The 57,671-nt window shown below is 56.3% G+C and carries 44 protein-coding genes and 4 pseudogenes (2 of these 48 cut by a window edge); 36 read left to right on the top strand and 12 right to left on the bottom strand.

The genetic code is table 11. The features are described 5' to 3' along the window. Positions 1–759, bottom strand: the 5' portion of a protein-coding gene (locus tag GOX88_RS19060; protein WP_170405517.1) for a LysR family transcriptional regulator. Its footprint begins 162 nt before the window's first position; only the first 759 of its 921 coding nucleotides appear in the window; its start codon is at positions 757–759; the stop codon falls past the left edge of the window. A 96-nt stretch (positions 760–855) separates the two neighbouring features. Between GOX88_RS19060 and GOX88_RS19055 the strand changes: the two genes are divergently transcribed. The 9 genes and pseudogenes from GOX88_RS19055 (at position 856) to GOX88_RS19015 (ending at position 10,763) form a co-directional block, all read left to right on the top strand. Beyond that, positions 856–1,989, top strand: coding sequence for an enolase C-terminal domain-like protein (locus tag GOX88_RS19055; protein WP_170405514.1), 1,134 nt, complete (start codon positions 856–858; stop codon positions 1,987–1,989). Next, complete coding sequence (locus GOX88_RS19050) at positions 1,986–3,236, top strand: NAD(P)/FAD-dependent oxidoreductase (RefSeq protein ID WP_170405511.1); 1,251 nt, start codon at positions 1,986–1,988, stop codon at positions 3,234–3,236. Before GOX88_RS19055 ends, GOX88_RS19050 begins: the two co-directional genes overlap by 4 nt. Positions 3,237–3,287: 51 nt before the next feature. Then, on the top strand, positions 3,288–4,265 hold the full coding sequence (locus GOX88_RS19045; protein WP_170405508.1) for a TRAP transporter substrate-binding protein: 978 nt from the start codon (positions 3,288–3,290) through the stop codon (positions 4,263–4,265). Between the two features lie 65 nt (positions 4,266–4,330). Then, positions 4,331–4,864, top strand: coding sequence for a TRAP transporter small permease (locus tag GOX88_RS19040; RefSeq protein WP_170405505.1), 534 nt, complete (start codon positions 4,331–4,333; stop codon positions 4,862–4,864). Positions 4,865–4,868: 4 nt separating this feature from the next. Further along, positions 4,869–6,182, top strand: a complete 1,314-nt coding sequence (locus GOX88_RS19035; protein ID WP_170405502.1) for a TRAP transporter large permease — start codon at positions 4,869–4,871, stop codon at positions 6,180–6,182. A 9-nt stretch (positions 6,183–6,191) separates the two neighbouring features. Then, the gene (locus GOX88_RS19030) at positions 6,192–7,109 is read left to right on the top strand and encodes a hypothetical protein (protein ID WP_170405499.1); all 918 of its coding nucleotides are present in this window, start codon (positions 6,192–6,194) and stop codon (positions 7,107–7,109) included. Positions 7,110–7,237: 128 nt separating this feature from the next. Next, a pseudogene (locus tag GOX88_RS19025) lies at positions 7,238–7,634 on the top strand (IS6 family transposase); the annotation flags it as partial. Positions 7,635–8,201: 567 nt separating this feature from the next. After that, positions 8,202–9,674, top strand: a complete 1,473-nt coding sequence (gene nhaC, locus GOX88_RS19020; RefSeq protein ID WP_170405496.1) for a Na+/H+ antiporter NhaC — start codon at positions 8,202–8,204, stop codon at positions 9,672–9,674. A 72-nt stretch (positions 9,675–9,746) separates the two neighbouring features. Then, a complete protein-coding gene (locus tag GOX88_RS19015; protein WP_170405493.1) occupies positions 9,747–10,763 on the top strand; it encodes a GlxA family transcriptional regulator in 1,017 nt (338 codons plus the stop codon). Between the two features lie 222 nt (positions 10,764–10,985). Here the strand turns inward: GOX88_RS19015 and GOX88_RS19010 are convergent, their stop codons facing one another. The 4 genes from GOX88_RS19010 to GOX88_RS18995 all read right to left on the bottom strand — a co-directional run bounded on the left by GOX88_RS19010 (position 10,986) and on the right by GOX88_RS18995 (position 18,217). Next, complete coding sequence (locus GOX88_RS19010; protein ID WP_170405490.1) at positions 10,986–12,152, bottom strand: 4Fe-4S double cluster binding domain-containing protein; 1,167 nt, start codon at positions 12,150–12,152, stop codon at positions 10,986–10,988. A 327-nt stretch (positions 12,153–12,479) separates the two neighbouring features. Further along, positions 12,480–14,459, bottom strand: a complete 1,980-nt coding sequence (locus tag GOX88_RS19005; protein ID WP_170405487.1) for a bifunctional 2',3'-cyclic-nucleotide 2'-phosphodiesterase/3'-nucleotidase — start codon at positions 14,457–14,459, stop codon at positions 12,480–12,482. Positions 14,460–14,817: 358 nt separating this feature from the next. Continuing rightward, positions 14,818–16,845 carry an FAD-dependent oxidoreductase gene (locus GOX88_RS19000; RefSeq protein WP_170405484.1) on the bottom strand — a complete coding sequence of 676 codons (2,028 nt, stop codon included), beginning with the start codon at positions 16,843–16,845 and terminating at the stop codon, positions 14,818–14,820. 280 nt (positions 16,846–17,125) lie between these two features. Next, complete coding sequence (locus GOX88_RS18995) at positions 17,126–18,217, bottom strand: helix-turn-helix transcriptional regulator (protein WP_170405481.1); 1,092 nt, start codon at positions 18,215–18,217, stop codon at positions 17,126–17,128. Between the two features lie 128 nt (positions 18,218–18,345). Between GOX88_RS18995 and GOX88_RS18990 the strand changes: the two genes are divergently transcribed. Continuing rightward, positions 18,346–19,377 (top strand): alpha/beta hydrolase family protein, encoded by a 1,032-nt coding sequence (locus GOX88_RS18990; RefSeq protein ID WP_170405479.1) that lies wholly within the window; start codon positions 18,346–18,348, stop codon positions 19,375–19,377. A 51-nt stretch (positions 19,378–19,428) separates the two neighbouring features. Here the strand turns inward: GOX88_RS18990 and GOX88_RS18985 are convergent, their stop codons facing one another. After that, positions 19,429–19,824 carry a hypothetical protein gene (locus GOX88_RS18985; protein ID WP_217354258.1) on the bottom strand — a complete coding sequence of 132 codons (396 nt, stop codon included), beginning with the start codon at positions 19,822–19,824 and terminating at the stop codon, positions 19,429–19,431. 10 nt (positions 19,825–19,834) lie between these two features. On the opposite strand from GOX88_RS18985, the pseudogene GOX88_RS18980 reads away from it, so the two are divergent. Continuing rightward, positions 19,835–19,936 (top strand): annotated as a pseudogene (locus tag GOX88_RS18980) (IS5/IS1182 family transposase); the annotation flags it as partial. 569 nt (positions 19,937–20,505) lie between these two features. Here the strand turns inward: GOX88_RS18980 and cueO are convergent. The 4 genes and pseudogenes from cueO to GOX88_RS18960 form a co-directional block, all read right to left on the bottom strand. Next, positions 20,506–22,068: a multicopper oxidase CueO gene (cueO, locus tag GOX88_RS18975; protein WP_170405476.1), complete on the bottom strand. Its 1,563-nt coding sequence runs from the start codon at positions 22,066–22,068 to the stop codon at positions 20,506–20,508. A gap of 651 nt (positions 22,069–22,719) precedes the next feature. Beyond that, positions 22,720–23,475 carry an SDR family oxidoreductase gene (locus GOX88_RS18970; protein ID WP_170405575.1) on the bottom strand — a complete coding sequence of 252 codons (756 nt, stop codon included), beginning with the start codon at positions 23,473–23,475 and terminating at the stop codon, positions 22,720–22,722. 448 nt (positions 23,476–23,923) lie between these two features. Beyond that, positions 23,924–24,835, bottom strand: a complete 912-nt coding sequence (locus GOX88_RS18965) for a homocysteine S-methyltransferase family protein (protein WP_170405473.1) — start codon at positions 24,833–24,835, stop codon at positions 23,924–23,926. A 225-nt stretch (positions 24,836–25,060) separates the two neighbouring features. Then, a pseudogene (locus tag GOX88_RS18960) lies at positions 25,061–25,687 on the bottom strand (tyrosine-type recombinase/integrase). Positions 25,688–25,834: 147 nt separating this feature from the next. Here GOX88_RS18960 and GOX88_RS18955 point away from each other — a divergent pair. The 18 genes from GOX88_RS18955 to GOX88_RS18865 all read left to right on the top strand — a co-directional run bounded on the left by GOX88_RS18955 (position 25,835) and on the right by GOX88_RS18865 (position 51,002). Further along, entirely contained in the window at positions 25,835–27,298 is a 1,464-nt protein-coding gene (locus GOX88_RS18955) for a PLP-dependent aminotransferase family protein (RefSeq protein WP_254443362.1), read from the top strand. Positions 27,299–27,394: 96 nt separating this feature from the next. Beyond that, positions 27,395–28,414: a TRAP transporter substrate-binding protein gene (locus tag GOX88_RS18950; protein WP_170405470.1), complete on the top strand. Its 1,020-nt coding sequence runs from the start codon at positions 27,395–27,397 to the stop codon at positions 28,412–28,414. A 61-nt stretch (positions 28,415–28,475) separates the two neighbouring features. Further along, positions 28,476–29,042, top strand: a complete 567-nt coding sequence (locus GOX88_RS18945; protein ID WP_170405467.1) for a TRAP transporter small permease — start codon at positions 28,476–28,478, stop codon at positions 29,040–29,042. Beyond that, entirely contained in the window at positions 29,042–30,328 is a 1,287-nt protein-coding gene (locus GOX88_RS18940) for a TRAP transporter large permease (protein ID WP_170405464.1), read from the top strand. Before GOX88_RS18945 ends, GOX88_RS18940 begins: the two co-directional genes overlap by 1 nt. 16 nt (positions 30,329–30,344) lie before the next feature. Continuing rightward, positions 30,345–30,782, top strand: a complete 438-nt coding sequence (locus GOX88_RS18935) for a universal stress protein (protein WP_170405461.1) — start codon at positions 30,345–30,347, stop codon at positions 30,780–30,782. Between the two features lie 9 nt (positions 30,783–30,791). Beyond that, complete coding sequence (eutA, locus tag GOX88_RS18930; RefSeq protein ID WP_170405458.1) at positions 30,792–31,556, top strand: ectoine utilization protein EutA; 765 nt, start codon at positions 30,792–30,794, stop codon at positions 31,554–31,556. A gap of 18 nt (positions 31,557–31,574) precedes the next feature. Then, entirely contained in the window at positions 31,575–32,588 is a 1,014-nt protein-coding gene (gene eutB, locus GOX88_RS18925; RefSeq protein ID WP_170405455.1) for a hydroxyectoine utilization dehydratase EutB, read from the top strand. Continuing rightward, entirely contained in the window at positions 32,581–33,573 is a 993-nt protein-coding gene (gene eutC, locus GOX88_RS18920) for an ectoine utilization protein EutC (protein ID WP_170405451.1), read from the top strand. The genes eutB and eutC overlap by 8 nt, the downstream gene beginning before the upstream one ends. 11 nt (positions 33,574–33,584) lie before the next feature. After that, positions 33,585–34,772, top strand: coding sequence for an ectoine hydrolase DoeA (gene doeA, locus GOX88_RS18915; protein WP_170405448.1), 1,188 nt, complete (start codon positions 33,585–33,587; stop codon positions 34,770–34,772). A gap of 3 nt (positions 34,773–34,775) precedes the next feature. Next, on the top strand, positions 34,776–35,768 hold the full coding sequence (gene doeB, locus GOX88_RS18910; protein WP_170405445.1) for a N(2)-acetyl-L-2,4-diaminobutanoate deacetylase DoeB: 993 nt from the start codon (positions 34,776–34,778) through the stop codon (positions 35,766–35,768). 4 nt (positions 35,769–35,772) lie between these two features. Next, positions 35,773–36,252 carry an Lrp/AsnC family transcriptional regulator gene (locus tag GOX88_RS18905; RefSeq protein WP_170405442.1) on the top strand — a complete coding sequence of 160 codons (480 nt, stop codon included), beginning with the start codon at positions 35,773–35,775 and terminating at the stop codon, positions 36,250–36,252. 82 nt (positions 36,253–36,334) lie between these two features. Continuing rightward, a complete protein-coding gene (locus GOX88_RS18900) occupies positions 36,335–37,810 on the top strand; it encodes an NAD-dependent succinate-semialdehyde dehydrogenase (protein ID WP_170405439.1) in 1,476 nt (491 codons plus the stop codon). Between the two features lie 12 nt (positions 37,811–37,822). Beyond that, positions 37,823–39,196 (top strand): aspartate aminotransferase family protein, encoded by a 1,374-nt coding sequence (locus GOX88_RS18895; protein WP_170405436.1) that lies wholly within the window; start codon positions 37,823–37,825, stop codon positions 39,194–39,196. Between the two features lie 253 nt (positions 39,197–39,449). Next, a complete protein-coding gene (locus tag GOX88_RS18890; RefSeq protein WP_170405433.1) occupies positions 39,450–39,938 on the top strand; it encodes a helix-turn-helix transcriptional regulator in 489 nt (162 codons plus the stop codon). A gap of 269 nt (positions 39,939–40,207) precedes the next feature. Continuing rightward, the gene (locus GOX88_RS18880) at positions 40,208–43,468 is read left to right on the top strand and encodes a beta strand repeat-containing protein (protein WP_217354257.1); all 3,261 of its coding nucleotides are present in this window, start codon (positions 40,208–40,210) and stop codon (positions 43,466–43,468) included. A 35-nt stretch (positions 43,469–43,503) separates the two neighbouring features. Continuing rightward, positions 43,504–46,746, top strand: a complete 3,243-nt coding sequence (locus GOX88_RS18875; RefSeq protein ID WP_170405422.1) for a choice-of-anchor D domain-containing protein — start codon at positions 43,504–43,506, stop codon at positions 46,744–46,746. A 183-nt stretch (positions 46,747–46,929) separates the two neighbouring features. After that, positions 46,930–49,149 (top strand): adenylate/guanylate cyclase domain-containing protein, encoded by a 2,220-nt coding sequence (locus GOX88_RS18870; protein WP_170405419.1) that lies wholly within the window; start codon positions 46,930–46,932, stop codon positions 49,147–49,149. 335 nt (positions 49,150–49,484) lie between these two features. After that, a complete protein-coding gene (locus GOX88_RS18865) occupies positions 49,485–51,002 on the top strand; it encodes a trimethylamine methyltransferase family protein (RefSeq protein WP_170405417.1) in 1,518 nt (505 codons plus the stop codon). Between the two features lie 227 nt (positions 51,003–51,229). On the opposite strand, the gene GOX88_RS18860 is transcribed toward GOX88_RS18865, so the two are convergent. Continuing rightward, complete coding sequence (locus tag GOX88_RS18860) at positions 51,230–52,105, bottom strand: LysR family transcriptional regulator (RefSeq protein ID WP_302478203.1); 876 nt, start codon at positions 52,103–52,105, stop codon at positions 51,230–51,232. Positions 52,106–52,200: 95 nt separating this feature from the next. On the opposite strand from GOX88_RS18860, the gene acdA reads away from it, so the two are divergent. From acdA to GOX88_RS18835, 5 genes and pseudogenes are all read left to right on the top strand, one after another. Further along, the gene (gene acdA / locus GOX88_RS18855; RefSeq protein WP_170405411.1) at positions 52,201–53,418 is read left to right on the top strand and encodes a 3-sulfinopropanoyl-CoA desulfinase; all 1,218 of its coding nucleotides are present in this window, start codon (positions 52,201–52,203) and stop codon (positions 53,416–53,418) included. 8 nt (positions 53,419–53,426) lie between these two features. Then, positions 53,427–55,049 (top strand): thiamine pyrophosphate-binding protein, encoded by a 1,623-nt coding sequence (locus GOX88_RS18850; RefSeq protein WP_170405408.1) that lies wholly within the window; start codon positions 53,427–53,429, stop codon positions 55,047–55,049. Positions 55,050–55,492: 443 nt separating this feature from the next. Then, the gene (locus GOX88_RS18845; RefSeq protein WP_170405405.1) at positions 55,493–55,774 is read left to right on the top strand and encodes an HlyU family transcriptional regulator; all 282 of its coding nucleotides are present in this window, start codon (positions 55,493–55,495) and stop codon (positions 55,772–55,774) included. A gap of 335 nt (positions 55,775–56,109) precedes the next feature. After that, the gene (locus tag GOX88_RS18840) at positions 56,110–56,421 is read left to right on the top strand and encodes a WGR domain-containing protein (protein ID WP_170405403.1); all 312 of its coding nucleotides are present in this window, start codon (positions 56,110–56,112) and stop codon (positions 56,419–56,421) included. A 17-nt stretch (positions 56,422–56,438) separates the two neighbouring features. Next, a pseudogene (locus GOX88_RS18835) lies at positions 56,439–56,657 on the top strand (DDE-type integrase/transposase/recombinase); the annotation flags it as partial. 42 nt (positions 56,658–56,699) lie between these two features. Here GOX88_RS18835 and GOX88_RS18830 read toward each other — a convergent pair. Further along, positions 56,700–56,837 carry a hypothetical protein gene (locus GOX88_RS18830; RefSeq protein WP_170405401.1) on the bottom strand — a complete coding sequence of 46 codons (138 nt, stop codon included), beginning with the start codon at positions 56,835–56,837 and terminating at the stop codon, positions 56,700–56,702. A gap of 82 nt (positions 56,838–56,919) precedes the next feature. Here GOX88_RS18830 and GOX88_RS18825 point away from each other — a divergent pair, with 82 nt between their 5' ends. Together GOX88_RS18825 and GOX88_RS18820 are read left to right on the top strand one after the other, a co-directional pair. Next, a complete protein-coding gene (locus tag GOX88_RS18825; RefSeq protein WP_170405400.1) occupies positions 56,920–57,456 on the top strand; it encodes an RNA polymerase sigma factor in 537 nt (178 codons plus the stop codon). Next, positions 57,453–57,671: the start of a hypothetical protein gene (locus GOX88_RS18820; protein ID WP_170405397.1), read on the top strand. The gene runs 528 nt beyond the window's last position; only the first 219 of its 747 coding nucleotides appear in the window; its start codon is at positions 57,453–57,455; the stop codon falls past the right edge of the window. Before GOX88_RS18825 ends, GOX88_RS18820 begins: the two co-directional genes overlap by 4 nt.

Raw genomic sequence — 57,671 nt, 5'->3', positions numbered from 1 at the left:
TCCGCTCTCTCCGTCAAAGTTGACCGTAAACGGATCTATCATCGCGACGCCCATGCCCTGCTTTACGAAACTCAGCAGATTCTCGGATAGATGCGTGTGAATCTGAGTTCGCCAAGTGCACCCGGCGTTATGAAATATGTCACGGGTTCTGCGATGGGTCTGGTGCTCGGGGCCCATGACGATGAAGGGCTCGTTTTCCAGAACTTCCGGCGTCAGTACGTCGTGTTTTGCAAGTGGGCTGTCTTCGGGAAAGGTCGCCAGCGTTTCGAATTGAAATACCTGATAGTTCAGCGTGTCGTGCAGGATCGGCATTTCGACAATACCGATCTCAAAAAGGCCCGAGATCACCCATTCCTGAATCTTCGACGAGTATTGCGACTGAAAGCTGACCGACAGGTTCGGGCGGCTCTTGGCAAATCGCGCGATTTCTCGGGGCATGAATCCGAACGAGAGCAAATGAGGGGCAGCGACCTGTAACTGACCCGGGTGCTTGTTCTGCAGGTCCGTCACAGCCTGCGCTACATGGTCCAACCCGCGCACAACTGTGTCGACTTCATGATAGAGCAACTCGGCCTCAGGCGTTGGCAGTAAGCGGCCCCTGCTTCGTTCAAACAGCGGCAACCGCGCCTCACGTTCAAGCTGTGCCAGAAGGTTGCTGATCCCCGGTTGCGAGATGCCTAGAACCGAGGCCGCACCGGTCACGGTTCCGGTCTCCATTATGGCGTGGAATGCTTGTAGTTGGCGAAACCTCAGGGGCATCTGACAGTATCACTTTTTCTGATGAACGCTCAAATATATAGTATTTGAAATGATATGCTGGTCAAGGCAGGCTTCTTTTCGTCAACAGGGGATGAAATGAGCGATCTGAACCAGAAAATCATTGGGTTTGATCTGTGGCACCTGAAACTGCCAGTCACGTCGCGCCGGGACCACGGAATCGGCTCTGTAGAGGGCACCTGCGAGGTTGTTGTCCTGCGGTTAACGGCGGAGGACGGATCAGAAGGGTTCGGAGAGGCATCGCCGTGGTCGGTGTTCACCGGCACGCCCGAAGCCAGCTATGCAGCGCTGGATCGATATCTGCGACCGCTTGTTGTGGGGGCAACAATTGGTGATCGCGCAGCCATCATGGCACGCGCGGCGAACGCCGTAGCGCATTGCACCGAAGCCAAAGCGGCGTTGGAAACCGCTCTTCTGGATCTCGGCGGCCGAGTTTCTGGTGTTCCGGTCTGGTCTCTGCTGGGTGGTCGCTGCCGCGACTCTATTCCCCTCAGCTGTTCCATTGCGAACCCTGAGTTTGCACAGGATATCGATCTTCTGTCTCGGCTGAAGGAGGATGGAGTTCGGATTGTAAAGCTAAAAACCGGGTTCAAGGATCATGCATTCGACATCATGCGACTGGAGCACATTGCACTGAACTATCCGGAATTCTCGGTACGGGTAGACTATAACCAAGGGCTCGATATCGAAGACGCTCCGGCACAGGTGCGAGATGCGGCCCAGTTTAATCCGGACTTTATCGAACAGCCAGTGCGCGCCCATCATTACAGTATGATGGCAAGGTTGCGGCAGATGGTCGACGTGCCTCTGTTGGCTGATGAAAGCGTCTTTGGCCCCGAAGATATGGAGCGTGCCGCACGCGAAGGGATTTGCGACGGCGTATCAGTGAAGATCATGAAATCCGGCGGATTAACGCGCGGCCAAACGGTCGCCCGTATAGCAGCGGCGCATGGTCTGATGGCCTATGGCGGTGACATGTTCGAGGCCGGTCTGGCGCATTTGGCGGGTACCCACATGATCGCGGCAACCCCTGAAATCACGCTTGGATGCGAGTTCTATCAGGCCTCGTATTTCCTGCAGGAGGATATTCTGGAGGAGCCGTTTCAGATCAAAAACGGCCAAGTCGTCGTCCCTACAGGGCCCGGGTTGGGCGGCAGGCCAGATGTGGCAAAGCTGAATCGTTATGCCACAGCCAAGGCCGTGGCGGCATGAGCGAAAAAAAGACCATAGCCATTATCGGCGCTGGTATCGTAGGCGTCTCTGCAGCGGTCTGGCTGCAGCGTGACGGTCACGATGTGATCCTGATCGACAAGGCCGGGCCGGGTGAAGGAGCCTCGCACGGTAATGGCGGGGTTCTGGCCTCCTGTTCCATCATACCCGTGACAGTTCCCGGCCTGCTGGGCAAAGCACCAAAGATGTTGTTCAGCCCGTCTCAGCCCCTGTTCCTGAAATGGGGATACCTGCCCAAGCTGATTCCGTGGCTAAAAAACTACTTAAGCCATGCAAACGCCAATGATGTCGCGCGGATAGCTGCGGCCCTTGCGCCCATTGTTGGCGACAGCTTGAACGATCACAAGGCTCTGGCTTCTGGCACAGCTGCGGAACAGTGGATCGTACCGTCAGATTACCTGTTCCTTTACAATGATCGCACTCAATTCGAAGAAGATGCTTTCGGCTGGAACATTCGGCGCAAGCACGGGTTTGAGTGGGATGAATTGGAAGGCAAAGCTTTCCATGACTACGACCCGATCTTCAGCCCGGACATCGGTTTCGCCGCCAAACTGTCTGAGCATGGACATATCACGGATCCCGGGCGCTATGTGAAGGACTTGGCCACACATGTCGAGGCGAATGGGGGCCGGGTGATCCGCGCCAATGTCGAAGACGTCGTGCGTGAAAAGGGCCGCGTCACGGGTGTACGTGCGAATGGGGAAACCATCCCCTGCGACACGGCTATCGTAACGGCGGGAGTTTGGTCTGGGCCTTTGGCAAAACGGTTGGGCATTTCTGTTCCGCTTGAAAGCGAACGTGGCTATCATCTTGAATTGGTGGATCCTTCTGCAATGCCGCGCAGCCCGGTTATGGTCGCGTCGGGCAAGTTTGTTGCCACACCTATGGACGGGCGGATACGCTTGGCGGGAATTGTAGAGTTTGGAGGGCTGGAAGCTCCGCCCTCGCGTGCACCGTTCGAGTTGATGCGCAAGAATGCGCGGGCGGCTTTTCCGGGTGTGACATGGAAGGAGGAAGTGGAATGGATGGGGCACAGGCCGGCGCCTGTGGACTCGATTCCGATCATCGGCAATGTTCCAGGGATTGATGGCGCGTTCTTGGGGTTTGGTCACCATCACATCGGCTTGACGGGTGGGCCAAAAACCGGGCGCCTTTTGGCACAGATGATCGCGGGCAGAACTCCGAACGCCGATATGAGCGTCTACGCACCCACACGTTTTGCAACATAAGAATAGGCTGATGACCAAAATGACAGCTAAATATTCAATAGGGAGAATGTGATGAAAAAACTAACAAACCTTCTGACAGCGACGGCCCTTACAGCCGCCTCAGCCGCACCCGCGCTGGCCGAGAAATGGGACATGCCGATGGCCTACGCCGCGTCAAACTTCCACTCGGCCACGGGCGCGGAATTCGCCAAATGCGTGACCACCGGCACCGGTGGTGAGATCGAAATCGTCACGCACCCTTCGGGCTCGTTGTTCAAAGGCGCCGACATCAAACGCGCGATTCAGACCGGGCAGGCCCCGATCGGTGAGCGCCTGCTGTCCGGCCACCAGAATGAAAACGCGCTATTCGGATTTGACTCGATCCCGTTCCTGGCCACGTCCTTCGATGACAGCGAAAAGTTGTGGCAAGCCGCCAAACCTTCGCTTGAAAAGCTGCTGGCCGAACAAAACCTGACCCTGCTCTATGCTGTGCCGTGGCCGCCGCAGGGGCTGTACTTCAAGAATGAGGTGAACTCGGTCGCCGATATGGAAGGCATCAAGTTCCGCTCGTATAACAACGCTACCTCGCGTCTGGCTGAGCTGACGGGGATGCTACCGGTGACCATCGAAGCGGCTGAAATCAGTCAGGCATTTGCCACGGGGGTTGCAGACTCGATGGTGTCCTCGGGCTCGACCGGCTATGATCGCAAAGTTTGGGAAAGCCTGAACTATTTCTATGAGGTCGATGCCTGGTTGCCGCGTAACTACGTGATGGTGAACTCCGACGTTTGGTCCGGCGTATCTGACGCCAACAAGAACATCATCAAAGCATGCGCGGAACTGGCTGAATACGCTGGTAACTGGCGGGCCAAGGAATACACCGGTTTTACGCTCCAAGGCTTGCGCGATGGTGGAATGACCGTTGGTCCTGCGTCCGATCAGATGGTTCAGGAGTTGAAAGACATCGGCGTCACCATGACCAATGAATGGCTGGAAGCCGCCGGCGACGAAGGCAAGGCCATCGTCGACGCCTTCAATTCGTCGCAGTAACTGCGCGTGGGCGGCGGGTTTTTCGCCGCCCTTAACCCATCAAATCATAACATTGCGGGGACGGAATGGCGGTATTGCGAGGGCTTCGGTCCGTACTGGATTTCATCTATTTGGCAGCAGGAGTTCTGGCAGCACTCAGCCTGATTGCCATTCTGTTGCTGATCGTGGTGCAGATGTTGGCGCGCTGGACTGGAGAAGTCTTTCCCGGCGCACCAGACTATGCGGGCTATGCTATGGCTGCGGCCTCGTTCCTGGCCTTTGCCAATGCTCTGAACCGTGGCAGCCACATCCGCGTCTCGATCCTGCTGAACGCGGTTCCGGACGGGGTGCGACGTATTATTGAAATCTGGTGTTTCGCCATTGGTTCCGCAGTTATGTGGTATTTCTGCTGGTACGCCTACCGCTTCGTATACTGGAGCTGGAAATTCAACGATATCAGCCAGGGGCAGGATAAGACCGCCCTTTGGATCCCTCAATCCACCATGCTGATCGGGGCAGTGATCCTAGCCATCGCTCTGACTGATCACCTGATCCACGTCCTGTTCAAGGGTGATCACCGGATCGTCCGCGATCTCGCCGATCAAAGCCACGGGGAGTGAGCGCATGGAAAACGTGTCTGTAATCATCCTCTTCCTCTTTGTTCTATTCACACTTTTGGGCACCGGTGTCTGGGTCGGGCTTGCACTGATGGGCGTCGCCTGGGTCGGGATGGAGCTGTTTACGACCCGCCCCGTCGGCGATGTGATGATCACAACAATCTGGTCAGCGTCCTCGTCCTGGACCCTGACCGCTTTGCCCATGTTCATCTGGATGGGCGAGATTCTGTACCGAACGCGATTATCCGAAGATATGTTCAAGGGTCTTTCCCCTTGGATGGCGCCACTGCCCGGGGGGCTGGTGCATACAAATATCGTGGGCTGCACAGTATTCGCGGCCGTTTCGGGCTCGTCGGCTGCCACACTGACCACGGTCGGCAAGATGTCGATCCCCGAGCTGCGCAAGCGCAACTACCCCGAGCGTATGATCATTGGTACTCTTACTGGGGCGGCCACGCTTGGCCTGATGATCCCGCCGTCTCTGACGTTGATCGTCTATGGTGTTACGATCAATGAATCGATCACAAAGCTGTTTTTTGCAGGTATCCTGCCAGGCCTCGTGCTGGCCGCGATGTTCATGGGGTATGTCGCGATCTATTCCAGGTTTGGCAAAGACTGGAGCCCGAACCAGGAAAGTAAGCTGACCTTCTCCGAAAAGCTCAAGAACTCTCGTTTTCTTTTGCCTGTTATCCTGCTGATCGTGGTTGTGATCGGTTCGATGTATCTTGGCTATGCCACCGCGACCGAGGCCGCCGCCTTTGGCGTGATCGGAGGGTTGCTGTTGGCCGCAGGACAGGGGTCGTTGACATGGAAGACCTTCACTGAAAGTCTGATGGGCGCCACCCGGACCAGTGCGATGATTGCGTTGATCCTTGCGGGTGCGGCGTTCCTGTCGCTTTCGATGGGCTTCACCGGCCTTCCACGCGGGTTGGCCGACCTGATCGCCGGGTGGGAGCTGACCCGATTCGAGCTGCTGATGGTCCTGCTGGTGTTCTATATCATTCTGGGGTGTTTCCTTGACGGCATTTCCTCGGTTGTGCTGACCATGGCGGTGGTTGAACCGATGATCCGCGATGCCGGGATCGATCTGATCTGGTTCGGAATCTTCATCGTCGTCGTTGTCGAGATGGCGCAAATCACGCCGCCGATTGGGTTCAACCTGTTCGTGATGCAGGGGATGACCAACCATGAGATGGGCTATATCGCCCGCGCCGCGATTCCGATGTTCCTGATCATGGTGCTGATGGTTTTCATCCTGATCTGGTTCCCTGACCTCGCAACGTGGCTGCCCGAAAACCTGCGTGGGACTCCGGGCGGGTGAGGTGGCGCAGTGAATCTGTTGCTCTGGGCGGCGCGTAACGGCCCTTACGTTCTGGTCTCTGGACTGGTCGTGGGGTTGTTGCTGCCCGGACTGGCCGAGCCGATGCGGCCTTTGCTTCCGCCTCTTGTGGTTCTTCTGTTGTTTGTGACCATTCTACGGATGGAGCCAGCGGCCATTCTTGGGTCGTTGGCGGATCTGCGTCAGGTCACGACAACGGTCGTCGGGTTTCAGGTTCTTACGCCACTTGCAGTTCTTGCTATAGGGATTGTCGGGGGATGGACGGGGACGGCGGTCATACTGTCGCTGCTGATCATGACCGCTGCGCCATCGATCTCAGGCAGTCCAAACCTGTGTATGATGTTGGGATCTCCCGCTGAGCACGCGATGCGCCTGGTCGTGGTCGGGACAGCTGCGTTGCCCCTGACCGCTCTGCCAGTTTTCTGGCTTATGCCTGAGCTTGGTGATCTATCGGCGGTCCTGAAGGCTGCATTTAAATTGTTTCTGACGATTTCTATCGTCACGCTTGTTGCCGTCGGGCTTCGCCAGACTGTTCTACGCAATCCATCGCAAAAAACGCTGTTGAAACTTGAAGGGTTGGCTGCGATCACGTTGGCAGTTTTCGTCATAGGCCTGATGCCGTCTGTGAGCACAACGGCGTTGAACGATCCGTGGCTTGCCGGGTTCTGGATCGCCTTCGCCTGTTTCTTGAATTTTGCCGCTCAGATCGCCACCTTTCGATTGACACGCAATCGCTTGCCTCCGGCCCAAGCGACCGCAGTGTCTCTGATCGCCGGAAATCGCAACATCGCGCTGTTCTTCGTGGCTCTGCCGCCCGAGGTCACAGCGCCGATCATGGTGTTTATCGGGGCCTATCAGATTCCAATGTACCTGACGCCTCTGATCATGCGCCGGATGTATTGCGCATGATCATATGGCGCGTATCGTTCAGCCCGCCCTTCGCCACTCACTGAAAAAACTGATTGAACATGACCAGCAGGTCCCCAGAAGGGTCTTGCCAAGTTGTTCATTTGTCTTGAGCGGGTTATCTGCGGTTCATGAACATTCCGATCAATATGCCGCGCCTGAAGGGGTTCCGCTTTCCTCGTGAGATCATTGCTTAGGCGGTCTGGGCGTACCACCGCTTCGCACTGAGCACGGCAGATATTGAAGACTTGCTGACAAACTGCGCCGCTACATTAATCCGGTCAAATTGCTGGCTCCCGAAGCTGACCATCGTGCCCACTAAGGCCCAAACAACTCAATCGAAGTGACGCATAGGGCCACCCGGAAGCGAGAGAAGATGTTTGGGCGGTTCAAATACATCGACAAGCTCAGAGGTTTCTGTCTGCACATGATCAGATCAACCTGAGCTTCCGTCCTCGCCGATATCAACTTACCGCAAACTCATCCCGACACACACGTTCTGACGCGCTCGGTCTCTGGAACGGGTACACCGCAAAATGGCGGCCAGAGTGTTGCGTGACAACACTTAGCACGAAACCTCAAACAACTTGGCAATACCTTACCGGGAAATCGGTGTGTGTGTGATCGAAGGCAGGCATCTTAGCATCAGAAACTGGTCCAAGGTTCCCAAGTTGCTTTTGGGGGGCGAACTTCTAAAAGCGGCCATTTCAAGTGACAACAGCAACGACGGCTTCGTTGCGCTGTCCGTAAATTCAGTTGACCTTTGACTTCGCGCGTGCAGCGAACGGCAGCAATGCGAAAAGCTGCGCTGCGGCGTCGAGTAGTAAGGCCAACGGCAGGTCTGGGCCGTTTTGCCATCTGTCGTCGTACAGCCTATTGGTCTTCGCGGTTTAGGGATGCGCAGTAAACCGGGGCAATTTGTTGCGCTCGATCGCATTGGTCGGCCTTCAATTAATTTGAAGAAGCCGAAACCCGACGCAACAGTGTCGCAAATTCTAACAGGATGTGCGCTCTGACCGACAGTCCCACCCCGCCAAATTTGGTTTTTTCCGCAGATCATCACGGTTCCGGATCATTCCAAAGGAGGAGACCCATATGTCTGCTAATGAAGACAACATACGTCAGCCCGGCTTGGTGCTGGCGCTTGTGCCGATAGTACTGACCTTGTGTGTGCTTGGGCTGCAGCTGTTTTATTTCGGCGACTTTACCCCGCACATCCCGCTGGCATTCGGGATCGCGATCACTGGCATCGTTGGCCTCATGTTGGGGCACAAATGGCCCAGCATCGAAGAAGGTGTGTTCCACGTCATCAATATCTCCCTGCCGTCGGTTTCGATACTGATCACGGTTGGCATGATCATCGGAGTGTGGATCGCCAGCGGCACCGTTCCAACGCTGATCTATTATGGTCTCAAGATCTTGTCGCCGGAGCTATTCCTTGCTGCAGGAATGCTGCTTTGCTCTATTGTATCTGTTTCATTGGGTACCTCCTGGGGAACGACTGGCACGGTTGGCTTGGCTCTGATGGGGATCGGAGCCGGGTTCGGTATTCCAATGTATTGGACAGCTGGGGCGGTGGTCTCTGGCGCATTCTTCGGCGACAAGATCTCGCCATTGTCGGACACGACAAACCTGGCCCCTGCCGTGACTGGAACCAATCTGTTCGATCACATTCGGAATATGCTTCCAACGACAGTGCCTTCGATGCTGATTGCACTGGTGATCTACTTTGTCGTCGGCTTTACGCTGATCGACACGTCGCAGGTTTCGTTTGACCGTATTCACGCAATCACGACCGCGTTGGACGACGCGTTCTGGATTTCGCCGATCATGCTGTTTCCGGCCGTTCTGGTCATCGTGCTGGCGGTAATGAAGCAACCTCCGATCCCGTCACTGTTTGCCGGGGCCGTTGCAGGCGGCATCATGGCCATCTTCTGTCAGGGGGCGGGGCTGCATGAGACGTTCACCTTCGCCAACAGCGGCTACTCAATCGATACCGGGGTTCCGGAGATCGACCCCTTGCTGAACCGCGGCGGCATTCAGTCTATGATGTGGACGATTTCGCTGGTGCTGCTGGCCTTGGGTTTTGGTGGGGCGCTTGAGCGCGTGGGCTGCCTCCAGGCCATCATCAAAGTTGTCATTTCGAAGGTGAAGACGTTTGCCGGTATTCAAACCTCGGCCATCCTGACCTCTGTCGCCACCAATACCGTTGCAGGTGACCCCTACCTGTCAATTGCGCTGCCGGGCCGGATGTATGCGCCCGTTTATCGTGCGATGGGTTATTCCCCGCTGAACCTGTCCCGGGCAGTCGAGGAGGGCGGAACACTGGTGTCGCCTCTGATCCCCTGGAATGCGGGTGGTGCGTTCGTAATCACTGCACTTGGCTTGGGTATCGCAGACGGGAACTTCGAAAATCTGCTGTATATTCCGCTCGCATTTGCTTGCTGGCTGTCACCTGTCATCGGTATCATCTATGCCATGACAAGGCTCTTCTCACCAAAAGCAAGCGAAGAAGAGATCCGCTCCTGGGAGGAAAGCGGTGAGCCTGTTGCGCAGATGAGCGCCTGACCGTTCTGCACCAACACCATAAAGGGTGTTGGTGCCCTTCATCCGCCTTGGTCGAAACTGGGAGGAGAGAATATGAACCCTAGAAACTTTGTCCCTAAAGGCGCGGCCAGCTATCGCATTGTCTACAACGGGGCAGCTAAGGAAATCTATTTCCTGTTGCTTCCAAAACTGACCATGCTGGCCTTTAGCGCAGCGGTGGAACCACTGAGGATCGCCAATCAGGTCACGAACAAAGAACTTTATAAGTGGTTCCTGATTTCTGAAGATGGAAACCCGGTCACTTGTTCGAATGGGATTGAAATTACGCCTGATTTCGCTTTGCAAAATTTACCGCGATCCTCGCGGCTGTTTGTTTGTTCAGGTATTGAACCAGCCGAAAGTACAAACCCGAAAGTACTGTCGTGGATTAGCCGCCAGAGAACCTTTGGCTGTAATCTGGGTGGAATTTGCACTGGAGCATTTGCTCTTGCGAAGGCCGGGGTCCTGTCAGGAAAAAGGTTCACATTGCATTGGGAAAACCACCCGGCATTCGTCGAACATTTTGATGATCTGGAGCCATCGGCAAACCTGTATGAAATCGACAACGAGCTTATGACATGTGGTGGTGGCAATGCCGCAACTGATATGATGTTGGACATGATCGAATCCGACTTCGGAAACGATCTGGCGGTCATCGTATCGGACATGTGTATCCACTTTCGGTCCAACAATAGCAAAACGCTTCAGAAATCAGCCTTCTCGGTGGCCTTGGGTAGCCGCAACCAATATCTGATCAATGCCATGCAGATCATGCATGAAAACCTGGAAGAGCCGTTGGATATCTCTGAAATAGCAGAAGCCGTACAGATATCTCGTCGTCAGCTGGAGCGTCTCTTTCAAAAGTATGTCGAGATTTCACCTGTACAGTTCTACATCGAACTGCGCGTAGCGAGGGCTTATGCACTGCTCAGCGAAACCGAGATGACGGTTGCCGAAATTGCGGCAGCCACAGGCTTTAGCAGCGCTACCCAACTTACGGTGAGATTCAAAAAACGCTACGGCGGGGCGCCAACTTCATTCAGACGGGGGTGGTCTGAAAGCCGCGAATAACTTGCGCCTGTCCAGTGTCAGAAGTCTAAATTTGTTTATTAGTATGAGTTCGACGCAGCTAACAAGGACCGGCCTGGCAGCGCTGCGATGCAGCATCTTTGGTATGGCGAAAGTCTGCAACGGGCCGTCCCCGAAGAACTGACAGCTCTGTTGATGAAACCGCTCGCGGCGGGGAAAAAATCCATGCATGGATTTATGCTGAGGCCTCAATCATGTTTGAGGTCACGAGCTTTGCCACCAATCGGCGGGCTTGGTGCGTTTGCCGCGGTTACGGTCGAGCCAGAGTGCAACTTTGCGAAAGGGTGAGAACGCCAACTTCAACCAAAGACGGTGGCGCCATCGCGTGAAGTCCCGGTTGAATGGGCAGACGCGCATGCAAATGGCACAGTCAGAGGATAGTTTGGCCCAAAACCCGAAGCACTTGGCTGCGTCGGAGGTCCACTTGCGCACACCCTTGATGGCCGACGGGTCCTCGGTAGTCTCAGGCGGTCCATAAGGGAGCGCTTTGACGGGACAGGCATCTGAGCATTTGGTGCAGATGCTACAGAAAGCACGTACGCCCAATGGCCTGGGTGGATCATGCGCCAGCGGAAGGCTGGTGAAAATCTTGGAGAACCGCAAGCGCGGCCCGTATTCAGGTGTTATCACCATCTGGTTGCGGGCATATTCACCCAATCCCGCTTTGATTGCGTAAGGGATCACGAGACCGGTGTCGTTCATTGAGGCTGTGGCCTCATAGCCCAGATTCCGGATATAGGCCGCAAGCTGCATCACGATGCTGGCCTCGTGGGAGTATTCGCGCCCAGTGGCGGCACCAGCAAGAGCGGAAGGGTAGGTGGCAACGAGGTCCTCGTCCATCTGATGACCCAACACAATGACAGACGTCATACCCACTGGCAGGTCGTTGGGCGCGTCGGAGAAGTCACGGGTGTCAACGCGCGTTGCATAGAGCCAGCGGTCGTCCATATCGGTGATGCCACAGAGATCGGCACCAAAGAACTTCGCGATGCGTTTGATTTCCTTGGCCATCGCGGTGGGATCGTCTACCGGTTGCTGTGTCAGGGCGACGGGTGTGTCATTGTCGATGGGGGCCTGGAAGCCTTCGCGCTTGCCGATCTCGCCACCTCTTTCAGAGATCAAGTCTGAAATCAGCCAAGAGGCGTTTCTAAGCGCGAAATCGCGTTGGGTGAATCCATCACCACGACGGGGGGTAGCCTCCATCCGGTACGAGGCAAAGAAGGCGTCGGTCTGTTTGTTGCGGATACGCTCATCCCAGAAGGCCCGGGTAAAAATGTCATTGCGCTGGTTGAAACGCTCGAACTCGTCCGTGACATCAATGCCTGCAGCAGCGTCGTCCGCTCGTTGGGGATGGTTGGAGGGATAGCTCATGGGGAGACGATGCGATGAGGTGAGGCAGTTGTCAAAGGGTAGGGGACAGGATATCAGGTGCCACCAATTAGGGTGTTGTCACGTTAACCGTTGTTCGATTGCTCGTGCCCGAATTGGGACGTATGTGACATTGACGAAGTCATCGCCTATCTGGGAATTTGGACCGTACAGTTATTGCGTCGAAGCGAATGGCAGCATTACAGGCTGCGACCGCGGCACAATGGTTCAATGCTCAAAGTCGGCAATGGGCCGACTGCACTTAGAGCTCTCCCGCCACCGACTTCATCGTGTAACGGGAGTGCTAGTCGAAGAAACAGAGCCGTTGGATCAAAGCTTAATACGGAAAGCTGCGAAGCCATCCTTGCCATTTCCAGCGTCCTCTATAGAGACGCCCTTGACGTCATTCATATAGTCACGAGCTTTGGGACCAGTTTCGAATAGTACGGTCGTGTCGTCCAACGGGGCAAATGACCAGTTGGCGTCCGCTTTGGGGTCGATCGTGCCCTGTTCGACAATGTAACGTACGATGACATCACGGTTTGTGTCTGGTGCTTCGAAAACAATGGTATCGCCCATTGCACCGGGGAACGAGCCGCCGCCGGATGCACGGTAGTTGTTGGTGGCGATGATGAATTCCATATCGTCCGTAACCGGTGCGCCGTTGAATGCAAGATTACCAATCCGGGCCGCGTCGGGGTTTTCCTCTTCGCCCTTTGGTCCATAGCGCGACGGTTGTGACAGGTCGATTTGATATGTCACGCCATCCATCACATCAAAATTATAGGATGGGAAAGACGGGTTCAGCAGGATCGCGTCCTTTGAACCTGCTTCAATCTGATTGAACATGCCTGCCGACCGCTCAAGCCAACCTCTTACCTGCGCGCCGTTCACACGGACCGCACGGACCGTATTCGGATAGAGGTACAGATCGGCCACGTTCTTGATTGCGACATCGCCCACTGGAACATCAGTATAATACTCAGGGCCCCCACGCCCGCCGGCCTTGAACGGAGCAGCCGCTGACAGGATGGGCAAACCTTCGTGCTCGGTGCCTTTCAGCATTTCCTCGACATACCATTTCTGTGCGATCGACACGATCTGCACAGAGGGGTCATCCGCGACCAGCGCGAAATAGCTATGCAACGGGGCTGAAGTCTTACCGACTGCGCGACGGACATAGGCCAGTGTTTCGTCATGATCCTTTGCCACCGAATCCAGAACCTTTTGGTCATCGCCCACCAATGCGGTGATAGAGCGGTCCTCGTTGCGCTGCGATATCGGTCGCGCCTCGGAAGTGGTCGTGACCACGCGCCATTCGTTCCCGTCCCGTTCCAGCAGCAGGTCCAGCAGGCCAAGATGCGACCCCCAGAAACCGCCCATGACGGCGGGTTTGCCCATCAGCGTGCCTTTATCCACATCGATCCCAGGGCGGTCTGCAAAAGTGGGTGAGGGGAAGACCAGATGATTGTGGCCGGTGACCAGAGCGTCGATACCGTCAACGCCCGCCAGTACGACAGAGGCGTTTTCCATGCCATCGACGTGATCAGCCTCGCCAATTCCTGAATGCGACAGGGCGATGATCAGGTTGCAGCCTTGCTCTTTCATCTCGGGGACATAGGCCTGTGCCGTTTCGATGATGTCGCGAGCCTCAACATTGCCCTCCAGATGTTTGCGGTCCCAGTTCATGATTTGCGGTGGGGTGAACCCAATCACCCCGATTTTAATGGGATGCTTGGTTCCGTCGCCCAATTCGATTTCGCGATCGAGAATGGCGTAGGGGCTAACTAGCGTTTTGTCGTCTCGCGGAGCGGCACCTTTTTCCTTGGCGACATTGGCCAGAACCACCGGGAAGTCGGCGCCGGCAAGAGATTTTTCGAGGAAATCCAAGCCGTAATTGAACTCATGGTTGCCCAGCGTGGCGGCATCAAAGCCAACCGTGTTGAAAGCGGTAATTACCGGGTGGCTGTCGCCCTCTTTCATACCGCGTTCATAGGCGATGTAGTCGCCCATCGGATTACCCTGTAGAAAGTCGCCATTATCGACCAGAAGCGAGTTGGTCGCCTCGGAGCGGATTTCATTGATAATTGACGCCGTGCGGGACAGACCCACCGTGTCTCGCGGCTTGTCTGCATAGTAGTCATAGGGGAATACGTGAACATGGATGTCAGTGGTTTCCATGATCCGTAAATGTGCCTGGTTGTTGGCAGCTGAGGCAGAAAACGGGTGCAAGGTGATCGCCGCTGCGCTGGTGGCTGTTGTTGCAAGAAACTGGCGGCGCGACATTAGGGGACGAGCGGGGAAGGACATGGTTCACCTCTCAAGTGTGTTGGTCAACGCGCCTTTTGCATACTTATCTCAACAAACGCATGAAATGGGTTGTGCACTTCAAGCAGACGCATTTTGTGGGCGGCAGTGATGAGTATCATATCTTAACTTCATGTGTTTGCCAGAGTAATTCAGAAGGCGGGCCAAACCTTAAGTAGTCTTACCTCGCAAACACAACGAACGGCCGGTCTGAGGGGTAACTCCGCAGTAAAATCAGTGGTTAGTCAATGTCTGGTTTCGTCCGCTCGATACCTGTGAGAGTGGGTGCTTTCCTGACATTCGTTGCGCCAACACTGATGATCTGCGCCCATCTTTGATCGGCAGATGAGCATAGTTTCTTTCAGACCGCAGCACATACCCGCAAGGCATCGAGAATTGCGGCGTGCATGTTTCGGCTTGTAACTGCGTCGCCAATGCGGGCCAAATGGAATTGACCGCTCCGATTGGTGTCAACGAAGGGAAACGTTCCCCCAATAAGCGCCTTGTGTTCAACCTGCCCATGATTGCGCGAGCGTGGTTTGAGGTCGTGATAAAGCCCGTCCATCGGGGACAGGCCATGTTCGACGACTACGTGATCAACAAGACGTTCAGTGACATTCCCCGTCAACACATGACGCAGGCTGGCGCGAACTCGATCACCTTCGCGCACCAGGGAGGTGAGTTCTTGCAGGCAGGTGAAGGTAACTCCATTGGCAGCCAGATTGTGTAAGGCGACGGCAGAGGTCGTTGGGCCAAGGTCATGCAGAATTGCCCGGTCCGGAGTCACGAGGTTGACACTGCAACCATTGCCTGCCAGCGCGTCGGCCGTGACGGCCGCAGGGTGGTCGCCGACCTCATCGAACAACAGCACCTCGCCCGAGACACGTGCCTCACCGGACAACACCTCCCAGCTGGAGATCGTCAGATCACCTCCGGGAATGGCCAAAATTTCGGGCCAGCCGCCTGTCGCAATAATCACGATATCGGGGGCTTCGGACAGCACGTCATCGGCCTCGGCATAGGTGTTCAAGCGGATATCAATGCCAAGCACCGTCACCTCGGAAATCAACCAGTCAGCGACGCCCCAGACTTGTCTGCGCGTCATCCCCTTGGCGGCCAGAACCAACTGTCCGCCCAGTCGATCCGACGCTTCGAACAGCACGACTTCGTGACCGCGTAAGGCGCTGACCCGCGCGGCCTCCAATCCACCGGGCCCGCCACCGACGACAACCACTTTCTTTCGGGTTTCGCTGAGCGTGATGACATGAGGTAATGTCTGCTCCCGCCCCGTCGCAGCGTTGTGTCCGCAAACGGCAGGTTTGCCTTGATTGACCCGGTCCACGCAGTAGCCCAAGCCGACACAAGGGCGGATACGCTCTTCTTTCCCGCGCGCGAGTTTTTCCACCAGATGGGGATCAGCCATCTGTGCGCGGGTCATGCCCACCAGATCAACATAGCCGCCGGAAACTGCGTGGCGGGCCGTGGCAATATCCGCAATCCCTCCTGCGTGCAGGATCGGCAACTCGACGGCATCACGGATGCGCCCAGCCACGGTGATATGTGGAGCCGCCGGCAAACCCATGGGGCGCACCCATTCAGCCAAACCCAGATCATCGTAAGGCGCGCCGGCAAGAATGTTGAGCAGGTCGACATGGCCGGATTCTTCCAGCATCCGGGCGGCGGCAACGCAATCTTCGGCGCTCAGCCCTCCTTCGGTCAGTTCATCGCCGGTGATGCGCATCGACAGGATGATTTCAGAGCCAACTTCAGCGCGTACTGCGTCAAGAACTTGCAGGGTCAGAAGCATTCGGTTTTCCAACGCCCCGCCATATTCATCGTCCCGCTGATTGGTCAGCGGGGACAGGAACTGCCCCAGAAGGTGAGAGTGAGACAGAATCTCGATGCCGTCGAACCCGCCCAGCTGACAGCGTCGCGCAGCAGATACGAAATTACCGATCACGCGGTCGATGTCCTCTTGCTCCATCACTTTTGGAAAGGCGCGATGAGCGCGTTCGCGGATGCCGGAAGGGGCCAGAACCGGTAACCAATGCCCATCATCCCAGGCCGTGCGGCGCCCCATATGGGTGATCTGACACATGATGGCGGCACCATGTTCATGAACACCATCCGTCAGTTTACGGAACCATGGAATGATACTGTCATCACCGGCATAGAGCTGGCCAAACACCGATGGGCTATCAGGAGCGATATTGGTCGACCCCCCAACCATGGTCAGGGCGACCCCACCCTTGGCCTTTTCCTCATGATACAATCTGTAACGGTCCCGGGGATGGCCATCTTCGACAAAATTCGGTGCATGAGATGTGCTCACGATACGGTTGCGCAAAGTCAGGTGTTTCAATTGAAACGGGTCAAGTAGGTTTGCCACTTTCGTATCCCTTCGGCCAAATCTGCCGTTTGAAATCCGCCCAGGGTTGTGCCCGATGGCCAGTTTCAATGCCTGATGAGGTTCGTTGTCGAAGGTATTTTACTTGGGAAGCAACGCGTAAGAATTCACTGCTTCCGACATAGCTGTATGAAAAGACGACCAGACCAAGAGCTTCATAGGCGAAAAACTCGTTAAGCAGAGACGGAAACCTGACAGGCGTCGCTTGACCCGCCGCGGTTAGCTAAGGGCAGAACACTCGCTTAAATTCTACGTACCCAAGCTAAGAGCTTTGTGCCTGGGCCACATCGGATTTCAACGGTTGAACAACCGCGTCAGATCGCTGTTTTCCGGATGCGCGATATTCGATGGGCGCTTGTCCATACACCCTTTTAAATTCGCGATAAAAATTGGAACGCGACATGAACCCGGATTGCGTCGCGATCATTGCAACGCTTTGATCCGTGTCGGCCAGCAAGCGCGCTGCATGAGCCAGGCGAAACCGGTTCACAAACTGCGACATGTTTGTTCCCTGGACTCTGTTAACCGCAGAGGACACGTCGCGGGCGGGAACACTTAGGCGTCTGGCAAGACGCTGCACGGTAATGTTGGGCTCAAGGTACAACTGATGATCTTCCATCAGTTTCTCCAGCCGCGTTAGAAGTTCGGCATCGTCTGTTTGTGGTGCCGCTTTTGGATATGGCGCGGCACTCGACCTGGAAAACACCATCGGCAACGTAATCAGGGTGGCGAGCAGCAGAAAAACCATCGGAACGGTGCCATAAGAGATTAGTTGTGACGCATAGGCTCCCCCCGTCAGTGCAAAATCGATCGCAATTGCGCTGTCCAAAACCAATATGAAGGCGAGAAACCCGATTCCGCGCAACAGCCAGCTGGACACGTTCCCCGTCACGTTTACCGGCGCATGGATGAATGCGTCGGGCCCCCTGCGCCACAGCAAAAACATCGCGATGCAGTAGATGGCGTAGCTGGCACTGATCGCCAAATCGAGTGTCAGGAAGTTGTTCGAAATAACAAAGAAAAGCGCTATCAGAACAAGGGGCGCTCCCAGGTGCAGCAAGGCCAACCTGAAGACATGGCGTTTTTCGACCGTGAGCGACACGAAGCCCAGATACAGCAAAGGGCCAATAAACAACGGCAGCATGCGCTGGAGCGGGATTAGTTTTTCGGCGCCAAAACCGAACCGTAGGCCGACCAGAAACGACGTCATTGCACCCAGTCCGAAGAAGCCGGCAAAGAAGGCATTGGCTCGCTGCGGACCCAGATTCAGCCACCAAACCAACCCGGCAAGTACGGCACAGAGTAGCGCTGTCGTCATCGGGAGGGGCAAACTGACCAGCGTTGGGGTGTCCATCTGTCCTCTTTCTGCCGGGGCCTGTCCTCGATCAGGATCAAGGACAGGTATAGACAGCCCAACCGGTTGTTACAATTTGGTTCGCCGTTCACCTTCAATGTGAACAGCAACCAAATGTGGAACCTTTGATGACACGTATCTCATGCATAGTGGCCAGTGTATTTGTGGCTATTGCCACGATCGCACGGGCACAATCCTATGAACCAGCCATGGCAGATCTGAAGATTACCGACGCCGGCGGCGAACGAGATCTGTCGGGGTTTGTTTGGTACCCGACCGAGGCAACCGGACCCCTGACCTATGATTTCGAAAGTGAGGTCTGGGTGGGCACGCAGATTGTGAGGGATGCCAAACCCTCCGAAGGCCCGTTTCCCTTGGTTGTCCTCTCGCACGGGATGTATGGCAACGCGTACAATCAGGCATGGCTTGCCAGTGCCCTGGCGCGGAAGGGGTATGTTGTTGCTGCCATCAACCACCCAGGAACCTCGACCTGGTCGCGTGACCCCGATTTGACCCGACAATTGTGGGAACGACCCAAGGACGTCTCTCGTGTCATTGACCACGCAGTCACATCTCCTAAATTCGCCGAGCTTATTGACGCCGAGCGGATCTATATGGCGGGGCATTCCCTGGGCGGGTTCACTGCGGTTGCATTGGCAGGAGCACGATATGACGCCGCACGGTTGAACCGCTTTTGCGACGAAATACCGGACGAATTGGCGTGTAGCATTCTCGCCGATTGGAAGATCGCACAGACCGACGAAGACCGTGCGCAGATGGAGGCTGACCTTTCCGACCCCCGGATCGCGGCCTTCGCGGTCTTTGACCTGGGCGGCACGCAGAGCTTTTCGGAGGATAGTCTTGCTCAGATCGAGAAACCTCTGCTGGTCTTTGGTGCGCCGATCATGAGTTCTGGTCTGACGCTCGACATTGAATCACGCGCCTTGCTGCGCGCAGTTTCCCCTGGCGTTGCCAAGTACATCGAGCTGGAAACCTTGTCACATTTCGACTTCCTCGGGCTTTGCAAGCCGGGAGGGTTCGAGCTTTTGGCAAAAGAAGAACCTGGCGATGAAATCATCTGTATGGATGCTGGCCCGCTGCGCGAGGAAAAGCACCAGATGATCATCGCCGAAGTGTTGAGTTTCTTCTCGCAGCACTGAGGTATCGCAAATCAGTCGGTCAACCGTCATAGCACCGGTGTTTTTGGCCGGTCAGATTACCATCGACGACCCGCTTGGCTTTTGCCTCAATACCCCGGCGATGATCTCCAGGCCTTGCCGGAGACGGTCTTCCTGTGACTCATGACTAACACAAATTCGGACAGCCTCCGGTGCATCACCTGCATTCAAAGCGAAACTGCAGCCCTCGCTGACATAAACTCCCAAACGGGCGCACTCCGCATTGAAGACGTCCGCACGCCAGCCATCCGGCAGTTGCAACCAGACGTGGAACCCATCGGTCACCTGTTGCACCGCTTCGGCGCCAAGTGCACGTTGCACAAGTTGTTGGCGGTGGATCGCAGTCCTTTGTTGAACATTTGTGAGTTTCGCGGCGGACCCGTTCTCGATCAATCGGGTTGCCACCTCCAATGTCATTGGCGGCGTCATCCAAACGCTCAGATTGACGGATTGGCGACATGTGGCAACGCGCTACGACCGCTGCCCAAAAGTCTTTCTGTCTGCCATCTCACTCGCAGCGATCGTCATTTACTGGCTATGAGGCCGGAGCCTGATCGGCTGCCAACTGTGGTTCGACAACTCTGTTGTTGTAGCGGATTGTCCATCCAATCAGCATTGTCACCAGAATTAACAGCGCCATCGAAAGCGCAGCAAAGCCCCCAAACTCCCGGTCAAGCAGAGGGGCGGAGACCAGAAAACCGCTCCCGATTATCGAGGCGAGCGGGGTAACAGCGGCGCGCCAAATCGCGGTTCGTGAAAACGGGGCGAACAGCAATCCCACAAGGAAGGTTGCTCCAATGGCCACAAAGGTAATTGTTGGTATCAAATCAACAGACCTTTCCGGTTCGGGCGTGTTCTTCGCTTCTTGAGGAATTCAATCCGAGCTAACTACTTCTAACTGTGTTTCGGCCTTTTCCCTATGATTTATCCAAGCAGTGTTTTTTCGGCTGTTGTTGAGAAAATACCCTGACAGGTGCCATTGTGCGTTTCTGCCGTCCATAGAGATGTCACACATGAGTGTGCTGCAAATGACCGGTTTGGTGAAGCTGCACGGCAGCACTAGCGATCACAATGAGGGCCCGTTTTGTGCCGAACGGAGAACCAACAAAGTCAGCTAACGGTAAACTGGGCCATCATGCCAGAGTCCTCATGTTCGAGTATATGGCAGTGGGTCATGTAGGGCGTTCGGGCTTCGGCAGCGTGCGGGAAATTGACCAGGATCTCGGCAACGCCCCCCTTTGAAATGGCGACGGTATCTTTCCAACCCGCCAGATGGGCAGGCGGGGGATTGTCATCCATGGAGAGCACCCGGAACTGACATCCGTGGATGTGAACAGGGTGCAGCATGGTATCGCTGTTCTCATCGATCCGCCACCGCAACAACGTGTTCTGTTTCACCGAGAATGGCTTGGCGTCAAGCGCGAAGGATGACCCGTTGACACCATTGGCGGTTGACCGTTCTGCTTGGGATAATGTTGGTCCATCCACAATCACCTCGGTCAATTTTTTAGCCACCGACGCGTCGGTCGAACCGTCCGTCAGTTTCTTCAAACCGGCTTTCATCAAGGCACCCATGCCTTCGTCGTCACGGTTCATATTCATGGTTAGCGACTGACTCAGGGGCGGCGGCGTTGTCGGGATCGACGGCAGTGTAACCAGCGCGTCTGGCAACGTTCCGGCACCTTCTGCTCCTGTTGGATCGATGGTGATCAGCGGCAAGGGTTTATCAAATGGCGGCAACCGCATGATTGGCTGATCGACTGGCAAGGTCACAAGATCAAACGATTGACCGTCACGTGCGTCCACGAGTACCTCGAAACGTTCTCCGGCATGGACGAGAAGCTCGTTCATCGACACATGATGTTCGAGGAGCCCACCGTCAGACCCTATGACATGGATCGAACGGTTGTCCGAAGCGGCCAGCCGATAGCTCCGCGCATTCGACCCATTGAGAATACGTAAACGAAGCCATCCTTGCGCAGTTTTGGCAATTGGATATGTGGACCCATTAACCAAAGGTGTGTCGCCGACGTAGCCAACGGTCACTGCTGCGAGATTGAAGCGATGGAAAAAGGATCCATCCGGCTTGAAACGCCGATCCTGAATGATCAGCGGAATGTCGTCGACGCCCCAGTGCGACGGCAATCCCAGACCATCACTTTCCTCGTCGCTCACAAGAAGTAACCCAGCGAGTCCTTTGATCACCAGTTCAGCGGTTGCGGGGTAAATGTGAGGATGAAACCAAAGCGTCGCCGCCGGCTGATCAACGATGAGCGGTACGCGCCAGGTATCGGCAGGTTGAATGACCTGATGCGGACCACCATCGGCATCACCGGGTATTATTAGGCCATGCCAGTGGACTGTGGTCGGCTCGGGCAGCGCGTTCTTAACATGCATCACTACGTCCTCGCCGCGGCGAAGGCGCACCGCCGGCCCGAGGAATGGCCCGTTGAAGCCATAAGTGGGCGTCGGGGTTCGCCTGCCAAATTGCATTGTTCCCGATTGTGCGGCCAGATGTATCTCTCCTTTTCCATCGCTGAAAAGTTCCGGCGGAATCTGGAGTTGCGGTCGGGTATCAGCGGCGGCCAAATGGGACGCCATAGGTAACAGTACACTTGCGCTACAAGCTGCGCCGCCGGCGACAAATGATCTGCGTGTCGGTGTTATAAGCATTTTGCGTCACCCTTTTTCTGCGGGTGTTCCGGGACAGCACAGGGAACACCCCTGAGGTTTGATACTGCAAGCTTTCTGGGTGGCTGCTTCGTCGAAGGGCGTCCAAATTGGCGGTTTCCAACTTCTTGAGCCAAATCCACCTGAGGGGTCATGCCAAATCCAGTCACCCCCTCGAGATCAAGTATGAAGCATTCCAACCAATATGCAAATCGGGTTGGTTTGCGGTCCTCTGGAGGGTTGGACTCGTTAAACCGATCCGTTGCGCGGACAGTGAGTTCGAAGGAGCCTGGATCATGCAGCTGCGGCGAAAGTCCGGTCTGGTAAAGCTGTACCGCGGCGCTTGACTACATCGGTTGTGGCTGGTTTGGACCGACCCGCGCCGCCCTATAAATACAGCCGGTGTTTCTGCAAGGTGTGCAGTACGTCGCTCGGTGAAATCCTTTCTGAGGACGCCAGTTTCCCGATCGCCGCAAATGCGCTCGATACGAAGTTTGGTCTCAGGAACCAGTTCCACGAGTTTGTTTCCGAGAAACCGCACTGGTATGACATCTGCGATGACGCCCCGCAGTCGGTAGGGCATCCCTTGTTCTGATCCGGGTCTGTATCACGGCATGGATGGGCCATTGGCCACAGAGGGCCAACGGCAAGATCTCAGAGCAGCCGGACCGATATGCCGCCATCGGCGACGAGTGGCGTCCCGGTTACGAAACTCGACCGGTCCGACAAAAGGTAGAGCGCCGACTGGGCAATCTCCTTAGGCTCGGCCAGGCGCTTTACCGGATGCAGGTTGGCGATGAACGCATGTGTGTCCGGGTCGTCGCCAGCCATTGCCGTCATTGTTCCCCCAGGGAGCACGGCATTGACGCGGATTCCGTCGCCCGCATGTTCCGAGGCCAACGCCTGCGTGAAGCCGATCATCCCCGCCTTGGAAGCGGCATAAGCGGCCATTCCCGGCATTCCCCCATTGCTGAACCCGACGAAGGAACTGGTGAAGACGATCGCCCCTTTTCGCTGCGCGGCCATGACCGGAATCTGGGCTTTGGCGGCGTAGAACGCACTGGTCAGGTTCGCCGCAATCACCGCGTCCCAGTTCGCAGTGCTCATCGTGGAAACCGGGCTCATGTCACCTATGATACCCGCATTGTTGAAGGCACCATCAACCGCGCCGTATGTCTCCAACGCCAGTGTCACCAAGGCCTTCGAGTAAGCTTCATCAGTGACATCCCCGGCAAGACAGACCGCTTGACCATTGCTTTGCGTGATCTGCCCGACCAGCTGGTCCAGTTCGGCCTGCCGCCGCGCTCCGAGGATGACGTTGGCGCCTTCGGCTGCGAAGAGCAGCGCAGCCGCCGCCCCGATGCCACTGCTTGCGCCGGTCACGATGACAGTCTTGTCTTTCAGTTCCATAATCATGCCTTTCCACTATTTCGCATGACCATGGGTCTATCGGGCCGCCAGCATTCCAATCGACCCGTTTCCTGCTACTGGTTTGGGTGCGGGGTCCAATACGCAAGAATCGGGTCGAGAGGTGCAGCGGGCCGGGCGGACACGACATGATGGCAGACGACCTGCGCGGGTGCCTACCGTGCAGTTTGACCGGGGCCTTCTTACTTCGGCTTAAGCGGCTGGGTCAGACGTAAAGGCCGGTCCGGCAAGAGGCAGCTTTGTCCCGCGACCCAGTCATTGCCTCTGCGAAAATGCTGCGCGATCGATCAAGGTCCGGTTCGACGGGCCTCGCTGCAGCGACGGCGCGCGTGATCCAACGGCGGGATTGGGCCGCTCATAACAAATTGAGGAAAGAAATCACGGTATCGCCTCAGATCTCAGCGCTAACATGCAGATTGAACCAAGTTGGCTACGCTAATTCGCTTACAATCGATTTCAGGTGGCGCATGTCGGTTCCGCAGCACCCTCCAAATACTTGAATCGACGGATTCTGCCGCGCAATCGCGGCAATCTGCTTACCAAGTTCAATTGGATCGCCTTGGTCCAGCTCATCTGCTTCGTCGAGTTCCGCATGCGAGCAACTCGAAGCGTTCGCCACCACGCCTCGCAGTCGGGGGTGCTTGCCAAGCGCTCCGGCGAAATGGGTCGGATGAGCGCAGTTGACCATAAAAAACAGCGCCGCCGAGTCGGTTGCCCTTTCGATCTGATCAATTCCGTCCACAAGTTTTGTTCCGTCCGCCAGGCACCCGTCTGTCTCAACAACCAGAGACATGATAATCGGCAGATCAGCGTCTCGGGCGGCGAGGATGCATCCCGCTGCTTCGCTTGGACGGTTGAATGTATAAGCGGTGACCAGGTCGACGCTTGTGTCTTTCAGGCTGCGCATTTGAGCGGCGTGGTATTGACGTGCATCTTCCGCAGATACCGGCGGGATGTCGGCGTAAGGATCATGGCGCGGGCCGATGCAGGCCGACACCAGTACATCATCGCGAGCGGCAGCCTGGCGCACGTCCTCCATTAGACTGACCGCATCTTTGTTCACCTTAACGAGCCGTTCTGCATCGTATCCCAAGGGCGCTGCCCGGTCGGCGTTCGCCATCCATGTGGGCGCATCAAGGATGCATCCGACACTCATTTCACGGGCGAGATCGACAAGAGCCTGCATTTGACCGGCCAGTATTGCCCGGGTGCCAGGTTCTTCCAGCAATGGAAACGACGCGAAACCGGGTAGATCAACTCCATGATTGAATATCAGGTCGGTGCCAGTTCCGGCGTAAACCAGAAAGGTCTTGTCACCTTCAAGTGGGAGCTGTCGCGCCATTCTGATCCACGCCTATTGCCGTTTCGCTTTCACAAGAAACCTACATTGTCTCGGGTCTCCTGTGAACCTTGGGGCGACGACAGGGTGTCTTCCGTGAGCATGACCTCATCTTCCCGGGCAACTCTCAAACGCAGCGAATATCTCCTTCGGCGGGCCGCACCGCAGCGTCATCAAGCCATGGCCAATGGCCGAAGTGGGCCGCCCATGTAGGCAGCCTCCCGGCGATTACATTTCACTGGCCTCTGCGATGGCCAATGCATCTTCGAGTTCAACACCTAGATATCTGACTGTACTGTCCATCTTGGTATGGCCGAGTAAGAGTTGGACCGCGCGCAGATTGCCCGTCTTCTTGTAAATTTGGGTGACCTTCGTCCGCCGCATGGAATGCGTGCCATATGCGCTCGCCTCCAAACCAATAGACACCACCCAATCACGCACTATTCGAGCGTATTGGCGAGTGGAGATATGCAGGCGTTCATGAAATCGCCGGGGCCAGAGGTGTTCCGACCATCAGTTCGTCTTTCATCCACTTTGCTACAGAAATTCGTATGCCCTCGGATATCTCGAACCGCACATGTTTCCCAGTCTTGCTCTGCAACACCGATGCCCGTTCCCTGATCTGACCAGAGGCCATTGCGTCGGCGACTTTCAACTTCACTGGATCACAGCCACGCAACTTGCTTTCGAGGGCCTTGTTGAACAAGGCGAGGTCACGGTGGTTCTTGGCCAATTCCGGCCGAACTCGGATCGCCCAGACATGCTTGGGTTTCAAGGGTCGTTTCTGCCCGGCGACGCGGCCCTTTTTCAGGCGGGGCGAAGTACACGTATGGCAGGTAAGATTGGTGTTTCCATGACTGATCCTCTGATCCGCCATACCTTCCCACAACGAAAACCCGACGTTGACGAGTGACCATATCACGAGACACTTCGTTGCCTCTGATGTCGGCTAGAAGCTATTTTACCGCACTGAACTCAGTAAGCCACTCATCAGGTCCAAACATGGTGGAGGACGATGCCAGAGAAAGGATCGGTATTGCCAAACAATTTCGATCAATTCTAATGTACAGCATGACAATATGGCTCCCAAATCCCGACGCCCTGACTCCACCGCTCCACATTAGCCTTGCGGAGGCTATCGCTAAGGCCATCTCGGACGGGCAGCTGGCGCAGGGCACTCAATTGTTGACCCACAGAAAAATGGCGGAAGAACTGGGTCTAAGTGTTCATACTGTTAGCAAGGCCTACGAAAACCTTCGGCGGCAACGGTTGATAGATGGGCAGGTCGGGCGTGGGAGTTATGTGCTGGACCCTGAAGCGGCAAACGATCAGCCTTTCAAGTTAAGCTCGGAAAGGAACGACGAATTTGATCTGTCAATTTCCAGGCCAACTTTCTCGCATGAGCATGTAGAGCGTTTTCAGCAGGCATTGAAGGAGCTGCCGAATGGGCTCGACCCAAGTTACTTTTTGTCCTGTCGGCCAAATGCCGGTCATGACGCACATCGGGCGGCCGGTGTGAAATGGCTGGAACACTGCGGGCTTGAGGCATCGCCCGAGCGGATCATCATGACCAACGGCGTCAGCCACGGCATGTCTGCAGCGCTGTCAGCGCTGACGCGTCCGGGTGATACAGTGGTCACTGGCAAGATGACCCATCATTTGCTGGTGTCAGGATGCTCATATCTTGGTCTTAACCTTGTTGGGCTGGATGTTGATGCCGATGGTCTCCTGCCAGAAGCGCTTGATAAGCAGTGTCGTGATGGCCACGCCAAGGTTTTGTTTCTGCTTCCTTCTCTTGCCAATTCCACGGTTGAGATGATGCCGGAAGAACGCCGTGTCGCCCTGGTCGAAGTTGCGCGTCGGCACGGATTACACATTATAGAGAACGATGCGCTGGGGCCTGTAGCCGAAGACCGTCCGACGCCGGTGGCTGCACTGGCACCGGAACGTACGATTTACCTGACCACATTTACCAAGTGCACCGTGTCAGGGTTGCGTGCCGGATACATGGTCGCCCCAGAACACCTGCTTCCGGCGTTGACAGGTCGCATTGTCGTCTTCGGTTGGATGGCGACGCCCTTGATGTGTGAACTCGCGACCCGGTGGGTGTTGGACGGCACAGCAATGGAATTAGTGCATTGGCAACGGCGAGCCCTTGCCGAACGGTATGAAATTGCGTCACAAATTCTGCAGGGGCATGACTGGCTCGGGCATCCGTCAGCTCTGCATCTTTGGTTGCCATTGCCCGAAGGTTGGACAACGTCCAGCTTTACCACATACGCCCGTCAGCTAAAGGTTTCGGTAGCGCCCGACGCGCCATTCCTTACACCGCAGGCGACGTCTCGGGACGCAGTGCGCGTTTCTCTTGGCAGCGTTCAGGAGCTCAATCGGTTCAAGCAGGCTATGAACCTGATTTCAGAAATGCTGAGCCGTGCACCTGATGGAGTAGCTTCCGTCGTGTACTAACATTGTCACGTGACAATAAAAAAATTGACATGCAGTACAATTGCTCCCAAACCTGTCGCAGCGGCATTCATAAGCCGACGCGACATGGAGGAAATCATGGTTCAATCAATCAAACTTAACCTCGGTGCCATAGCGGCGACAGCGATTGCATTCACTGCTGGAACTGCCGTGCATGCCGACACCTGGCGCTATGCCTTTGAAGAGGCGATGACCGACGTTCAGGGTGTGTACGCCCAGAAATTCAAAGAAGAGATCGAGGCAAATTCGGATCACGAGGTGCAGCTGTTTCCCTATGGCACGCTCGGCGAATCTGCCGACATCATGGAGCAAACGCAGGACGGTATTCTACAGTTTGTCGACCAGTCGCCCGGTTTCACCGGCTCGCTAATCCCCGAGGCGCAGGTTTTCTTTGTACCCTATCTGCTGCCAACCGATCAGGACCATCTGGCGCGTTTCTACAAGGAAAGCAAAGCCATCAACGATATGTTCAAGCCACTCTATGCCGATCAGGGTCTGGAGGTGCTCAACATGTTCCCCGAGGGTGAGGTGGCAATGACCACCAAGACGCCGGTGACCACGTGTACTGATCTGAACGAGGTCAAGTTCCGCGTGATGACCAACCCGCTGTTGGTCGAAAGCTACAAGGCCTTTGGTGCGACGCCGACGCCGCTGCCATGGGGCGAGGTTTATGGTGGTTTGCAGACCAACGTGATCCAGGGGCAGGAGAACCCGACCTTCTTCCTGTATTCGACAAAGATCTATGAGGTGACCGATTACATCACCTATGCGGGCCATAACAACTTCACCACCGCGGTAATGGCCAACAAGGACTTCTATGACGGGCTGAGTGCCGAAGACCAGCAAGTGGTTCAGAACGCGGCGCAAGCCGCTTATGACCACGTGGTGGTGTATCAACAGCAGGCAGCGGAAACCGAGTTGGCGAAAATCATGGAAGCCAAGCCCGAGATGAAAGTGACTGTATTGTCTGATGAACAGCGGGCTTGCTTCAAAGAGGCAGCCGCAGAGGTCGAGGCGAAATTCATCGAGATGACCGGAGACAGCGGTGCCGCGATCCTTGAGCAGATGAAAGCCGACCTTAACGCGACAGCGAACTAACGCTCACTGAATGGAGCGGGCCGAACGAGTTTCGGCCCGCCCTCAGGCGACGGGGTAGATCATGGACAATCCTCACGACACGGCGTTACCGGGCTTTCTGGGCGTTCTGGACACAGCAATCAGCCGCATCGAGTCTTTCTTGTTGGCAGCGGGTGTATTGTTGATGGCGGCCAATACGGTGGCAAACGTCGTGGGTCGTTTTGTTCTGGGCAATTCCATCTTCTTTTCCGAAGAACTGAACCGCATTCTGATTATCCTGATCACATTTGCCGGGATCAGCTACGCAGCCCGTCATGCGCGGCATATCCGGATGTCGGCAATCTACGACGTACTTCCGCCACAGATGCGCAAGGCTTTGATGATAGCGATTGCCGTCATCACCGCCGCCTTCATGTTTTTGCTGTGCTACTACTCGGTCAAATACATCGGTGCGCAAGCTGAACGCGGCAGGGTTCTGCCTGCGCTGCAGATCCCGGTGTGGATCATTCTGGTCTGGGTCCCAGCAGGCTTCTTTATGACCGGCACGCAATATCTGCTGACAGCTGTGCGCAACTTAACCTCATCCAGTATCTACCTCTCCACCCATGTTCAGGAAGGGTACGAGAGCGAAGAGGAGGTTGAAGTCTGATGGCCGCAACGATCTTTCTGACCATGATAGTCCTGCTGTTGCTGGGATTCCCGATGATGATCCCGCTGATTGCCGGGGCTTTGGTAGGCTTTTTGATGATGTTCGGTGATCTGGGCCGGACCGAGACAATGGTGCAGCAGATGATGGCGGGTATCCGGCCAGCTTCGCTGATTGCGGTGCCGATGTTCATTTTCGCCGCGGATATCATGACGCGGGGTCAATCCGCCGGGCGGTTGATCAACGTGGTGATGGCCTATGTCGGTCATATCCGGGGCGGCCTAGCAATATCGACCGCAGCCGCCTGTACCATGTTTGGTGCGGTATCTGGATCGACGCAGGCGACGGTTGTAGCCATCGGGTCGCCTTTGCGTCCGCGTATGCTGAAAGCGGGCTACAAGGATAGTTTCGTTCTGGCGTTGATCGTCAATGCCAGTGACATCGCTTTTCTGATCCCGCCCTCGATTGGCATGATCATCTACGGTGTTGTCTCCAGCACGTCGATTGCCGAGCTGTTTATAGCAGGCATCGGGCCGGGCCTTTTGATCCTGATCCTGTTTTCGATCTACAGCTATATCTACGCCGTGCGGAACAACGTTCCCACAGAACCTAAGGCCAGCTGGTCCGAACGCCTGAAAACCATGCGCGAAGCGCTGTGGCCAATGGGCTTCCCCGTGATCATCATCGGCGGCATCTATGGTGGAGTATTCAGCCCAACCGAGGCGGCGGCCGCCTGTGTCCTGTACGCGTTGGTGCTTGAGGTAGTCGTCTTCCGCTCAATGACATTGGCCAATGTCTATGACACGGCCAAATCTACCGGTCTGGTTACGGCAATTGTCTTCATTCTTGTCGGTGCCGGCGCGGCATTCTCATGGGTGATCTCGTTTGCGCAAGTGCCACAGCAAATTCTGGGCGCAATCGGAGTGGCCGATATGGGCAGCATCGGCGTCCTGTTCGTGATCTCGATTGCCTTTTTCATTGGCTGCATGTTCGTCGATCCGATCGTGGTCATTCTGATCTTGGTTCCCGTCTTTGCACCAGTGGTTCAGTCGGTCGGACTCGATCCGGTGCTGGTCGGTACGATCATCACACTGCAAGTCGCCATCGGCTCGGCTACGCCACCATTTGGCTGCGATATCTTCACGGCTATCGCCGTGTTCAAACGCCCCTATGCTGAGGTCGTACGCGGCACCCCACCTTTCATCATCATGCTTTTGGCAGTCTCTGTTGCGCTGATCTTCTTTCCCCAAATCGCCCTGTTCTTGCGCGATCTGGCCTTTTCAAAGTGATGGGAGGAAACTTGTGATGTTCAACTCTATCCTCGTTCCCTTCGACGGCTCTCAGGGGGCTGAGGCAGCCTTGGCCAAAGCCTCGGAACTGGCGCAATTGTGCGGCGCAAAGCTGACGCTTCTTACGGTCTACAGACACCATTCGCTCCTTGAGGCATCGATGCATGTTGTTCGATCAGATGCGCCAGACGATCTGGATGACATCATGCGCGGCCATGCCAAGCAGGTGGCTGAACGCGGCAAGAGTCTTGCTGAGAAGAATGGAATTCAGAAACCCCGCGCATTTGTCAAAGCTGGACCGGTGGCTCGGACGATCACCAAATTTGCCGGTGAACACGAAAACGATCTGATCGTGATCGGCAGTCGGGGGTTGGGCTCACTCGAAGGGGCGTTGTTGGGCAGCGTGTCTCACAAAGTGACCAGCATGGCGGAAACGCCGGTTTTGATTGTTTAGGATACACAAATGGCGCTTGATATTCCGTCCATTCCTTCGCGCATCACGGCCCGGCTTGATGACCGCCCGGTGCGCAAACGCATTGCGCTTGTCGCGTTGGCCACTGATCACACGTCTGAACGGGATTTCGCCCGCATCTGCGACCCTGATCTTGTCGGCGTCTATGTAAACCGTATCGGGTTCGAGAACCCGACGACCAAGGAAACACTTCTGCGTACCGGCCCCCGCCTGACCGAGGCGGCCACTCAAATCTTGCCGGATGAAGATGTGGATGTGGTCGCTTATGCCTGTACTGCTGCCTCGATTGTTCTTGGCAATGACGCAGTCACCCGCCATCTGAACGCGGCCAAACCGGGTACACCCTGCGTAACGCCAAGTTCAGCAGCTTTTGACGCATTCCGGGCACTGGGTATCAAAACCGTATCGGTGCTGACCCCCTATAGCGCGGATGTGACCGAAGAGCTTGCGCAGTACTTTCAGGCAAACGGGCCGGATGTGATCAGCGCCAGCCATTTCGGCCTGACTGATGATCGCGACATGGCGCGGATATCCCAAGACAGCATCATCGACGCCGGAATTGCGGCCTGCGACCCAAAGGCAGATGCCCTGTTTATATCTTGCACTGCCTTGCGCGCGGCAACCTGCGTGCAACGGATTGAAGACCGACTTGGTAAGCCCGTTGTGACCTCGAACCAGGCGATGGTCTGGCGGTGCCTGCGTCTTGTTGGATTTGATGATCCTGTGCCGGGATATGGCAAACTTTTCGAACTCTGAACAGGCAAGATACGACCAATGAACTCGAAACTAACGCTTCAGGACAGCTTTGACGCACGGGCCCGAATTGCCGGGCGTGTGCGGCGTACGGCCCTGGTTTCGTCTCCGTCTTTGACGGTGGCAAGTGGCGGACAGGTGTCGCTGAAACTGGAACACGCGCAGATCACCGGCAGTTTCAAATTGCGCGGTGCGACAAATGCAGTTCTGTCGTTAACGGACACACAGCGCGCCGCTGGTGTTGTCGGTGTCTCTACCGGAAATCACGGGCGCGGGTTGGCATATGCTGCCGCGCAGGCCGGGGTGCGTTGTGTCATCTGCATGTCCGAGCTTGTTCCGCAAAACAAGGTTGACGGTATCAAGTCCCACGGGGCCGAAGTGCGCATTGTCGGCCGGTCACAGGATGACGCTCAGGTCGAAGTCGACAAGCTGGTCGCAGAGGGCATGACAATGCTGCCTCCGTTTGATCACCGCGATATCATCGCGGGCCAAAGCACGATTGCGCTGGAACTGCTGGAGCAGGCTCCGGATCTGGATACCGTGCTCGTGCCCCTGTCGGGCGGGGGGCTGATTTCCGGTGTAGCGATGGTGTTGAAAGCGGCAAACCCAGCGATCCGGGTTGTCGGCGTGTCGATGCAGCGTGGCGCAGCGATGTATGAATGTCAGAAGGCAGGTAAACCCGTCTTGGTCCCGGAACAGGCCACGCTGGCAGATAGTCTGGGGGGCGGCATCGGCCTCGACAACGCTTACACGTTCGAGATGACCAAAACTCTGGTTGATGACATCGTTTTGGTGTCCGAAGCGGACATCGCCGAGGCCATCCGCCATGCTTATTTTCAGGAACGGCAGGTGATCGAGGGATCGGGAAGCGTCGGCATTGCAGCGCTTCTGACGGGGCAGATCGGTTCCTTCCGGCACTGCGTTTCACTGGTAACGGGTCAGAACATCGACATGGCCCTGCACAAGCGGCTGATCGACGGGGAAAACGTCGATGTAGCGGCGGAAGTTCAGATGCAAGGGGGCGCAGATGCCTGATATCAAAATCCTGACCGAGGCAGACCTGCGCAAACTCGTGCCACTGGACCTGTCTGCCATCGACTGTGTCGAGAACGGTTTCAAAGTGTTGGCTGGCGGCCAGGTGGCGATGCCGCCCATTCTGTCGATGCCTATCGCGGACTTCAACGGCGAGATCGACGTCAAAACGGCATACGTTCCCGGATTGGACAGTTTCGCTGTCAAGATGAGCCCCGGTTTTTTCGACAACCCAAAACTGGGTTTGCCCAGCACATCTGGCCTGATGGTGTTGTTTGCAGCCAAGACAGGGATGTTAGAAGCACTTTTGCTGGATAACGGCTATCTGACCGATGTGAGAACGGCAGCGGCTGGCGCGGTTGCTGCCCGTCATCTGGCACGCACGGATGCCCGGCGTGCCTGTGTGCTGGGTTCGGGAATGCAGGCGCGGTTGCAACTCAAGTCCCTGTCGCTGGTTCGGCCGATTTCGTCGGCAACAATCTGGGCACGGGATTTTGCCAAAGCGCAAGCCTGCGCGGCGGAGTTGTCCGCCGAAATGGGCATCGATGTGAGTGCCAGCGAAGATGCAGAAGCCTCAGTTTCAAACGCCAATATCATTATTACGACGACCCCCTCGTCTACACCGATCGTTCGTGCGGAATGGTTGCGGCCCGGCCAGCATATAACAGCCATGGGATCGGATCAGGATCACAAGAACGAACTGGAACCCGAGTGTCTGGCACGTGTCACCCTGTATGTACCGGACCGTCAAACCCAGACTGAAAAAATGGGCGAGCTGCGCAGCGCCATTGCTTCGGGCGTGATAGGTGCAGATGCCAGGTTCGCTGAACTGGGCGATATCGCCAGTGGCAAGTCTGCAGGCCGTCAATCTGAGGACGATATCACCATCGCCGATCTGACCGGGACGGGCGTACAGGACACCGCCATTGCGACCTTCGCGCGTCAGCGTGCACAGGATGCAGGGCTTGGCGCGATTTTTACAAGCTGAAAGGGGCAGAGATGCCGACACCGACGCTGCATTTCTCAAGATCGGAATTTCGGGCACGGATCGACAAGACCCGCACTGAAATGGCCCGGAGGGGGATCGATACGCTAATCGTAACCGACCCGTCGAACATGAATTGGCTGACTGGGTATGATGGCTGGTCATTCTATGTGCATCAGTGCGTTGTCCTGACATTGGAAGGGGATCCGATCTGGTTCGGGCGCGGCCAGGATGCCAACGGCGCAGTACGGACGTGTTTCATGGATCCTGCCAACATCATCGGATACCCGGATCACTACGTACAATCGACGGAGCGGCACCCGATGGATTACCTGTCTGCTCAATTGACGGATCGCGGCGCGGGGGGTGGCGTCATTGGCGTCGAGATGGACAATTACTGGTTCACCGCGGCGGCCTTTGCGAGCCTGCAAAAGAACCTGCCCAATGCAACGTTCTGCGACGCCAATGCGCTGGTGAACTGGCAGCGCGCGGTGAAATCCGAGGCCGAGCTGGCCTATATGCGGCAAGCGGGCAAGATCGTCGAACGGATGCATCAGCGCATCTTCGACAAGGCAGAACCGGGTGTGCGCAAGTGCGATCTGGCCGCCGAGATTTATGACGCCGGATTGCGCTATGATGAACAGCTGGGTTTCGGGGGTGATTACCCGGCCATTGTCCCTTTGCTCCCATCCGGGTCGGATGCGGCTGCGCCTCACCTCACCTGGGACGACAAGGAGTTGAAGTCGGGCGAGGGCACGTTCTTTGAAATCGCGGGTGCAGTTCACCGCTATCACTGCCCGCTGTCGCGCACCGTGTTTCTGGGCAAACCGACACAGACCTTTCTGGATGCCGAAAAGGCGGTGCTGGAAGGTATGGAGGCCGGGCTTGATAAAGCCAAAGCCGGAAACACCTGCGAAGATATCGCCAAGGCCTTTTTCAAAGTGCTCAAGAAGTACGGCATAGAAAAAGACAACCGCACGGGATACCCGATCGGCGTCAGTTATCCGCCGGATTGGGGTGAGCGCACCATGTCGCTGCGCCCTGGGGACACTACAGTTTTGCAGGAGAATATGACCTTCCATTTCATGACAGGCCTCTGGATGGACGACTGGGGATTCGAGATTACCGAAACCATTCGTATCGGTTCAGCAGGCCCGGAATGCCTGTCGAATGTGCCGCGAAAAATGCTGGTGAAGGATTAAACGATGAAGGCGAACCCCATTTCTCCGACAATCCCGCTGGATCAGGACGGCGTTCATCACGGGTTTCTGAAACTGCCCTACAGCCGGGACGACAGCGCCTGGGGTTCAGTGATGATCCCGCTGACGGTTATTCAGAACGGTAAGGGGCCAACGGCACTTTTGACCGGGGCAAATCACGGGGACGAATATGAGGGCCCGATTGCGTTGCACGAACTGGCCGCGACAACACGCGCCGAGGATGTGACCGGTCGATTGATCATTGTTCCGGCCTTTAACTACCCGGCCTTCCGTGCTGGCACACGCACTTCGCCCATCGACAAAGGCAACATGAATCGTGCCTTTCCAGGCCGCCCCGATGGAACGGTGACCGAGAAGATAGCCGACTATTTCCAACGCACACTCCTGCCGCTTGCCGATGTTGCCGTCGATTTTCATTCGGGCGGCAAAACGCTGGATTTCGTCCCCTTTGCGGCGGCCCATATTCTGGACGACAAGGAAACGCAAAAAGCCTGTTTTGCGGCAATGAAAGCGTTTAATGCGCCTTATTCGGTTGAGCTGTTGGAAATCGACAGCGTTGGCATGTACGACACCGCCGTCGAAGAGATGGGCAAGGTTCTTGTCTCAACCGAATTGGGTGGCGGAGGATCGTCAACCGCCCGAAGCAATGCCATTGCCAAGAAGGGCTTGCGTAACGTGCTGATCCACTTTGGCATTCTGCACGGCGAGATGCAGGTCGATGACACGATCAACCTGTCCATGCCGGACGATGACTGTTTCCTGTTCAGCGAAGGCGACGGACTGTATGAGGCGATGTTTGATCTTGGCCAGCCAGTTTCAAAAGGGGATGTCGTCGCGCGTGTTTGGCCGGTGGATCGTACGGGGCAAACCCCGCAAGAATACCGTGCCCGCCGAGACGGTCTTTTGATCAGCCGCCATTTTCCTGGTCTGATCAAATCCGGCGATTGCGTCGCAGTTGTCGGCGTAACCGAGACCTGACCTCATGCAACTGGACCAACGCGATCTGGACATCTTGCGTGTTCTTTCGACCGAAGGACGCATCACCAAGGCCGCGTTGGCCGACCGCATCGGCCTGTCTCCGACCCCGTGTTGGGACAGGTTGAAAAAATTGGAACAGGGCGGGTTGATTGAAGGATATGGTGCACGGATCAACCTCAGGAAACTTGGGCCTCACGTGACTGTATTTGTGGCCGCCGAAATCACCGACCACACAGCCGCCAGCTTTCGCGCCTTTGAGGCCGCGATGCAGCGGTATGAAGAGGTCGTCGCGTGTTGGGCTTTGGGCGGCGGTTTTGACTATCTTCTGCAGATCGTCACGCGCGACATCGACGCTTACCAGCGCCTGATTGATGAGATGCTGGATGCCCGGATCGGGCTATCGCGGTATTTCACATATGTGGTCACCAAACCCGTTAAGGGCGCTGGCGCGCCGCCGTTGGATTTGCTGTTTCGTGGCAGTTGAATCATCTGAGTTCGCTACCAACTTTGGTCTCATCTTCTGTGCGCACCCTGCAGAGTGTGTGTCAAATACAGGAGGGAATTTCATGTTGGATACAGCATTGTCCGTGCGCGAAACGATACAGGACAAAGCGCTGGTGCGCTCATTTTCCTATATCAACGGCAAATGGTGTGCCTCGGCCACGGGCGACAGCTTTGGCGTGAGCGATCCGGCCAGCGGGGACAAGCTGGGCGACGTAACCGCGATGTCGGCCGAAGAATCTCTGGCTGCGGTCGACGCAGCTCAGGCGGCCTTTCCGGATTGGTCCGGTATGTTGCCCCAAAAGCGGGCGGCCATTCTGCGCCGCTGGTTTGAACTGCAGATCGAACACAAAGAAGACCTGGCCCGCATCATGGTGCTGGAACAAGGTAAGCCCATTTCAGAGGCACGCGGTGAGATCGAATATGGCGCGGCGTTTGTTGAGTTTTATGCCGAGGAATCCAAACGCCCGAATATCGAGGGCGTAACCAGCCACTTACCGGATGCCGAGGTCGAACTGTGGCGCGAGCCGGTGGGCGTTGCCGCCCTTATCACGCCGTGGAACTTCCCATCAGCCATGTTGACCCGCAAGGCAGCCGCAGCACTTGCAGCGGGGTGTACCGTGGTTGCGCATCCTTCGGGCGAAACACCGTTCAGCGCGCTTGCATTGGCTGAACTGGCCGAGCGCGCCGGGGTGCCAGCCGGTGTGTTCAACGTGGTGACGGGTTCGGCTCCGACGGTGGTTGAGCCCTGGACACGTGATCCGCGTGTGCGGGCCCTGTCATTCACCGGATCAACAGAAATCGGCAAGCTGCTGTATCGTCAATCGGCGGATACTGTAAAACGGCTGGTAATGGAGTTGGGAGGCCATGCGCCTGTTATCGTGTTCAAAGGGGCCGATCTGGATGTTGCTGTGGCTGAGACGATCAAAGCCAAATTCGCAACATCGGGTCAGGATTGTCTGGGTGCCAACCGGATTTTTGTGGAACGACCAATCTACAAAGAATTCTGCGATAGGTTCACCGAGGCCACGCGCCGTTTGACTGTTGGGGCCGGGATGGAGGATCCCGATATCGGCCCGCTGATGAACGAAAAAGCGATTGCGAAACAGGAAGAACACGTGGCCGATGCGCTGACCAAGGGGGCAAAGCTGGCCTGTGGCGGCAAACGGCACCCGCTTGGACCGCTGTTTTTTGAACCCACGGTGTTGGTCGATGTCCCGGCAGATGCTCTTATTCTGTCCGAGGAAACCTTTGGACCTGTTGCGCCCATCCTTCCCTTCGACACCGAAGACGAAGTCATCGCACGCGCCAATGACAGCGAGTTCGGCCTTGTCGCCTATGTGCACAGCCATGATCCGCGCCGCATCTACCGCCTGAGCCGCGCGCTTCAATTCGGGATGGTGGCTGTCAACCGCACCAAAGTCACCGGCGCGCCAATTCCCTTTGGTGGCACCAAGCAATCCGGCCTGGGCCGCGAGGGTGCCCGTCAGGGAATGGAAGAGTTTACCGAGATCAAATACGTCTGCCGCGATTGGGCGTGAGGAAGGAAAAAAATGCTTAAAAATGACCAGCTCGACCAGTGGGATCGTGACAACTTTTTTCACCCGTCGACCCACCTTGCACAGCACGCCCGCGGTGAGAGTGCGAACCGCATCGTCAAGACGGCCAGCGGTGTATTCATCGAAGATCGGGATGGAAACAAACTGCTGGATGCATTCGCGGGACTATACTGCGTGAATGTCGGCTATGGCCGTCAGGAGATAGCAGACGCGATTGCGGATCAGGCGCGTGAGCTTGCCTATTACCATTCCTATGTCGGCCACGGCACCGAGGCCTCGATCACCTTGTCGAAAATGATCCTCGACCGCGCGCCTGCGAATATGTCCAAGGTGTATTTTGGTCTCGGCGGGTCCGATGCGAATGAAACCAATGTCAAGTTGATCTGGTACTACAACAACATTCTGGGCCGACCAGAGAAGAAAAAGATCATCTCTCGCTGGCGTGGATATCATGGCTCTGGCCTGGTGACAGGGTCGCTGACCGGCCTGGAACTGTTCCACAAAAAGTTTGATCTGCCGGTGGATCAGGTGATCCATACCGAAGCACCGTATTATTTCCGGCGCGACAGTATTGACCAGACCGAAGACCAATTCGTCGCCCATTGCGTGGCCGAGCTGGAGGCCTTGATTGAACGCGAAGGTGCTGACACCATCGCGGCTTTCATTGGTGAGCCAATTTTGGGCACTGGTGGCATCGTACCGCCGCCAGCGGGCTATTGGGCCGCAATTCAGGCTGTTTTGAAGAAACACGATATCCTGCTGGTGGCTGACGAAGTTGTCACCGGCTTTGGTCGCCTGGGAACAATGTTCGGTTCAGAACACTATGGGATCGAACCCGACATTATCACCATCGCAAAGGGTTTGACTTCGGCTTATGCGCCTTTGTCGGGATCGATTGTAAGCGACAAGGTTTGGAAGGTACTGGAACAGGGCACGGATGAGAACGGACCAATCGGCCACGGTTGGACCTATTCCGCACATCCGATCGGAGCTGCGGCCGGGGTGGCGAACCTCAAGCTGATTGACGAGCTTAACCTAGTCAGTAATGCGGGCGAGATCGGAGCATACCTGAATAAATCGATGGCGGAGGCCTTGGCGGACCACAAAAATGTGGGTGACGTGCGTGGAGAAGGGATGCTTTGTGCAATCGAGTTCGTGAAGGACAAAGACAATCGCATTTTCTTCGATGTCGCTGACAAGATTGGTCCCCAAATCTCGGCAAATCTGCTGGATCAGAGTAAGATCATTGCCCGCGCCATGCCACAGGGCGACATCCTTGGGTTCGCTCCGCCTTTTTGCCTGACCCGCTCGGAAGCCGACGAAATCGTTGCGGGAACAGTGCGCGCGGTCAAATCCGTATTGGGTTAGATTTGGAGGGTTGGCCAGATTGGGTATCTCCCGATCTGGCCGACATATTCCCGGACACTTCAAACTGCGTGTCGAACCCGGCTGCACGGTCGAAAGTAGGTAGCCGCCAGCGTTTGCAGCGAATGCGGTGGGATAGATGCAAAAGACCAGTTAACTGGCGACAATTCTCGGCTTTCCAGAAAATAACCGGCTGCCCAAACAAGCCCGTGCGCTTTGAAGCAGCTAAAAAACACATCAAACAATGGACCAAACTATGCCTTCAATAAAGAGACTGACCTTTTCATTCTTTGCCTCGCTGTTCTGCGCCTGTGTCATGTTGTTTGAAGACATCGGCGAAGCAATGGGCGTGGCCTGGATCGATGAATGGGATGACATCCATGTTTGGGAAGTTCTGATCATGCTCTCTCTGTTCGGAGCCATCTTGATCCTGGGCAGTGAGGTCCTGAAGATGCGCCGCTATCAGAGCACGCTGGAAGACAAAGTCTCTCGTGCATCGACCGCATTCGAAGATTTGCTGAGCGCTTACTTTGAAAAATGGGGGTTCTCTGACGCTGAACGAGACGTTGCCCGGCTGCTGATCAAGGGGTGTTCCACCGCCGAGATGGCAGAGATTCGCGACGCCAAGGAAGGCACCATCAAGGCGCAGACAAACTCGATTTACAGAAAATCCGGGTACTCGGGCAAGGCACAGTTTTTGAGCGCCTTTCTGGAAGACCTAACAGACGGTGGGTCAGTTGCCTAGGAAGGGTTCGAGAGGAAGTTTTCTCGTTCAGCAGGCATCAAAATCATCCCATTTTGATACCTGTTGCAAGGGAATTACCACCGTGAAACAAACGCCTTTGTTTTCTCCATAAACCAAAGTTGTAAAGCGCTGAAACGGCCATATTCCTGCCTCTATTGACCCTTTAACCAAGGCCCGACGCACGTTTACAACGGGTGCAAGATGTAAGTGCATCTCGGGAATGTAACCGAGAGCAGCGGAACGGATACAAAGCCAAAAGAGGCAGGAAAATGCTGATTGAGCAAAAAAAACGTGCGTCAGCGCGCGGGGGACGTGTGACTAAATTTAAGGGTCAGGTCGCAAGTATCGCGCCCTCGCTATTACTGGGGTCGGTTTCGATCATCGCCGTTTCCGCAGGGCCGGCTGTGGGGGACATCATCAACGGTGCACAGACCACTCCGTTGATAAGTTCGGTAGACGAAGATCACACCATCACGTCCACAGGGTCGATTGATGTCAATCCTCTGACGGGCCCCGGGGCGGTTCAGATCAACGTATCGGATTACACGAGCACCCTGACAAATGCCGGGCGCGTGACGTCGCCGGAAGGGAACCTGCGAACCCGATCAGGTGTTGATGTGAACGGTGATCTCTCTGGTGTGGTGCTGAACTCCGGCACGATTTCGATGGGAGCGGCCATTGGCGACAGCGCGGATCTTCGGGGCGTCGACATTCAGGGCAGCGTCACCGGATCAGTACAGAACGCCGGCACGATCCAGATCGCAAATTCGGCGCTTACCTTTGCGACAGCCTATGGCATCTCGGCAGCTGATATTGGTGGCGAGGTTTCCAACAGCGGGACGATCAACCTGTCGATCGACACGATCGAAACTGCAAAAGCAACGGGTATCCGTGCCAACACGGTAACCGGTGCAGTTCGCAACAACAGTGTCATTACAATGCAGATGTCGGCGACGGGTTCGTCCGTTTCCGGGGCCGCTATCGAGTTGAACGGTGTCGCAGGCACGGTTGAAAACACCGGCACCATTCAAGTTGTTGGCCAGAATGCGAGCTTTGTGAATATCAATGGTATCGAGGTCGGTGACCTGTCTGGCACCCTGACCAATTCGGGCAGTATTTCTGTTAGCGGCAGCGCTGTATCCGCGGCGCTCGCCCACGGTATCACCACGGGTAATGTTGGCGGAAGCCTGTCAAACAGCGGCTCGATTACGGTCAGATCCAATGCGACCGGCGGAAGTGCTGATGCATTTGGTATCCGAACTCAGTCAATATCGGGCCAGCTTGAGAATTCTGGGTCGCTTTCGGTAACAGCAAACGGAACGACCCAGGCGTTGGCGCAGGGTATTTCCGCGCCCGTGGTGGAAGGGACGTTGAGCAACAGTGGTTCTATGACGATCACTGCGAATGGCTCAACTGCCAGCGCTGATGGCATCACCGCGTTTTTCGCTTTTGGTGAGGTAAGCAACAGCGGGACAATTGCAGTAAATGCAAACGGATCTTCATCGGCTGATGCAGCGGGAATTGAAATCAATCGATTGGATGGTCAGTTGTCCAATTCCGGCACCATTGCAGCGTCGGCGCAAGGGTTCTCGGCTGACGCGACGGGTATTAGTTTGATCGATGCTCATGGGACTCTCCAAAACAGCGGGCAGATAACGGTTTCGGCCCAGGGTCAGTCTTCTGCCGTCGCAATGGGAATTAGCGCCCTTTTGATTGACGGTGAGTTTTCCAATTCGGGAAGCATCGTTGCAACCGCCCAGGCAACAAACGGTTACAGCGCGTATGCGTCGGGGATCAACACACGGATAATCGGCGACACGGGCAGCTTCGCGAATTCGGGTAGCATTACAGTCACTGCAAAAGGTGACAACGTGGGTTACGCGAGTGCACAGGGTATGCAGTTCACCCGGATCGGCGGGCCTGTTTCCAACAGTGGGAATATCTCGGTAACGGTTGAACACAACAACGGTTCATCTGCCATCGGAGCCGGGGTTATGGCCGGGATTGTGGAGAGCGGGTCGCGGTTCTCGAACTCTGGCTCGGTCAGCGTTTCTGTAACAGGCCAGAATGTTGCAGCAGCGGCGGCTACCGGGATCGGATTTGCGGTCATCGAAGATACGGTTGAAAATTCAGGGGTCTTAACGGTCTCTGCCCAGGGCGAGACTACAGTACGGGCTGATGGCATTTTCAACGGCGAACTGAGGTCGAACGGTACTCTGAACCACAGCGGTGCCATTTCTGTAACCGCCAATGGTGCAGATGCCGAATCCTACGGCCTTTTTGTCGGAACCACGCAAGGTGTCGTCAACGTAACCGGCGACATTTCTGCCCAGTCGTCGGGCAAGGCCTATGCCATCTTCCTAGGGGACGGCGGCGGTACGCTGAATATTGAATCCACTGCCGACATAAACGGCCTAATCAGGGTCAGTGATCACGATGTGAATCTCAATAATGTCGGTGGACGGGTCGTCTATCACTTCGAGGACGAAGATGCTTCTGCAGGCTCATTCACCACGTCCGTTTCCTCGCCTTCGCTGGGCTGGTTCGTTGAGGGCGAAGGTGGCGCGGCACCTGTTTATGCCTCCTTTGATGCACGTGAAATCAAACCCAACACCAATCAGGCGTTCGAAATTGCAAGCCTAAGCTACCATCTGGCCGAACAGTTGGGCAGTCCGGCCAGCGGCGCGGTCACACGTGACAGAACCGGCTCGGCTGAAAACCGCGGTCTGATCGATGGCTTCCGCCCATATTTTTTGATCAGCGGCAGCCGAAGCGACAGAGACGCCAATGCCAACTCTGCCGGGCTTTCTTCAAACATGTGGAGTGCCAGCGTAGGTGTGACCCGCGACCTCGGAACCGGATTGCGGTACGGGTTCGGCGCCAGTTATCTGGAGAACGACGGGACATTTGGCACCACATCATTCGACACATCCGGCGTGTATCTCAGCGCGGTGGTTGCACAGAACTTTGGCTTTGCCGACCTCAGCTTTGGTTTGGGCTATGGCCATCTGGATCATGACGATACGCAGGTCAGTAATGGCGTGACGTCGAATGCCGATTATTCCAGTGACATGATCGCGGCGTTTGTCGGTGCACAGCGGGACATTGTCCTTGAGAACGGAGCAACCCTGACGCCGCGGGCCAGCTTCCTTTATGGCGAACAAAATCTGGATGGCTACACTGAAACCGGTGGAACAGCGAACGCAACGGTGGGGGATAGAACCGTTACGTTCAATGAAACTCGTATTGGCGGGGCCTATTCCATGGCGGCAGCTGACGGGTTGATTTCAGCTTCGATAGATGCCGTTCACAGGGATGCAGATGCGCCGTCATTCGTGGACGTTGCCATCTTCGGCAATTCGCTTTCTCTGGCGTCCGGCGGCAGCGGTACGGACACCTTCGGTGAAATTGGCCTCAACTATGAAAAAGACTTTGGTCATGGGGGCACGCTGAGATTGAACGCCAAATCTACCGTAGGCGCAGATGTATCCACGCAAGCGCTGTGGGCCTCGTACGAGTGGCAATTCTGATCAGAAACGGTTAGCGGAAATTGAGGGCTGAGCAGATGAATCTACGCTGCGCATTGCCGGGCAAATGGGCATTGCTCGTGGTACTGGCATTTCCCTTTTTGATAAGTATGACCGAAAAGGCCGCCGCGCAGCTTGCCTGCCCAAGTCGGACCATTGGTGGCACTGCCACCATTGGTGGTTTGGCAGGCATCGGTACGTTTCAGTTCAACGACTGCATCGCCGGAGACGGAGGCATCATCTTTGTAAGTGAGTACGATAATTTACCTGTCGGTTGCGCCAGTGCGAGCACACCTTTGAACACGCCTGACGCAATATGCCTTGGCCTGCCGGGTGTCGCGCGTCCAGCATCGGCCGGTAACGTCATGCGGGTCTCGTTCTCAAACAGGGGAACCCCGCTGAGCATCACGTCCATCAGTTGTCCGGGCGCAACTTCGGTGACAGGGGCAGGCACCGGGTTGGGTGAGGTGACACTGAACGACGGCGGCAGTTGCCCGTTAACCATCACTGCACCTGCTGAAAGCGGCGGTACGTTCGGGGTTTCCGGGTCGACCCTTTCGCGCACCGGGGACGCCTATTTCCTGACACCCGGCACTATTGCCGGAGGCGTATATAGCGGCGCGGCCCCGGGTACAGCACCTAACATTCAGATCAGCGGCAATGGTTCGGTGATAGCGGATGGCGATACAACACCAATCGATGCCGATCACACGGTGTTTCCGTCCCGGGCTATTGGAGGGAACCAGTTTGCGGATCGGACCTATTCGATCAACAATACCGGCACCGGGCAGCTGACGATTTCCAACGTGGCCGTCACTGGTGCTGCTGTCAGTGACTTTGCAGTTGTCACGCCACCGGCCACCAATGTGGCCCCGGGCGATAGCACAACATTCACACTGCGCTTTGATCCAGGCGCGGTCGGCGGACGAAATGCCGTAGTCGAGGTGACCACCAATGACACAAGCGTGGCGTTGTACGATTTTGTGGTTGCTGGCCAAGGCCAGCCTGATCCGACGCTGACTGCATCCTTCAGCCAAGGCACAATTGCAGTGGGCGGGCTCACCCGACTCAGTCTTCAGTTTACTGACCCTTCTGCAATCGGATTCAACGTCGATAGCCAGACCATAAGCCTTTCCGCCGGAGCAACCATCGCCAACCCCAATGGCCTGAGCACAAATGGCACCTGTCCAACCGTCACCGCACTTGCTGGAAGCAATTCCATTTCTGTGGCGAGTGGAACCATAACCGACACCTGTACGATTGAATTGGACGTGGAGGGCCTGGCCATCGGTGCCCAGACACTCACGACCAGCACTTTTACCGGCACTTTCTTGGGGCAGGCTTTCAGCTATCCTGCGGCCAATGCATCGCTTGCGGTAACCGATGAAACCGATATCTCGGTCACAAATACAGATGGATTGACCTCTGTTGTAACCGGTAACAGCCTGACCTACACGATCATTGTCGCGAACGGAGGCCCCTTGGGTGATCCGTCGGTAAGCGTCACCGATAATTTCCCATCTGAATTGACCGGTTGCAGCTATAACTCGGTCGCTGCGGGTGGCGCGTCCGGGAATACGGCATCAGGCTCAGGCAACATTTCCGAAACGCTTAACATGCCCTCCGGCAGTTCTGTCACCTATTCGGCAACTTGTACGATCTCACCAACAGCCACAGGCACTTTGTCAAATACTGCGACCGCCACATCATCGCGGTCAGACCCGATTGCCAACAATAACTCTGCGACTGACAACGATACCGTACTGACGGCCGGCGACTTCACCTCTCCGACGGTTGAGGTTCTTAACGCGCCCAAGTCATTTGCCGGGCAGGAGGAGTTTTCAATAACTGTTCGCTTTTCTGAGCCCGTCACCGGTTTCGAACCGGCGGATGTCACCATCGGAAATGGTACGGTTTCAGGTTTCGCGGTGCAGAGCGCAGTCTCATATCGTGCTCGGATCAGACCCACCGGTGCCGGAGATCTGACAATAGATGTAGTTGCCGGTGTGGCACGTGATGGTGCAGGCAATCTGAATCTGGCCGCGAAGCAGGTGGTTGTACGAAACACGACCGTGGAAGATACGGTTCGCCTGATTGGTTCGTTCATTGAAAGTCGCGGACGCTTGATCATGGCCAACCAGCCAGCCTCTCAACGACGCTTGAACCGGCTGCAAGGGCGCGCCAGCAACAATGGTGGCATTTCGGGTATGGGATTGTCGTTCCAAAACGGCAGCATCCCATTTTCAGCACAGATCGGAGAGCAGGAAATCAATTTCTCCTATTCTCTTCGGAACTCTCGCGCACAGGCCGCTGAGACCCAATTGAATGCGGATGTGCTTCAAGTTCTTGGGCAGGTCGGAGTGGAGTTGAATGACAGCCGTGCAGCCGCATCACAGGGCGCTCCGCGACCGGTTCCTCAACTCAGCTTCCTGCACCGGGCAGAAAGTGAGGTTATTAGTGGGTTCGTTGCAGAGCCAGACAACAAAGCGTCGAAACAACCCATTGCCCCGTTTGATGTTTGGATTGAGGCGGCATATTCGAAGTACAACGCCAATGGCGGCGAAGGGGATTTTGCCATCCTGCATATGGGCTTGGATTATTTGCTGACGCGCGATCTGTTGCTGGGAATTGGCGCGCAGTTCGACTGGGCAGATTATGCCGATGACAGTGGGTCGGGTGAGGCCGATGGTTACGGTTTTATGATTGGTCCTTATCTGACGACAAGATTGACGGATTCACTCTACTTGGATGCCCGCATCGCCTGGGGGTTGTCACAGAACTCTGCTGCGACTTACAGCACATATAGCGACAAGTTCTCGGCCGAGCGCGCATTGGCTACTGCCGCGCTAACGGGCGAATACGTCGTCGGTGACTTACTCATACAACCTGAACTTCGCCTGAACTGGTATCGTGAAGAAACGCGCGGCTACAACGACAGCTTCGGAAACCGCATCCCGGAAATTCAGCTAGAGACAGGTTCACTGGAATTCGGGCCGACATTTGCCAGTACGTTCCAGTCGCAAGGTGGGGCATTTGTGACCCCTCAACTTGCGATAAAGGGAATATGGACTTTTGCTCAAAAGAACTCTGCCGCCGATTTTGTGGCTACGAATGATGTAAGCCAATTGGCCGACGAAGGCTTGCGGGCACAAATTGAAGCCGGGCTCAGCTATTCATACGAAAACGGGACGATGTTTTCGCTTGTCGGATCTTATGACGGCTTGGGTGATGCGCAATTCGAAGCTTGGGGGGTTAGAGCCAACTTGGAACACCTATGGTAATTTGGACATAAACTTCTTTCAGCCGCGCTGCAGCATCTTATACATCAAGCTATTGACCGCTGAGGGCCGCCCTGAACTGTACGGGCAGGCACCGGTGACCTCAAGCATCGGCCTTAAGCACCCAACTCGTCATCTTCCGGAGAATTTCCTATACTGTCCGCCAACGCGGCGTGGGGGATCGGTTTGGTTCAGGAGATGTTTCAACGTCGGCTGGCGGCCATCGTTGCGATCGATATGGTCGGCTACAGCCGCCTCGTTCAATTGGACGAGGCTGGCACCCTGGCGCGCCAAAAGGCGATCCGGACCGATCTGATCGACCCCGCGGTGCGGGGTTTCGGGGGACGAATTGTCAAGACGACGGGCGACGGCGCGCTGCTTGAGTTCTCAAGCGTGGTCAGCGCCGTCGAATGGGCTGTCGCGGTACAGCGCGAGATGGCCAACCTCGAAGTGGATATTCCCGAAGACCGTCGCATCGCTTACCGTATCGGTATCAATCTCGGCGAGATCGTGCATGATGGCGACGACATCTTCGGTGACGGGGTGAATATCGCGTCCCGCTTGGAAGGTTGCGCCGACCCCGGAGGAATCTGCGTATCCGAACCGGTCTTTCTGAACGTCCACGGTAAGCTCGACCTCGGCTTCGTGGATCTTGGCCCGCAACAGGTCAAGAACATCCAGGATCCAATCACAGCCTTTGCGGTGCTTCCGAACCCCGAATATGCCGGTACCGTCGTCTCGGCCCGCCGTACGCCCAAGCCGACCCTGCGCTTCGGTGCGGTGGCGCTCGCCTTGGTGCTTATTGCTGCTGGATATCTCGCTTGGATCTGGTTGGCACCACCCCAGCCGAGGGGCGACCGCCTGCTGATCCTTCCATTCGCCGCTGCCACGGCCGGGGACCGGTCGCTTGCCGACGCCGCGACCGAGGATTTCATCGCCTCGCTGTCACGGGTTGAGGGTTTGCAAACCGTCCCGCACTCCATCTCCCTCGGATACAACGGAATCGCACTTGAACCCGGTGATATCGGCCTGGAGACCGGTATACGGTACGTGCTTGACGGAATGGCGGCCCGCGAGGGCGACCGGATTGAACTTGCCGTAAGGCTCAGGGATTTTGGCGATGCTGGCGCGGTAATCTGGGAGGAAAGCGCTAGCGGGGCACCTGCGGACTTCTTCGATTTATTGGCCGGACTCAAACAAAAGGCCGCGGCCGAACTCGTGGGTCCCTTGTCGGCACCGGAACGCTCCGTGTTACAGGCTCCGGCCACAACCGATATCGAAGCGTTCCTGGCCTTTGCCGAAGCGGAAAGATTCCTGGCCAGCGGGAATTTCTTCGAACTGGAACAATCTCTGCCTCTCTACGAACGCGCGATCGAGCGGGATCCCGATTTTCTGGCTGCGCATGCAGGCTACGCCACCGTAAACTTCATCATCTGGAGCCGTAGCTACAACACCATCCGATATACGCTCGACGCGCTCGAGGAAGCGGAACGAACAGTCCGCCACATCCTCGAAGTCGACGATACCCATCCGGACGCCCTCGGGGTTCAGATCGGCATCAAAATCGAGAAACGACAATGGAACGCTGCCCTGACCGAGGCCCGCGGTGCCGTCTTCCTGCAACCTGATGAACCCCGGCTGCGGTACGTGTTGGGCCAGGCGCTTCTGGCGGCCCGGCTCTATGACGAAGCGCGCACCGAATTCACGGCCTACGAAGACCTTTCGCCCCGGCTCAATGCATCGGAATTGCGAGAGCTTGCCTTTCATCGCCTTCTCCTGGGCGAGGTCGACCGGGCGCTTGCGCTCCTGAGCCGGGTCCCGTCCGAAGAAAGCGACCGGATCGATCAGTACATATTTGCGGCGGCGGCCCATGCCCAAAACGGGGAAATAGAGATCGGGAAACGGTTCATGGACCTGTTTCTGAAGGAAACAGTCTGGAACAACCTCCTTTGGCAAAAGGGTTACTTCGGACGGTACTCGGATCCGGCTCTCTACGCAGCGTGGGCCGAAGCGCTCTCCGCTGTCGGAATGCCAGCCTCGCCATTCGATTTCGAGAAGGGGCGGGAAGCCGACAGATTGGAGCAAGACGAATTGGTCGCGCTCTTCTCGGATGAATACGAGGAAATCATCGACACCGGCCCCTTCGGTATGCCCTACCGGCAAGATCATCCGTCCGAGGGTGTGACCGTTATGCATTTCGGCTGGATGGATGGCCAACCAATCACGTCGCGTTGGGCGATCCGGGACAGTCAGTACTGCCATCGCTCGGAGGCAGTCCATGTCGGCCGCGAAGAGTGTAGCAACGTCTATATCGACCGGGAAAAATCGACGGATGCGGTCAAATACGTCGCGAATGTCTATTCCTTCGGTGTATTCGAGTCCGAATTCCGGCGCCGGGTAGACTAGGCGGCGCTATCCGGATGTTGCATGGCCCCGAGCAAAGTAGAACTGCTGTGAGTTCAACCAGGTTCTTACTTTGCGGCTTGCCGCAAATGTCCGCAAATCGGGCTGCACTCGTAGCATTTCAGGATCCCGGCCAGTGTCTGGTCTGGGCCGGTCGTTTCACTGAAAGGCGGTCAGGCATTCGGCCGATGGTTAATTTAGCCAAAGCGGTTTTTAAGTTTCTTTTTACATTGAGCGGAATTGTGTCGGGATCAACCGCCTTGGTCGTTCCTGGAGCAGACTGTTCCACCTGTTTGGAGAACTATGCCGTATTAAAACCGTGAATTGCAGGAAAGCTCATGCCAGCGACGCGTCGACGTCATACCCGCCGAAATTCGGAGCAAATCAAGGCGCCGCTGATCTCGGGTGCCCGCCGCGAGATCCCCACCTATGACCTGATGCACGATGAAGGGCTGGAGTTGATTGAGGCTCGATCCGAGCAACTCCTGCAGGAGGTTGGGGTAAAATTCCTCGATGACCCCGAGGCGTTGAAGCTGTGGCGCGCATCCGGTGCGGATGTATCGGGTGATCGGGTGCGTTTCCCACCCGGGCTGTTGCAAAATCTACTCAAAACGGCACCGAGGGTCTTTCGGCAGCACGCCCGAAACCCAGCACGGACCGTCGAGCTGGGCGGCAATAACGTGATATTTGCCCCGGCCTACGGCATGCCATTTGTTAGCGATCTTGACGGTGGTCGTCGCTATGGAACAATCCGGGATTTCGAGAACCTGACAAAACTTGTATACACGTCGCCCTGGCTGCACCATTCCGGCGGAACCACCTGTGAACCTACCGATTTGCCGGTGAACAAGCGCCATCTGGATATGGTTTATGCCCATTTGAAATGGACTGACAAACCTTTCATGGGATCGGTCACCGCTCCCGAACGGGCTGCCGACAGCATTGAGATGGCGCGCATTGCCTTCGGTTCAGATTTTGTGGATCGGAACTGCGTAATCATGGCAAATATCAACATGAATTCTCCGCTGGTCTTCGACTATGCCATGTCGGGGGCAATCCGCACTTATGCAGCCGCCGGGCAATGCCCGGTCATCGTCCCCTTCGTTCTGGGAGGTGCCACGGCGCCGGTGTCGATGATCGCGGCAGTGACCCAGGCCTATTCCGAAGTCCTGGTGGGATGCGCGCTGGCTCAGCTTGTCCGCCCGGGTGCGCCGGTGATCTTTGGCAATTTTGTTACTTCGGTTGATCTGAAGACCGGCTCACCTTCATTTGGCACCCCGGAATCTGCACTGGCATCTTACGTGGCCGGCCAGTTGGCGCGGCGGGTAGGCCTTCCCGTGCGGTGTTCGGGCGCATTCACCAGCTCCAAACTGCCCGACGCGCAAGCTATGATGGAAAGCGTGACCGCCTTGCACGCCGCGGTTCTTAGCGGCGCGAATTTCGTGCTGCAATCTGCGGGCTGGCTGGAAGGCGCCTTGACGCTATCCTACGAAAAGCTGGTCATGGATGCGGACTATCTGGGCGCAATGCACAGGTTTCTGGCCGGCTTGACCCTCGAGGATGATGCCTTTGCCATGGACGCATTCGCCGAGGTCGGCCCGGGTGGGCATTTCTTTGGTTGCGCCCATACCCTCAGGCACTACGAGACCGCATTTTATGACGCCGAACTGTCGGACACACAGGCGTTTGAAAACTGGTCCGAAAAAGGCGCGGCCGACATGGCGCAACGGGCCAACGCTAAGTGGAAGTCCAGCCTCAAGGAATATGACGCACCGCATCTCGACGAGGGAATTGACGAAGAGCTCCAAGCCTTCATGGCCCGCAGAAAGGAACAGTTGCCGGATATCTGGCACTGAACTTGAATGATTGTATGGGGGAGTTCGCGCAGAGCCCAGTTTCGCAAGCGCAGCGAATGTCTCCTATCACGCGCCGCAATGCATCATGGATTGCACGCGACAGAAGGCGGCTTTGGGCTGTCCTTGAACGTGAATGTCACGGTATTGCTCAGGGTTGCTCAGTTGCTTCAGGATCCTCGCCGATTCAGCCAAGGCCACGAGCGTAGGAAAGGTTTGTTTTATTCGCCCTAAGCGTGAGTCTCGTCGGCTAAAAACAGCCCCGCGAGTACCGCCTCCCTTCCGGCCAGTGCACCCTGGCACGCGGTTGCAAGAACAAGTTTTCTGGCTGAAGTTTGGGGAAGACGGATGCTTTTGACGTCGTCAGACCGATACCGCATAACATCGGGGGCGGGCAGAAGCGTAAATCCCAGACCCGCCGAGATACACTCCATGATCGCTTCAAGGTTATCGAGGACAATAGTCTCGGAATCCTCTGGTCTTTCGTGCTTAAGCATCTCTCCAGCAATGAGTTTTCCGATCCCTGTGTCGGGCATGAAGTGAAAGAATGGCTGCGTATTCAATAACCCCCCGAGGCCGTCTTTCAGCAAGCTCTCATGGGCCGCAAAGACAAAGGGTTCCTCTCGAAGCACCAATTCCGCAAGCGCGTCAGGAACACCTTCGGCATCCGTGACAAGCGCGGCATCAAGCTGTCCGCTGACGACCTTCTCCTGTAGAGCCTTGGACAGGCCGGTTTCAAACGAGAAGGTCGCTAGCGGTGCGTGATGCTTTGCGTTGTTCAGGAAGCCCGGCAGCAGGCGAACGGCAGCTGTTGTGACAAATCCAATTCGGAAATGCCCGACCAGCGTGTCCGTCGGGCGGCAGATTTCGAGAAGGCTATCTTCATTCTGCAGGAGCGGGATCGCTGCCTCGACGATGGCCCGACCGATTGGCGTAAGTCGCGGTGGTCGCACGGTGCGGTCAAAGAGATCAACGCCAAGCTCTGTCTCGAGTGCCTTCATCTGCATGGAAAGTGCGGACAATGTCATGTTCAGTTGCTCGGCCGCCTTTGCAAAGGAGCCGACCTTGGAGATCCGCATGAGGGTTCTGAGAGAGCGTGTCTGCATAACTTAAGAAGATCTGCATTTGATATCAAATCTTATTCGATTGAGTTGTATTTCCGCAAGCGTATTCTGGTGAAAACAGAAACGATGGACACGCCATGACGCATCCGCTTGTGAACGTTGCAAGAGAACTGGCCCCAGGATTTGAGAAACGCGCCACTGAGTGGGACAGATCGCGCGCCTATTGCTGGCCGAACATTGGCGAACTGGTTGATGCCGGCATCATGGGCATGTCCATTCCAAAGAAATATGGCGGGCAGGGCGCGAGTTTTCTGGATGTGACCATGGTGGTCGAAGAGATCGCGAAAGCCTGCACCCTGACGGCCCGCATCGTTGTCGAAGGCAACATGGGCGGTATCAGCGCGGTCATGGGTTATGGCAATGACGAGCAGAAGGCTTTTTGCGCTCAACATGTGCTGGCAGGAGACAAGCCCGCGATCTGCATTACGGAACCTGACGCGGGAAGTGCCGCGACTGAAATGCAGACTACTGCCCGGAAACACGGTAGCACATACATCCTCAACGGGACCAAGCACTGGATCACAGGTGGTGGGGTTTCGAAGCTCCACCTGATATTTGCCCGCGTGCTCGATGAGGCAGGCGTGGAACAGGGGATTGGCGGCTTCATTCTGCTTGCCGACCCGATCTCGGGTGACATGCCAAAGGGGTTCACCGTAGTGGGCCGCGAATACACAATGGGCCTGTGCGGTATGCCCGAAGCAGAATTGCGGTTCGAGAATGTCGAGATCGACGAGAAATGGCTGGTCAAACCACCTTCGGGTCTCAAGCGCGGTTTCGCCGACCTGATGAACGCGTATAATTCGCAACGCGTTGGTGCCGGCACCATTGCCATGGGTGTCGCGGCAGGGGCGCTCGAACATGCCAAACGCTATCTCTTGCAACGCGAACAGTTCGGACGCCCGCTCGCAGAATTCCAGGGGCTTCAATGGATGCTCGCCGATATGGATACTCAAGTTCATGCGGCCCGGCTGCTTCTCCATGAAGCGGCGCGTTCACGTGGTCCAAAAGGCAGCCAGTATCCCGACATGACGATGGCCGCCCGCGCCAAGCTCTTTGCGTCCGAGATGGCCATAAAGGTGGTCAGCGACGCGCTGCAAATGTTCGGCGCACGCGGCTATTGCGATCGTGAACCTCTGGAGCGGATGTATCGCGATGTGCGCATGTTCACCATCGGTGGCGGGACCGCACAGATCCTTCGAACTCAAGTCGCTGGGAACATTCTTGGCATCAAAACACCACAGACGCGGGACGGATATGCGCGCCTTGCCGACATGGCGCGTTACGCGGCTGAATAGGAGGCCCCATGAAAACTGACAAAGACCTACGGGCCGCCGACCTTCTCGCGCGGCGGCTCTATGATGCTGGTTGCCGGCACGCTTTCGGCATGCCCGGCGGAGAAGTGCTGACGATTGTCGATGCGCTTGAAAAGGTTGGTATCGCATTCGTTCTCTGCAAACATGAAAACAGCGCTGGCTTTATGGCCGAAGGGGCGCATCACATGAACGGCGCACCAGGTATTCTCGTGGCAACGGTTGGCCCGGGCGCATTAAATGGTGTGAATGTCGTCGCCAACGCACAGCAGGATCGTGTGCCGCTCATCGTCCTGACCGGGTGTGTCGATGCGACTGAGGCCCTTACCTACACACACCAGGTTCTCGACCACCAAGCCGTTTTCCGCCCGATCACCAAGGCCAGCTTTATGCTGACCGCCGAAGGGGCAGATACAATTGCGGACAAAGCGGTAGCTATCGCAACTGATGGCCGCGACGGCCCTGTCCATATCGATATACCGATTTCTGTAGCCGACGCGCGTCCTGGACCTGTTGAGAAGCGCCGACGCGCAAAAGTGAGTGCCGTTGTCCCTGCGGATGACGATCTGACTCTGGCCCGATCCTGGCTGGCGACTTCCAAGCGGCCGGTCATGGTCGTGGGCCTGGATGCGCTCAAAGACGATGCAAGCGCCGCTGTCCTGCGGTTTTGTGAAACGCAGAACGTTCCGGTCATCACGACCTACAAGGCGAAAGGGATCATCCCTGAAGACCATCCCCTTTGCATGAGCGGCGCGGGCCTGTCACCCAAGAATGATAAAGTCCTGCTACCGTTCGTGCAGGAGGCCGATCTGATCATCTGTGCAGGCTACGACCCGATTGAAGTGCGGGTCGGTTGGCGCGATGTCTGGGACACAGAGACAGTCAATGTTATCGATATTTCGGCTGAGCCAAATACTCATTACATGCACCAATCGAGCCTTCAGTTCGTCTCGCATGTCGGACGCACGTTGGACGCTATCTCGAATGGGGTCGCGGCTAAATCCCGTTGGTCGGACGGCAAGATCAACTCGGTTCGTAAGAGCCTGACCTCAGCATTTGCCGAGACAGAGGTTTGGGGGCCGGGGACGGTAATCGACATTTGCCGCGAAGTGCTGCCAAAGGAAACCGTAGCCACGGTCGATTCCGGTGCGCACCGCATTCTTCTTTCGCAGAAGTGGAGCTGCTACGCCCCGAAAGGACTGCTGCAATCGTCGGCCTTTTGCACAATGGGTTGTGCCGTCCCGCTTGCTATGGGCGCTTCGCTGATCGAACCAGATCGCAAGGTTGTTTCATTCTCTGGCGATGCCGGAATGCTGATGGTGGCAGGGGAATTGTCGACGGCGGCGGAACTTGGTCTGAAAACGATTTTTGTGGTCTTCGTGGACGCCTGCCTTGCCCTCATTGAGATCAAACAGCGCGGGCGGCAACTTGAGAACGCAGGCGTGGAATTTGCGAAGCATGACTTTGCGCGCTTGGCAGAGGCCTTTGGCGGTGTGGGGCATACCGTGGGGTCCGCCACGGAGCTGAAAGCCGCTCTTACTGCCGCGCAGGACGCTGATAGTTTCACGGTCATTGCTGCCGTAATCGACCGGGGAGCGTATGATGGACGAATCTGACATGATTGCGAATCGCAAAAGATAGAAGTCACAGGGTATCTTTTGGTTTGGTGTTCAATGCACTTCAGGCGATAGAGCGCCGATTTGCATTGCGACGACTTTGCGGAAAAACTGGAACACCACAAATAGATCCCATTCTCAATGTCACATGGACCCACACTGCCAGCCACAACGTGGTTAAGTGCTTTGTACAGGCTGCAAATGTCCGCAATGCGAGCTGCGACAGCAGCATCTCGTCCAGTTCGCCAATGACCGGTTTGGGCCGTTCCGTACAAGGTAGAGTGGTGCGGAGGACCGAGATTTCGCCGCAAATCGGGGCTTTCAAACCATGCGCGGATCGCGCTATCGGATCGACGACCGGTGATCTGATCTCACGACCCGCTTCACCCCGGCCCTTAGCGGCGTTAGTCTCCGTTCCGTGCAACATTGAAAGGAGCCGCGCCATGTCCCTCTTCTCGAAACTCTTTGGTGGCGGCGAAAAGTCTGAGCCGGAGCCGGTCTCGTACAAAGGGTTTGAGATCTTCCCCGACCTGATGGCAGAGGGTGGTAAGTACCGCTTGTCGGCCCGCATCGAAAAAACCTTAGACGGGGATCGCAAGACCCATACGATTATCCGGGCGGATGTCTTTGAAAGCCGTGATCAGGCCGAAAGCTTCAGTATCGCCAAGGCGAAGCAGGTGATTGATGAGCAGGGCGAACGCCTCTTCGGTTCCGGGATCCGGTAAGTTGATGCCCGCTCTGCGATCGGCCGGTACCTTGTGAATGGCGTCTTGCGTGCCACCGCTGCGCAGTCTCCAAGCTACAAGTCCGACCGCAAGTCTTGTGTCCCTTCCTGCGGCAAAGGGCCGGGTTCCGATGAACGCTCCGACCACCCAAGTGGGACGCTCGGCCAGCGAGTTTGACGTATCCACCTGATTGGTTTTCTCGAAAATGACCTTGGTGAATGTGCGACTGGTCGTTAACGCAGACACCTGGGTGCAGTCAGGATCAGAATCCTTTCTCTGGAACTGATCTCGAAGTGTCATCGGACAGAAGAGTTGAGTTAACTGACAATTGGATCATGGAGCTGACAGCACCCACACCTGTCCACCTGATCCATGTGGAGCCGGACGTCAACGTGGCGCGGTTCTATGGAGTAGAGTTGCAGCCGACGTTGTTCGGTGAAGTGTCCGTCCTGCGTACCCGGGGACGTGTTGGCACAAACGGGCAAGCCATGATGGTGACGAATGATGATGCAGCGCAGGCCGGCGAAGCGCTCCAGAAACTCGAAGGGCAAAAGCACTGTCGTGGGAATATTCCGGTCAGTGATCAAAACCGACCATCAGCGGTAGTAGACCTCTCATCAGGATTGCCATTTGTTTGGGTCTTCTGATCCGGTTAAGCGACCGGCATCAAGGCGATGTGGTCATCCCGATCAACGGCCGGAAGCACTGGCTTTGGCCGGCAGTGGATGCCAAGGGGGACGTCCTCGATATTCTTGTCCAGCCGCAGCGGAACGCCAAGGCGGCACGTCGGTTTTTGACGCGACTGATCGCTCGGTATGGCGAGCCACGTGTCGTTATCACGGATAAATTGCGCAGCTGTTTCAAACCGGTCCGCGAACTTGCTCTTCTCAATCACTCCCAAACAACTTGGCAATCGCCCTGAAGATCATCGCGCCGGGTTTTTGCGACTTGGACATATCCGCCCGAATTCCCTGCCTTCGGGCGACAGATTCCAGCCGCACGCACGCACCGGTGTTGCAACAATTGTCGCCACAATTGTTTCGACCCGCATCAGGCGTTTCATTTCTTTCCTCCTCGGGCTATGTCAATTCTGAGCCTTCGGACCCCGGTCCGTGAATGAAAAACACACAGGTCGCGATTTTTCGATGAGTGGTGAAACAAGCTCGGAACAGGCCGTGCGCGGCGCGATCCAGATGCACTCCAAGCGTGTCTGGCGGTTCGGGCTGGCGCTGTCCGGTGCGTCGGATGTGGCCGACGACCTGCTGCAATCCACCTGTCTGCGCGCGCTGGAACGCCATCATCAGGTGACGTCCTATGACCGGCTGGACAGTTGGTTGATCACCATCTGCCGCTCGATCTGGCTGAATGAAGTGCGGGCGCGGTCAGTCCGCAAGGCGCAGGCGTTGTCGGTCACGCCCGATTCGGAACTGATAGCCGCCGGGCCGGACGCGGAAACGAATATTTTCGCCGCTGAAGTGTTTACTCAAGTGATGCAACTACCGGAAGCACAGCGCGAGACGGTCATGCTTGTGTTCGTCGAGGGCTATAGCTACCGCGAGGCCGCGGCGTTGCTGGAGGTGCCGATAGGAACGATCATGAGCCGGCTGTCCAACGCCCGGCAGAAACTGAAAACCGTGATGCAGCATGAGGCGGCAGACGCCGTTCGACGGAGTGGCAAATGAAGTTTTCCGACGAGACGCTGACAGCGTATCTGGAAGGCAGACTGGACGAGGCTGAGGCCCGCGCCATCGAAAGCGCGGTTGAGGCCGACCCCGAGCTGGAACAGCGCCTGATGGCGTTGGACCCGTTTGCGCCTGTGGTGCAATCGGTATTTGCGCGTGTGCCTGCCGAAACGCCTGCGGTTGAACTGCCCGAACACGTGCCTGTTGCGCCCGTC

Source organism: Ruegeria arenilitoris (assembly GCF_013030985.1).
In the GTDB taxonomy this organism is placed as follows: Bacteria; Pseudomonadota; Alphaproteobacteria; order Rhodobacterales; family Rhodobacteraceae; genus Ruegeria; species Ruegeria arenilitoris_B.
Note: the sequence above shows the minus strand (reverse complement) of the source record. Positions and strands in the feature narration are given on the sequence as shown.

What these genes read in the sequence shown, in the direction of transcription:
- GOX88_RS18935 (WP_170405461.1), top strand. Translation starts at nt 30,345, where the DNA reads ATGTTCAACTCTATCCTCGTTCCCTTCGACGGCTCTCAGGGGGCTGAG.
- GOX88_RS19010 (WP_170405490.1), bottom strand. Translation starts at nt 12,152, where the DNA reads ATGAGCTATCCCTCCAACCATCCCCAACGAGCGGACGACGCTGCTGCA.
- GOX88_RS18945 (WP_170405467.1), top strand. Translation starts at nt 28,476, where the DNA reads ATGGACAATCCTCACGACACGGCGTTACCGGGCTTTCTGGGCGTTCTG.
- GOX88_RS19035 (WP_170405502.1), top strand. Translation starts at nt 4,869, where the DNA reads ATGGAAAACGTGTCTGTAATCATCCTCTTCCTCTTTGTTCTATTCACA.
- GOX88_RS18895 (WP_170405436.1), top strand. Translation starts at nt 37,823, where the DNA reads ATGCTTAAAAATGACCAGCTCGACCAGTGGGATCGTGACAACTTTTTT.
- GOX88_RS18985 (WP_217354258.1), bottom strand. Translation starts at nt 19,824, where the DNA reads ATGACGCCGCCAATGACATTGGAGGTGGCAACCCGATTGATCGAGAAC.
- GOX88_RS18905 (WP_170405442.1), top strand. Translation starts at nt 35,773, where the DNA reads ATGCAACTGGACCAACGCGATCTGGACATCTTGCGTGTTCTTTCGACC.
- nhaC (WP_170405496.1), top strand. Translation starts at nt 8,202, where the DNA reads ATGTCTGCTAATGAAGACAACATACGTCAGCCCGGCTTGGTGCTGGCG.
- GOX88_RS18890 (WP_170405433.1), top strand. Translation starts at nt 39,450, where the DNA reads ATGCCTTCAATAAAGAGACTGACCTTTTCATTCTTTGCCTCGCTGTTC.
- GOX88_RS18875 (WP_170405422.1), top strand. Translation starts at nt 43,504, where the DNA reads ATGAATCTACGCTGCGCATTGCCGGGCAAATGGGCATTGCTCGTGGTA.
- GOX88_RS18880 (WP_217354257.1), top strand. Translation starts at nt 40,208, where the DNA reads ATGCTGATTGAGCAAAAAAAACGTGCGTCAGCGCGCGGGGGACGTGTG.
- GOX88_RS18825 (WP_170405400.1), top strand. Translation starts at nt 56,920, where the DNA reads ATGAGTGGTGAAACAAGCTCGGAACAGGCCGTGCGCGGCGCGATCCAG.
- GOX88_RS19050 (WP_170405511.1), top strand. Translation starts at nt 1,986, where the DNA reads ATGAGCGAAAAAAAGACCATAGCCATTATCGGCGCTGGTATCGTAGGC.
- eutC (WP_170405451.1), top strand. Translation starts at nt 32,581, where the DNA reads ATGCCTGATATCAAAATCCTGACCGAGGCAGACCTGCGCAAACTCGTG.
- doeB (WP_170405445.1), top strand. Translation starts at nt 34,776, where the DNA reads ATGAAGGCGAACCCCATTTCTCCGACAATCCCGCTGGATCAGGACGGC.
- GOX88_RS18965 (WP_170405473.1), bottom strand. Translation starts at nt 24,835, where the DNA reads ATGGCGCGACAGCTCCCACTTGAAGGTGACAAGACCTTTCTGGTTTAC.
- GOX88_RS19045 (WP_170405508.1), top strand. Translation starts at nt 3,288, where the DNA reads ATGAAAAAACTAACAAACCTTCTGACAGCGACGGCCCTTACAGCCGCC.
- GOX88_RS18970 (WP_170405575.1), bottom strand. Translation starts at nt 23,475, where the DNA reads ATGGAACTGAAAGACAAGACTGTCATCGTGACCGGCGCAAGCAGTGGC.
- GOX88_RS18850 (WP_170405408.1), top strand. Translation starts at nt 53,427, where the DNA reads ATGAAAACTGACAAAGACCTACGGGCCGCCGACCTTCTCGCGCGGCGG.
- GOX88_RS19040 (WP_170405505.1), top strand. Translation starts at nt 4,331, where the DNA reads ATGGCGGTATTGCGAGGGCTTCGGTCCGTACTGGATTTCATCTATTTG.
- GOX88_RS18845 (WP_170405405.1), top strand. Translation starts at nt 55,493, where the DNA reads ATGTCCCTCTTCTCGAAACTCTTTGGTGGCGGCGAAAAGTCTGAGCCG.
- GOX88_RS19015 (WP_170405493.1), top strand. Translation starts at nt 9,747, where the DNA reads ATGAACCCTAGAAACTTTGTCCCTAAAGGCGCGGCCAGCTATCGCATT.
- GOX88_RS18955 (WP_254443362.1), top strand. Translation starts at nt 25,835, where the DNA reads ATGGTGGAGGACGATGCCAGAGAAAGGATCGGTATTGCCAAACAATTT.
- GOX88_RS18840 (WP_170405403.1), top strand. Translation starts at nt 56,110, where the DNA reads ATGGAGCTGACAGCACCCACACCTGTCCACCTGATCCATGTGGAGCCG.
- GOX88_RS18940 (WP_170405464.1), top strand. Translation starts at nt 29,042, where the DNA reads ATGGCCGCAACGATCTTTCTGACCATGATAGTCCTGCTGTTGCTGGGA.
- GOX88_RS18995 (WP_170405481.1), bottom strand. Translation starts at nt 18,217, where the DNA reads ATGGACACCCCAACGCTGGTCAGTTTGCCCCTCCCGATGACGACAGCG.
- GOX88_RS18990 (WP_170405479.1), top strand. Translation starts at nt 18,346, where the DNA reads ATGACACGTATCTCATGCATAGTGGCCAGTGTATTTGTGGCTATTGCC.
- eutB (WP_170405455.1), top strand. Translation starts at nt 31,575, where the DNA reads ATGAACTCGAAACTAACGCTTCAGGACAGCTTTGACGCACGGGCCCGA.
- cueO (WP_170405476.1), bottom strand. Translation starts at nt 22,068, where the DNA reads ATGCTTATAACACCGACACGCAGATCATTTGTCGCCGGCGGCGCAGCT.
- acdA (WP_170405411.1), top strand. Translation starts at nt 52,201, where the DNA reads ATGACGCATCCGCTTGTGAACGTTGCAAGAGAACTGGCCCCAGGATTT.
- GOX88_RS18900 (WP_170405439.1), top strand. Translation starts at nt 36,335, where the DNA reads ATGTTGGATACAGCATTGTCCGTGCGCGAAACGATACAGGACAAAGCG.
- GOX88_RS18830 (WP_170405401.1), bottom strand. Translation starts at nt 56,837, where the DNA reads ATGAAACGCCTGATGCGGGTCGAAACAATTGTGGCGACAATTGTTGCA.
- GOX88_RS18860 (WP_302478203.1), bottom strand. Translation starts at nt 52,105, where the DNA reads ATGCAGACACGCTCTCTCAGAACCCTCATGCGGATCTCCAAGGTCGGC.
- GOX88_RS19055 (WP_170405514.1), top strand. Translation starts at nt 856, where the DNA reads ATGAGCGATCTGAACCAGAAAATCATTGGGTTTGATCTGTGGCACCTG.
- eutA (WP_170405458.1), top strand. Translation starts at nt 30,792, where the DNA reads ATGGCGCTTGATATTCCGTCCATTCCTTCGCGCATCACGGCCCGGCTT.
- doeA (WP_170405448.1), top strand. Translation starts at nt 33,585, where the DNA reads ATGCCGACACCGACGCTGCATTTCTCAAGATCGGAATTTCGGGCACGG.
- GOX88_RS19005 (WP_170405487.1), bottom strand. Translation starts at nt 14,459, where the DNA reads ATGTCCTTCCCCGCTCGTCCCCTAATGTCGCGCCGCCAGTTTCTTGCA.
- GOX88_RS18865 (WP_170405417.1), top strand. Translation starts at nt 49,485, where the DNA reads ATGCCAGCGACGCGTCGACGTCATACCCGCCGAAATTCGGAGCAAATC.
- GOX88_RS18950 (WP_170405470.1), top strand. Translation starts at nt 27,395, where the DNA reads ATGGTTCAATCAATCAAACTTAACCTCGGTGCCATAGCGGCGACAGCG.